General features: G+C 61.5%; 48 protein-coding genes and 1 pseudogene (1 of these 49 running past the window's edge). 28 read left to right on the top strand and 21 right to left on the bottom strand.

Features of this window, described 5'->3' with window-relative positions:
* Window positions 1–8,024, bottom strand: partial view of a non-ribosomal peptide synthetase gene (locus FIV38_RS23090; protein ID WP_092235315.1) — the 5' portion only. The gene continues 4,921 nt to the left of window position 1, outside the view; the window shows 8,024 of its 12,945 coding nt (coding positions 1–8,024); its start codon is at window positions 8,022–8,024; its stop codon lies beyond the left edge, outside the window.
* 70 nt (window positions 8,025–8,094) lie between these two features.
* Window positions 8,095–8,853 (bottom strand): thioesterase II family protein, encoded by a 759-nt coding sequence (locus FIV38_RS23085; protein ID WP_092235312.1) that lies wholly within the window; start codon window positions 8,851–8,853, stop codon window positions 8,095–8,097.
* A 311-nt stretch (window positions 8,854–9,164) separates the two neighbouring features.
* On the opposite strand from FIV38_RS23085, the gene FIV38_RS23080 reads away from it, so the two are divergent.
* The gene (locus tag FIV38_RS23080; protein WP_029298131.1) at window positions 9,165–9,716 is read left to right on the top strand and encodes an RNA polymerase factor sigma-70; all 552 of its coding nucleotides are present in this window, start codon (window positions 9,165–9,167) and stop codon (window positions 9,714–9,716) included.
* Window positions 9,717–10,069: 353 nt separating this feature from the next.
* On the opposite strand, the gene FIV38_RS23075 is transcribed toward FIV38_RS23080, so the two are convergent.
* From FIV38_RS23075 to FIV38_RS23065, 3 genes are all read right to left on the bottom strand, one after another.
* Complete coding sequence (locus FIV38_RS23075) at window positions 10,070–11,083, bottom strand: GNAT family N-acetyltransferase (RefSeq protein WP_092235309.1); 1,014 nt, start codon at window positions 11,081–11,083, stop codon at window positions 10,070–10,072.
* Window positions 11,084–11,164: 81 nt separating this feature from the next.
* On the bottom strand, window positions 11,165–11,962 hold the full coding sequence (locus FIV38_RS23070; protein ID WP_092235307.1) for a substrate-binding periplasmic protein: 798 nt from the start codon (window positions 11,960–11,962) through the stop codon (window positions 11,165–11,167).
* Between the two features lie 98 nt (window positions 11,963–12,060).
* Window positions 12,061–12,684 (bottom strand): TetR/AcrR family transcriptional regulator, encoded by a 624-nt coding sequence (locus tag FIV38_RS23065; RefSeq protein WP_070995948.1) that lies wholly within the window; start codon window positions 12,682–12,684, stop codon window positions 12,061–12,063.
* Between the two features lie 157 nt (window positions 12,685–12,841).
* Here FIV38_RS23065 and FIV38_RS23060 point away from each other — a divergent pair, with 157 nt between their 5' ends.
* From FIV38_RS23060 to ppnP, 8 genes are all read left to right on the top strand, one after another.
* Window positions 12,842–14,620, top strand: coding sequence for an acyclic terpene utilization AtuA family protein (locus tag FIV38_RS23060; RefSeq protein ID WP_092235303.1), 1,779 nt, complete (start codon window positions 12,842–12,844; stop codon window positions 14,618–14,620).
* 12 nt (window positions 14,621–14,632) lie between these two features.
* Window positions 14,633–15,520: an SDR family oxidoreductase gene (locus tag FIV38_RS23055; RefSeq protein WP_092235300.1), complete on the top strand. Its 888-nt coding sequence runs from the start codon at window positions 14,633–14,635 to the stop codon at window positions 15,518–15,520.
* 3 nt (window positions 15,521–15,523) lie between these two features.
* Window positions 15,524–17,140 carry a geranyl-CoA carboxylase subunit beta gene (gene atuC, locus FIV38_RS23050; RefSeq protein ID WP_092235297.1) on the top strand — a complete coding sequence of 539 codons (1,617 nt, stop codon included), beginning with the start codon at window positions 15,524–15,526 and terminating at the stop codon, window positions 17,138–17,140.
* 20 nt (window positions 17,141–17,160) lie between these two features.
* Complete coding sequence (gene atuD / locus FIV38_RS23045) at window positions 17,161–18,318, top strand: citronellyl-CoA dehydrogenase (RefSeq protein ID WP_029298116.1); 1,158 nt, start codon at window positions 17,161–17,163, stop codon at window positions 18,316–18,318.
* Window positions 18,315–19,097: an enoyl-CoA hydratase/isomerase family protein gene (locus FIV38_RS23040; RefSeq protein ID WP_092235294.1), complete on the top strand. Its 783-nt coding sequence runs from the start codon at window positions 18,315–18,317 to the stop codon at window positions 19,095–19,097. The genes atuD and FIV38_RS23040 overlap by 4 nt, the downstream gene beginning before the upstream one ends.
* 89 nt (window positions 19,098–19,186) lie before the next feature.
* Window positions 19,187–21,121, top strand: coding sequence for an acetyl/propionyl/methylcrotonyl-CoA carboxylase subunit alpha (locus FIV38_RS23035; protein ID WP_092235292.1), 1,935 nt, complete (start codon window positions 19,187–19,189; stop codon window positions 21,119–21,121).
* Between the two features lie 70 nt (window positions 21,122–21,191).
* Window positions 21,192–21,734, top strand: coding sequence for a 3'-5' exonuclease (locus FIV38_RS23030; RefSeq protein WP_029298111.1), 543 nt, complete (start codon window positions 21,192–21,194; stop codon window positions 21,732–21,734).
* A 48-nt stretch (window positions 21,735–21,782) separates the two neighbouring features.
* Window positions 21,783–22,067 (top strand): pyrimidine/purine nucleoside phosphorylase, encoded by a 285-nt coding sequence (gene ppnP / locus FIV38_RS23025; protein WP_029298108.1) that lies wholly within the window; start codon window positions 21,783–21,785, stop codon window positions 22,065–22,067.
* A gap of 63 nt (window positions 22,068–22,130) precedes the next feature.
* On the opposite strand, the gene FIV38_RS23020 is transcribed toward ppnP, so the two are convergent.
* Both FIV38_RS23020 and FIV38_RS23015 read right to left on the bottom strand, forming a co-directional pair.
* Complete coding sequence (locus FIV38_RS23020; protein WP_092235289.1) at window positions 22,131–22,937, bottom strand: MOSC domain-containing protein; 807 nt, start codon at window positions 22,935–22,937, stop codon at window positions 22,131–22,133.
* Window positions 22,938–23,048: 111 nt separating this feature from the next.
* On the bottom strand, window positions 23,049–23,984 hold the full coding sequence (locus FIV38_RS23015; RefSeq protein ID WP_029298105.1) for a chemotaxis protein CheV: 936 nt from the start codon (window positions 23,982–23,984) through the stop codon (window positions 23,049–23,051).
* 553 nt (window positions 23,985–24,537) lie between these two features.
* Here FIV38_RS23015 and FIV38_RS23010 point away from each other — a divergent pair.
* The 3 genes from FIV38_RS23010 (at window position 24,538) to FIV38_RS23000 (ending at window position 26,872) form a co-directional block, all read left to right on the top strand.
* Window positions 24,538–24,987, top strand: a complete 450-nt coding sequence (locus FIV38_RS23010; protein ID WP_092235286.1) for a hypothetical protein — start codon at window positions 24,538–24,540, stop codon at window positions 24,985–24,987.
* Between the two features lie 335 nt (window positions 24,988–25,322).
* The gene (locus tag FIV38_RS23005) at window positions 25,323–26,216 is read left to right on the top strand and encodes a sensor histidine kinase (protein ID WP_029298101.1); all 894 of its coding nucleotides are present in this window, start codon (window positions 25,323–25,325) and stop codon (window positions 26,214–26,216) included.
* Window positions 26,213–26,872 carry a response regulator transcription factor gene (locus tag FIV38_RS23000; protein WP_092237382.1) on the top strand — a complete coding sequence of 220 codons (660 nt, stop codon included), beginning with the start codon at window positions 26,213–26,215 and terminating at the stop codon, window positions 26,870–26,872. The genes FIV38_RS23005 and FIV38_RS23000 overlap by 4 nt, the downstream gene beginning before the upstream one ends.
* Here FIV38_RS23000 and yegS read toward each other — a convergent pair.
* The 3 genes and pseudogenes from yegS to moaB all read right to left on the bottom strand — a co-directional run.
* Window positions 26,834–27,758, bottom strand: a pseudogene (yegS, locus tag FIV38_RS22995) (lipid kinase YegS); the annotation flags it as partial. The gene FIV38_RS23000 and the pseudogene yegS overlap by 39 nt on opposite strands.
* An 87-nt stretch (window positions 27,759–27,845) precedes the next feature.
* Window positions 27,846–29,072: a molybdopterin molybdotransferase MoeA gene (locus FIV38_RS22990; protein WP_092235283.1), complete on the bottom strand. Its 1,227-nt coding sequence runs from the start codon at window positions 29,070–29,072 to the stop codon at window positions 27,846–27,848.
* Complete coding sequence (gene moaB, locus FIV38_RS22985; RefSeq protein WP_029298095.1) at window positions 29,056–29,595, bottom strand: molybdenum cofactor biosynthesis protein B; 540 nt, start codon at window positions 29,593–29,595, stop codon at window positions 29,056–29,058. Before moaB ends, FIV38_RS22990 begins: the two co-directional genes overlap by 17 nt.
* 76 nt (window positions 29,596–29,671) lie before the next feature.
* Here moaB and mobA point away from each other — a divergent pair, with 76 nt between their 5' ends.
* Both mobA and FIV38_RS22975 read left to right on the top strand, forming a co-directional pair.
* Window positions 29,672–30,274, top strand: a complete 603-nt coding sequence (gene mobA, locus FIV38_RS22980) for a molybdenum cofactor guanylyltransferase MobA (RefSeq protein ID WP_029298093.1) — start codon at window positions 29,672–29,674, stop codon at window positions 30,272–30,274.
* An 80-nt stretch (window positions 30,275–30,354) separates the two neighbouring features.
* Window positions 30,355–30,576 carry a YgdI/YgdR family lipoprotein gene (locus FIV38_RS22975; RefSeq protein WP_029298091.1) on the top strand — a complete coding sequence of 74 codons (222 nt, stop codon included), beginning with the start codon at window positions 30,355–30,357 and terminating at the stop codon, window positions 30,574–30,576.
* 68 nt (window positions 30,577–30,644) lie between these two features.
* Here the strand turns inward: FIV38_RS22975 and FIV38_RS22970 are convergent, their stop codons facing one another.
* From FIV38_RS22970 to FIV38_RS22960, 3 genes are all read right to left on the bottom strand, one after another.
* Complete coding sequence (locus FIV38_RS22970) at window positions 30,645–31,535, bottom strand: pseudouridine synthase (RefSeq protein WP_092235281.1); 891 nt, start codon at window positions 31,533–31,535, stop codon at window positions 30,645–30,647.
* Window positions 31,536–31,585: 50 nt separating this feature from the next.
* Window positions 31,586–31,921, bottom strand: a complete 336-nt coding sequence (locus FIV38_RS22965) for a hypothetical protein (RefSeq protein ID WP_029298086.1) — start codon at window positions 31,919–31,921, stop codon at window positions 31,586–31,588.
* Window positions 31,922–31,995: 74 nt separating this feature from the next.
* On the bottom strand, window positions 31,996–32,232 hold the full coding sequence (locus tag FIV38_RS22960; RefSeq protein WP_029298085.1) for a glutaredoxin family protein: 237 nt from the start codon (window positions 32,230–32,232) through the stop codon (window positions 31,996–31,998).
* Window positions 32,233–32,386: 154 nt separating this feature from the next.
* Between FIV38_RS22960 and FIV38_RS22955 the strand changes: the two genes are divergently transcribed.
* Complete coding sequence (locus tag FIV38_RS22955) at window positions 32,387–34,117, top strand: cation:proton antiporter (RefSeq protein ID WP_029298083.1); 1,731 nt, start codon at window positions 32,387–32,389, stop codon at window positions 34,115–34,117.
* On the opposite strand, the gene FIV38_RS22950 is transcribed toward FIV38_RS22955, so the two are convergent.
* Window positions 34,104–35,312: an ammonium transporter gene (locus tag FIV38_RS22950; RefSeq protein ID WP_092235278.1), complete on the bottom strand. Its 1,209-nt coding sequence runs from the start codon at window positions 35,310–35,312 to the stop codon at window positions 34,104–34,106. The genes FIV38_RS22955 and FIV38_RS22950 overlap by 14 nt on opposite strands.
* Before the next feature lie 354 nt (window positions 35,313–35,666).
* Between FIV38_RS22950 and FIV38_RS22945 the strand changes: the two genes are divergently transcribed.
* From FIV38_RS22945 to FIV38_RS22910, 8 genes are all read left to right on the top strand, one after another.
* Window positions 35,667–35,981 carry an ElaB/YgaM/YqjD family protein gene (locus FIV38_RS22945; RefSeq protein WP_092235275.1) on the top strand — a complete coding sequence of 105 codons (315 nt, stop codon included), beginning with the start codon at window positions 35,667–35,669 and terminating at the stop codon, window positions 35,979–35,981.
* A gap of 2 nt (window positions 35,982–35,983) precedes the next feature.
* Window positions 35,984–36,370: a phage holin family protein gene (locus FIV38_RS22940; protein ID WP_029298076.1), complete on the top strand. Its 387-nt coding sequence runs from the start codon at window positions 35,984–35,986 to the stop codon at window positions 36,368–36,370.
* Window positions 36,367–36,708, top strand: a complete 342-nt coding sequence (locus FIV38_RS22935) for a hypothetical protein (protein ID WP_029298074.1) — start codon at window positions 36,367–36,369, stop codon at window positions 36,706–36,708. The genes FIV38_RS22940 and FIV38_RS22935 overlap by 4 nt, the downstream gene beginning before the upstream one ends.
* A gap of 94 nt (window positions 36,709–36,802) precedes the next feature.
* Entirely contained in the window at window positions 36,803–37,966 is a 1,164-nt protein-coding gene (locus FIV38_RS22930; protein WP_029298071.1) for an EAL domain-containing protein, read from the top strand.
* A gap of 72 nt (window positions 37,967–38,038) precedes the next feature.
* Window positions 38,039–39,370, top strand: a complete 1,332-nt coding sequence (locus tag FIV38_RS22925; protein ID WP_070995463.1) for a deoxyguanosinetriphosphate triphosphohydrolase — start codon at window positions 38,039–38,041, stop codon at window positions 39,368–39,370.
* A gap of 245 nt (window positions 39,371–39,615) precedes the next feature.
* On the top strand, window positions 39,616–40,017 hold the full coding sequence (locus tag FIV38_RS22920) for a response regulator (protein WP_092235272.1): 402 nt from the start codon (window positions 39,616–39,618) through the stop codon (window positions 40,015–40,017).
* 353 nt (window positions 40,018–40,370) lie between these two features.
* Window positions 40,371–40,997 (top strand): response regulator transcription factor, encoded by a 627-nt coding sequence (locus FIV38_RS22915; RefSeq protein ID WP_092235269.1) that lies wholly within the window; start codon window positions 40,371–40,373, stop codon window positions 40,995–40,997.
* 8 nt (window positions 40,998–41,005) lie between these two features.
* Window positions 41,006–44,632: a transporter substrate-binding domain-containing protein gene (locus FIV38_RS22910; protein ID WP_092235268.1), complete on the top strand. Its 3,627-nt coding sequence runs from the start codon at window positions 41,006–41,008 to the stop codon at window positions 44,630–44,632.
* A 102-nt stretch (window positions 44,633–44,734) separates the two neighbouring features.
* On the opposite strand, the gene FIV38_RS22905 is transcribed toward FIV38_RS22910, so the two are convergent.
* Together FIV38_RS22905 and FIV38_RS22900 are read right to left on the bottom strand one after the other, a co-directional pair.
* Window positions 44,735–45,217, bottom strand: coding sequence for a GAF domain-containing protein (locus tag FIV38_RS22905; RefSeq protein ID WP_092235263.1), 483 nt, complete (start codon window positions 45,215–45,217; stop codon window positions 44,735–44,737).
* Window positions 45,214–46,104, bottom strand: a complete 891-nt coding sequence (locus FIV38_RS22900; protein WP_029298058.1) for an ATP-binding protein — start codon at window positions 46,102–46,104, stop codon at window positions 45,214–45,216. The genes FIV38_RS22905 and FIV38_RS22900 overlap by 4 nt, the downstream gene beginning before the upstream one ends.
* Before the next feature lie 165 nt (window positions 46,105–46,269).
* Here FIV38_RS22900 and FIV38_RS22895 point away from each other — a divergent pair, with 165 nt between their 5' ends.
* Entirely contained in the window at window positions 46,270–48,594 is a 2,325-nt protein-coding gene (locus FIV38_RS22895; RefSeq protein ID WP_092235260.1) for a hybrid sensor histidine kinase/response regulator, read from the top strand.
* On the opposite strand, the gene FIV38_RS22890 is transcribed toward FIV38_RS22895, so the two are convergent.
* The 3 genes from FIV38_RS22890 to msrB all read right to left on the bottom strand — a co-directional run bounded on the left by FIV38_RS22890 (window position 48,578) and on the right by msrB (window position 50,125).
* Window positions 48,578–49,039 carry a MarR family winged helix-turn-helix transcriptional regulator gene (locus tag FIV38_RS22890; protein ID WP_092235257.1) on the bottom strand — a complete coding sequence of 154 codons (462 nt, stop codon included), beginning with the start codon at window positions 49,037–49,039 and terminating at the stop codon, window positions 48,578–48,580. The two genes, FIV38_RS22895 and FIV38_RS22890, sit on opposite strands and share 17 nt — an antisense overlap.
* A complete protein-coding gene (locus FIV38_RS22885; RefSeq protein ID WP_092235253.1) occupies window positions 49,036–49,521 on the bottom strand; it encodes a glutathione peroxidase in 486 nt (161 codons plus the stop codon). The genes FIV38_RS22890 and FIV38_RS22885 overlap by 4 nt, the downstream gene beginning before the upstream one ends.
* A 211-nt stretch (window positions 49,522–49,732) precedes the next feature.
* Complete coding sequence (msrB, locus tag FIV38_RS22875) at window positions 49,733–50,125, bottom strand: peptide-methionine (R)-S-oxide reductase MsrB (protein ID WP_092235250.1); 393 nt, start codon at window positions 50,123–50,125, stop codon at window positions 49,733–49,735.
* Window positions 50,126–50,328: 203 nt separating this feature from the next.
* Between msrB and FIV38_RS22870 the strand changes: the two genes are divergently transcribed.
* Together FIV38_RS22870 and htpX are read left to right on the top strand one after the other, a co-directional pair.
* Window positions 50,329–51,540: a pyridoxal phosphate-dependent aminotransferase gene (locus tag FIV38_RS22870; RefSeq protein WP_029298044.1), complete on the top strand. Its 1,212-nt coding sequence runs from the start codon at window positions 50,329–50,331 to the stop codon at window positions 51,538–51,540.
* 313 nt (window positions 51,541–51,853) lie between these two features.
* Window positions 51,854–52,741: a protease HtpX gene (gene htpX, locus FIV38_RS22865; RefSeq protein ID WP_029298042.1), complete on the top strand. Its 888-nt coding sequence runs from the start codon at window positions 51,854–51,856 to the stop codon at window positions 52,739–52,741.
* 55 nt (window positions 52,742–52,796) lie between these two features.
* Here the strand turns inward: htpX and FIV38_RS22860 are convergent, their stop codons facing one another.
* Entirely contained in the window at window positions 52,797–53,453 is a 657-nt protein-coding gene (locus tag FIV38_RS22860) for a thiopurine S-methyltransferase (RefSeq protein ID WP_092235247.1), read from the bottom strand.
* Between the two features lie 103 nt (window positions 53,454–53,556).
* Here FIV38_RS22860 and FIV38_RS22855 point away from each other — a divergent pair, with 103 nt between their 5' ends.
* Window positions 53,557–54,324 (top strand): DODA-type extradiol aromatic ring-opening family dioxygenase, encoded by a 768-nt coding sequence (locus FIV38_RS22855; protein ID WP_092235243.1) that lies wholly within the window; start codon window positions 53,557–53,559, stop codon window positions 54,322–54,324.
* A 254-nt stretch (window positions 54,325–54,578) separates the two neighbouring features.
* Here the strand turns inward: FIV38_RS22855 and FIV38_RS22850 are convergent, their stop codons facing one another.
* Entirely contained in the window at window positions 54,579–56,252 is a 1,674-nt protein-coding gene (locus FIV38_RS22850; protein ID WP_017136163.1) for a DEAD/DEAH box helicase, read from the bottom strand.
* Between the two features lie 422 nt (window positions 56,253–56,674).
* Here FIV38_RS22850 and FIV38_RS22840 point away from each other — a divergent pair, with 422 nt between their 5' ends.
* Entirely contained in the window at window positions 56,675–57,466 is a 792-nt protein-coding gene (locus FIV38_RS22840) for a crotonase/enoyl-CoA hydratase family protein (RefSeq protein WP_029298036.1), read from the top strand.
* Window positions 57,467–57,671 lie beyond the last annotated feature (205 nt).

The raw sequence follows: 57,671 nt of genomic DNA, 5'->3' as shown, positions 1-57,671 counted from the left end.
TGCGGCAAGGCGCGGCGGTCGAGCTTGCCGTTGGCGGTCAGCGGCATGCTGTCCAGCACCATCAGGTGCGTGGGCACCATGTAGTCCGGCAGTTGCGCCTTGAGGTGCACTTTGAGCGCCTCGCGCAAGGCGGCGTGATCGCTGGCATCGCTGACCAGATACGCCGCCAGTTGCTTGCCACTCGGCGCGTCCAGGGCCAGGACCACCGCCTCACGCACCGCCTCATGCTCAAGCAGGCGGGTTTCGATCTCGCCCAGTTCGATGCGAAAACCACGGATTTTCACCTGATGGTCGATCCGTCCCAAGTACTCCACCAGGCCATCGGCGCGTTGGCGCACCAGATCGCCGGTGCGATAGAGCCGCCCGCCATCGGCATACGGGTCAGCCACAAAACGCTCGGCGGTCATGCCTGGACGCTGGTGATAACCCTGGGCCAGGCCGGCACCGCCGACGAATAGCTCGCCAGTGGCACCTTGGGGCACCAGTGCCAAGTCGGCGTCCAGGATATAGGCAACCCGCGCGCCGATGATGCTACCGATCGGCACGCTGCCAGCGCCCTCCTCCAGCACCTCGGGGGCCAGGCTGGCCAGGGGCATGACCACCGTTTCGGTCGGCCCGTAGGCATTGAAAAACAGCGCCGGCTGGAACGCCGCACGGATACGCGCCAAATGCTCGCCGGTCAGGGCTTCGCCGCCAGTGATGCACATGCGCACCGGCAAGGTTTGGTTTTGGGTAGCGAGCCATTGCGCCAACTGGCTGCCATAGCTTGGGGTAAAGCCGAGGATAGTGATGCGATGCTCACGGATCAGCCCGCAGATTTCTTCGGCATCCCATTGGCCCTGGGCGCGCAATACCACCTGCGCGCCGCGCAGCAGCGGCACCAGCAGGCGCTCGGTGGCGGCGTCGAAGTTGATCGAATAAAAATGCAGTTCGCAATCCTCTGCACGCATGCCAAAACGTTCGATCACCGCCTGGCAATGCATGGCGATTTCACCGTGGGACACCACCACACCCTTGGGCTTGCCGGTGGAACCGGAGGTGTAGATCAGGTAAGCCTGATGTTGCGCCAGGCTGATCGCCGGCAGGTCGCTGGCCGGATAATTGGCGAGCACCGGCAGGTCATCTTCCAGGCACCAGCAACTGACGCTGGCGGGCAACGTGCCCAGGGCATCGAACATCGCCGCATCGCTGAGCAACAGGCCGATGCCGCTGTCTTCGATCATGTAGTGCAGGCGGTCCAGCGGGTATTCCGGGTCCAGCGGCACATAGGCGCCGCCGGCCTTGAGGATCGCCAGCAGGCCGATGACCATTTCCAGGGAACGCGGCAGCGCCAGGCCGACCCGCACCTGCGGGCCAACCCCACGCTCGCGCAGCATCCAGGCCAGGCGATTGGCGCGGCTGTCCAGCTCGCGGTAGCTCAGGGTCTGGCCGGCAAAGGTCAGCGCCGGGGCCTCGCCACGGGCCTGGACCTGCTGGCTGAACAGATGATGGATGCACTGGTCGAGACGGTGCTCGCCGGCCTCGATCCCGAGGCTGTCTTGCAGGGCACGCTGCTCATCGATCTGCAGCAGCGCCAGCTCGCTCAAACGCTGCTGCGGATCGGCGATCAGCGCCTCCAGCAGGTTGCACCAATGGGCCGCCATGCGTGCAATGCGCAGCTCGTCGAACAGGTCGGTGCTGTAGGTCAGGCAGCAACCCAGGCGATGGTCGAGGTCGGTGACTTCCAGGTTGAGGTCAAACTTGGTGGCACGCGCGTCGTTGGCCAGGTATTCGACGGTCATTGCGGCCAGTTGCCGGCTTTGCTGGAATTCCCAGCGCTGCACATTGCACATCACCTGGAACAGCGGGTTATACGCGGCACTGCGCGGCGGTTGCAGGGCTTCCACCAGATGGTCGAATGGCAGGTCCTGATGGGACTGGCCCTCGATCACGGTGTGGCGCACGTGCTCAAACAGCTCGCCGACGCGCATCTGCCCGTCGAGCTGGCAGCGCACGACCTGGGTGTTGAGGAAGGCACCGATCAGCCCTTCGCTTTCCGGGCGGATCCGGTTGGCCACTGGCGCGCCGATGCGCAGGTCGGTCTGGCCGCTGTAGCGGTAGAGCAGCGTCGCCAGGGTTGCGGTCATGGTCATGAACAGCGTCAGGCCATGCTCGGCATTGAAGGCGCGAACCCTGGCGGCCAGGTCGGCGCTGAGGTCAAAACGGTACAACTCGCCCTGATGACTCTGCACCGCCGGGCGTGGCCGATCGCTGGGCAGTTCCAGCAAGGGATGTTCGTTGCCCAGTTGCGTGGTCCAGTAGTCGAGCTGGCGCTGACGCTCACCGGCCTCCAGCCATTGGCGCTGCCACACACTGTAGTCCAGGTACTGCACTGGCAGGGGTTCGAGCGGCGATTCGCGCTCATCGATAAAGGCTTCGTACAGCGCGCTGAGTTCACGGGCGAAGATGTCCATGGCCCAGCCTTCGGTGACGATATGGTGCAGGGTCAGCACCAGGTAGTGCTCCTGATCGCCAGCCTTGACCAGGCAGGCGCGCAGCAATGGCCCGGTCTCCAGGTTGAACGGGCTGTGGGCTTCCTGGTCGGCCAGTTGCTGCAAGCGCAGTTGGCGCTCGGCCTCGGTCAGGCCCGAGAAGTCCTGCCAGCTCATGCGCACGCTGCTTTGCGCGGCGACTTTCTGCCGGGCCACGCCATCGATGCTCGGGAAGGTGGTGCGCAGGGTTTCGTGGCGCATGATCAAGGCTTGCAACGCCGCCTCGAAACGCCCCACATCCAGCACCCCGCGCAAGCGCGCCATGCCGCCGACGTTATAGGCCGGGCTGTCCGGCTCCATTTGCCAGAGGAACCACATGCGCTGTTGGGAATAGGACAGCGGCACCGGCTGGCTGCGATCGACCTTGCCAATCGCGGTCTGTTGGTGGCGCTGGCCGCTGGCCTGGATCAAGCGGACCTGCTCGGCAAAATCCCCCAACTCGCTGGCTTCAAACAAGGTGCGCAGCGGTAGCTCCACATCACAGGCCTGGCGTGTACGGGAGATGATTTGCGTGGCCAGCAGCGAGTGGCCGCCAAGGGCGAAGAAATCGTCGCGCAGGCCGATACGCGGCAGGCCCAACACCGTGCGCCAGATCCCGGCGATTTGTTGTTCCAGCGCGGTTTGCGGCTCTACGTGCTCACGCACCTGCCACACCGGTTCCGGCAAGGCACGACGATCCACCTTGCCGCTGGGGCTCAGCGGCATGGCGTCGAGGCGTATCAGTTGCGCCGGCACCATGTACTCCGGCAACTCGGCGGCCAGGGCGGCTTTCACGTCCTGCTCAGCCAGCTCGCCGCTGGCGGTGTAGTAACCGATCAACTGCGCTCCGCCGGCGGTGTCGCGGATCAGCACCACCGCCTGGGCGATGCCGTCTTGGGCCAGCAGCCGCGCCTCGATTTCTTCCGGTTCGACGCGAAACCCGCGCAGCTTGACCTGCTGGTCCAGGCGCCCGAGGTACTCCAGCACACCATCGGCAGCCCAGCGCACGCGGTCGCCGGTGCGGTACAGGCGCGCGCCCGCCGCGCCCAGTGGGTCGGCCACAAAACGTTCAGCCGTCAGCCCCGCACGCCCCAGATAACCGCGGGCCAGGCCAATCCCGCCGATGCACAGCTCGCCCGGCACACCCGCAGGCAGCAGGTTGAATTGCGCGTCCAGTACCCGGCAAATCACATTGCCCAGTGGCCGGCCGATCGGCGAGCGTTCACCATCTGCACGCTGGCAATGCCAATGGGTGACGTTGATGGCGGTTTCGGTCGGCCCATAGCGGTTGTGCAACTGCACCGCTGGCCATTGCGCCAGGACCCGATTGCGCAATTCGGCGGGCAAGGCTTCACCACCGGAGAACACCCGGCGCAGGCTGGTGCACTTGGCCGCCAGGGGCTCATCGACAAACAGCTGCAACAGGGGCGGCACAAAATGCAGGGTGGTCACCCCGTGCTCCTGCACCAGCTGCGCAATGCGATGGGGGTCGCGATGCTCGCCGGGGCCGGCCAGTACCAGGCGGCAACCGGTGATCAGCGGCCAGAAGCATTCCCACACCGACACGTCGAAACTGATCGGTGCTTTTTGCATCAGTACATCGCTTTCATCCAACTGGTAGGTGGCCTGCATCCATTGCAAGCGCTCCGCCAGGGCGCCATGGGTATTGCCCACGCCCTTGGGCTGGCCGGTGGAACCGGAGGTGTAGATCACATAGGCGAGGTTGTCGGGATCAAGGTGCAGGCCCGGCGCCTGGGTCGGCCAGCTGTCGAGCTTGAGGCTGTCCATGACGATCACAGATACGCCTTCGGCCACCGGCAACTGTTGCAGCAGATGGGTCTGGGTCAGCAGCAATTGCACGCCGCTGTCGGCCAGCATGTAGGCCAGCCGGTCGCCCGGGTAGTCTGGGTCCAGCGGCACATAGGCGCCACCGGCCTTGAGGATCGCCAGCAAGCCGATCAGCAGTTGTGGCGAGCGCTCGGCGGCAATCGCCACGCACACGTCCGGGCCGACGCCTTTGTCACGCAGGTAATGGGCCAGGCGGTTGGCCTGGGTGTGCAGTTGGCCAAAGGTCAGGCTGGCGTCCTGCCAGACCAGGGCGGTGCGCTCGTCGCTATGTTGGTTGAGCTGCTCCGGCACCAGGTGCTGCGCCGGTGCGCAGGGTGCCTCGCTCCAGGTGCGTTGCTGGGCGTGTTCGTTGGCGTTCAGCAGCGGGATGTCGCCCAGCGCTTGTTGCGGTTGCGCGCATACAGCCTGCAACAGGCTGACCAAATGCGCGGCCAGACGCTGGATAGTGCTGGCGTCGAACAGTTCGTCGGCGTAGTCGAATGACAGGCTCAGGCGCCCACTGCGGTCTTCTTCGCTATGCAGTTGCAGGTCGAACTTGGCTTCGCGGCTATGCCATGGCAACTCTTGCGCGAGCAGGCCCGGCAGGCGGCGCAAGGCGCTGAGGTCGCGCTGCTGGTGGTTGAACATGACCTGGAACAGCCCCTGTTCCCGGGCCTGTGGGAAAGCTTCCAGCAGTTGTTCGAACGGCAAGTCCTGATGGGCCTGGGCCTCGGTGGCCGCCAGGCGTGTCGCCGCCAGCAGCTCGCTGAACGGCAGGCGCGCATCCACCTCGGCGCGCAGCACCAGGGTGTTGATGAAGAAGCCGATCAGGCCCTGGGTTTCGTGACGCCCGCGGTTGGCGTTGGGCACGCCGATGCGGATATCGCGCTGGCCGCTGTAGCGGTGCAGCAGGCTTTGGAATGCCGCCAGCAACAACACGAATGGCGTGGCCTGGTGGGCCTGGGCAGTCTGGCGGATGGCTGCGCCGAGGTCCGCATCCAGGCGCACGCTGTAGCGCGAAGCGCTGTGCCGTTGCTGGGCCGAGCGCGGGTGATCGGTGGCCAGGTTCAGGGTGGGATGTTCGTCACCCAGTTGCCGCTGCCAGTAGGCCAATTGGCGCTGGCCTTCGCCTTCGGCCAGCCATTGGCGCTGCCAACTGCCGTAGTCGGCGTACTGCACGGCCAGGGCTGGCAACGCGAGGGGCTGGCCTTGGGACGCGGCGGCGTAGAAGCGCGAGAACTCATCGATCAATACATTCAGCGACCAGCCGTCAGCAATGATGTGGTGCATCGTCACCAGCAACTGGTGATCCTCATCGTCCAGACGCACTAGCGTGACCCACAGCAGCGGGCCCTGCTCCAGGTCGAACTGGGTGCGCGCCTCGTCCTCGCGGATCTGTGCGGCGCGGGCTTCACGCTCGGCCACGGGCAAGTCGCGCAGGTCGATGACTTGCACGGCAAACTCGCGCTGGGCATCGACACGCTGGTAGCCCTGGCCATCGCGCTCATAAAAACGCGTGCGCAGCGCTTCGTGGCGCTGGATCAGTTGCGCGAAGCTTGCCTGCAGCGCGTCTTCATCCAGCTCGCCGCGCAGGCGCAAGGCGCCGGGGATGGTGTAGGCGCTGCTGTGAGGGTCCAGTTGCCAGGTGATCCACAGGCGGTTCTGCGCCAGGGATTGCGGCATATCCTGCTGGCGTGACAAGGCGTTGATTGCGCCCTGGGCCACGCCACCGTCCTGCTGCAGTTGCCCGACACTGGCGGCAAAATCAGCCAGCACCGGCGCTTCGAACAACAGGCGCAAGTTAAGCTCCAGGCCCAGGCTCTCGCGCAGGCGGGCGACCACCTGGGTGGCGCTGATGGAGTTGCCGCCGAGCAAGAAGAAGTGATCATCGGCAGCCACCTGTGGCACTTGCAACTGCTCACACCAGATCGCGGCGATCTGCTGTTGCAGCGCCGACGCCAAGGCGCCCTCACCGGCCTGCACGGCCTGATCGGGGAACTGCGCGTAGCTGTCGAGGCTGCCATCGGCCAGGCGAGTGCGGCAGGCCGAACGCTGGACCTTGCCACTGGAGGTTTTCGGCAGCTCGCCGGGATTGAGCAGCACCACCACGCACGGCGCCTCTTGATAGGCCTCGGCCACCGCCTGGCGGATGGCTTTGATCAGGGCTTCGGGCGGCAGGATCTTCTGCACGCTGCGGCTGATTTCTGCAGCAATGCCAATCCCTTCCAGGCCTTGGTCATTCACCGCAAACGCCGCGACACGGCCCTTGCGCACCACTTCCACTTCGCGCTCGACGGTTTGCTCGATGTCTTGCGGGTACAGGTTGTGGCCACGCACGATCAGCAGGTCTTTCAGGCGCCCGGTGATAAATACCTCGCCGTCACGCATAAAGCCCAGGTCTCCAGTGCGCAGCCATGTGCGACCGGCATGCTGCACGAAGGTCTTGGCGGTGGCTTCGGGGTTGCGCCAGTAGCCGTGGGCAATGCTCGGGCCGGTGGCCCAGATTTCGCCGACGCAGTTGTCGGCCAGTTCCGCCAGGGTATGGGGCTCGACGATCAGCACCCCATGCTCGGGCTGGCTGGTGCCGCAGCTCATGATCGCGCTGCCCTGCCCCGGCTCCGCGCGATTGGCGGCCAGCGCCTGTTCGTCCAGGCGCAAGGCCGGGATGCCCTGGCCACGGGTGCCGCCAGCGACAAACAAGGTCGCTTCGGCCAGGCCGTAGGAGGCAAAGAAGTTGTTCGGGGTGAAGCCGCAGCGGGCGAATTTCTCGGCGAAACGTTCCAGGGTGTCCAGGCGGATTGGCTCGGAGCCGGAATAAGCCACGCGCCAATGGCTCAGGTCGAGGCGCTCCAGGGCCGACTCGCTGACCCGCTCGCTGCACAGGCGGTAGGCGAAGTCGGGGCCGCCGCTGATGGTGCCGCGGTATTGGCTGATCGCTTCCAGCCAGCGCAAGGGCCGGCCGAGGAAGTACGCCGGCGACATCAACACGCACGGCACACCACTGAAGATCGGTTGCAACAGGCCGCCAATCAGGCCCATGTCGTGGTACAGCGGCAACCAGCTGACGATCACGTCATCGGGGTTGAGGTCGATGCCAAAGCCACGGCGGATCAGCAGTTCGTTGGCCACCAGGTTGCCGTGGGTGACTTGCACACCCTTGGGCAAGGCCGTGGAGCCGGAGGTGTATTGCAGGAAGGCAATGTCGTCGTCCTGCAGGTCTGGTGCGACCCAGCCGGCAGCGCTTTCGCTGTGCAACTCATCCACGCAGAGCAAGGGCGGCGCTTCCTGGATTTGCCCCAGGGAGTCGCGCAAACCACTGCTGGTCAGCAACAGCCTTGGCTCGGCATCGGCGATGATCGACAGCAACCGCTCCTGATGATGGCGACGGGTCGACTCTGGCGGATACGCCGGCACCGCAATGACCCCGGCATACAGGCAGCCAAAAAACGCCGCGACGTAATCCGGGCCGCTGGGGAACAGCAGCACCGCACGTTCGCCCAGCCCGGCCGAGGCCTGCAAGGCGGCGGCAATGGTGCGGGCGCGCAGGTCCAGGTCACGGTAGCTGAGCACCACGGTGTCGTCGGCGGACTCGGCCAGGAAGCGCAGGGCCACCTGGTCCGGGGTCTGCGTGGCACGGCGTTGGAGGGACTGGACCAGGGTGCGGGGAAGTTCGAAGGCGTCCATCATGGGGGGTTCCTGCCTGAAATCGGCTTACGGGGAAATCGGGGATAGAGGGCGTGGGCGCGCGGCGGCGGGTTCAGCCGGTCGCCAAGGCCGCCCGCCGGGCAGCGCCATAGCGCCAGCGGGTCAAATGTTCGTCGGCATAGCGCCGCACGCAGCGCAACAGCGAGCTTTGCTGCTGCACCAGGTAGAAGTGATGCCCCTCGAACATGTCCAGGGAGAAACCGCTGGCGGTGTCTTCCTGCCAGTCGAGCAACTCGTCGGCGCGCACGTCGTCCTGCTTGCCGCCGAACACATGGATCGGCATCGACAGCGGCTCGCGCTCGCCGTAGTGGAAGCTGCCGCACAAGAGGAAGTCGGCGCGCAGGATCGGCAGCGCCAACTGCATCAATTCACGGTTGGCCAGAGCGTCTTCGGGAGTGCCCTTGAGCGTGCGCAGGCGGTCGATCAACTGGGTGTCGTCTTTTTCCACGGCGTACTCGCTGACGTCGCGGCGCGCCGGGCCGGCGGTGGCCGAGGCAAACAGCGCCAGGGGCGCAGGCAGCCCGCGCTCACGCAGGGCATGGGCCAGCTCGAACGCCAGCAAGCCACCGAGGCTGTGGCCAAACAAGGCGTAGGGGCCGTCGAGTTCGGCACTGATCTCGCCAGCCAATTGCGCGGCGAGCGCCTTGATATCGCGCTGCAAGGGTTCGTCCATGCGCATGCCACGCCCCGGTAGCTCCAGTGGGCGCACCTGCAACCACTCGGGTAACGCCCGGCGCCAGCGGCTGTAGAACATGGCGCTGGCGCCCGAATAGGGCAGGCAAAACAGGCGCAAGCGGGTCGACGTGCTCATCTCAGACCACCCCTGCCTGGAACGCTGGGTTCTCGCGATACAAACGCATGTCGTCCTCCTCCGGGTGCAAATCCATGGCCGGCGTGTTGGCTGGCCTGTCACCAATGAGAACGGATGGCACGGCAAAATAATTAGTCGCCAGGCCAGGGCCCGCGCACAAAGAGATGCACCTCACAGTTTGCATTTCGGTATAAGATTAGTTCCACTTCTCATTTGACAATCATTATCATTAAGAATAATTTGTTGCCCGATGTGTAGGAGGCCTCAGCAGGGATGCCCTCCACTAACCTTATTGCAGCAAGGTGATTTCCATGACGGAACAAGTATCCACAAGCAGGTGCGATTCACCGTTACTCCAGGCGTTTGTCGATAATCGACTGATCCTGGTCAAGATCGCGGCGCGCATTACCGGCTGCCGTTCCCGCGCCGAAGACGTGGTGCAGGACGCCTACTTCAGACTGCAATCGGCACCGCAGATCACCTCATCGTTCAAGGCGCAACTGAGCTACCTGTTCCAGATCGTGCGCAACCTGGCTATCGACCACTACCGTAAACAGGCCCTGGAACTGAAGTACTCCGGGACGGAAGAGGAAGGCTTGAATGTGGTTATTCATGGCGCTTCACCGGAAACCTCGCACATCAATTTTTCCACCCTGGAAAACATCGCCGACGCCCTGACCGAACTGCCCCAGCGCACGCGCTACGCCTTCGAGATGTACCGCCTGCATGGCGTGCCGCAGAAGGACATTGCCAAGGAACTGGGCGTGTCGCCGACCCTGGTCAACTTTATGATCCGCGACGCGCTGGTGCACTGCCGCAAGGTTTCGGGAACCCACAGCGATACCTTTGCCCGGCGTGTCTGAGCAGTACTGTGCCACAGAGGCGGCCTGATCCTTGTAGGAGCCGGCTTGCCGGCGATGACCATAGGTATCTACACAACTTTGCCGCAACGCCTAAATCCAGGCAGATAGCGCAGTTGTGGCGAGCGGGCTTGCCCCGCGCTGGGCTGCGAAGCAGCCCTAAAACCGACCATCGCGGTTTATCTGAAGAAACGAGGCGGGCTTTTTGGGGCTGCTTCGCAGCCCAGCGCGGGCGATACGGCGCTCCGACAAGCCCGCTCGCCACAACAGCCCTATCTGCTCGGGTTTAATTTGTGTAGATACCTATGGTCATCGCTGGCAAGCCAGCTCCATTGATCTTCAGTGGGCTGTAGCCCTCAGACCAACCCACACCGCTCAAAAAACCGCTCCCGCCCCAGGATCATCAGCGCCGCACGCTTGTGGGGGAAATCGAATTCCTTCTCGCAGTGGAAACACTGGTTGTGCATATGGCCGATCATCCTCGCGTTGTCAGCCCGCGGCTCCGCCACCACCCGCTGGGTGCGCGGGTCGTCGAGGAACAAGTAGTGCACCAACGCCGACAGCCAACTGGCGACCTTGTGCGGCCCACGGTGATGCTCCTCCCCCACCAGCATATGGATACCGCGATCGTAGTCGTCCACCTCATAGAACGGCGCGATGCGATCCTCCTTGGCCCAATACGCCTCGAAATAGGCAAAGGGCTCATCGTCGATACAGCCGATCAACGTCAAGGTATGCGGGTCGGCTGCAAGCTTGTGCAGATAGTCACGATGCTGCTCCAGGCTGCCGCTTTCCTGCCAGAAGTTGGCGACTCGCGCGCTGTTCTGCCAGCGATTGAAGCGCGCCAGGTCCACATCGATCTCCAGCGTGCGCAGTGAGATCCAGGCGCCCAGGCGCGCATCGAAACGTCGATAGACTTCGCCGCACGGCTTGGGCGCACGCAGGGGATGGCGCTTGCCCGTGCTGATGACCATCTGCTGCGGGTAAACACCGCTCGACGCCTGGCCCAGCCACGGCTGCGGCAATTGCCAGAACAGGGTGCGTTCGCAACGAAATTGCCCCGCCACCTCCGTGGCCAGCAGCAGACCGCTGCGCAGGGCCTCGTCCGGGGCGTGTTCAAGGTGCCAGGCCAGGTGCTGGCGTTCGGGCTCGCGGGCAAACAGCCAGTAACCTGCAGCCCACAACGCCTGCACTGACGGCACCTCACCGGGGCTTTGCAAGTGCAGATGCAATGTTTCGCCACGCTCCAGGCGCAGGCGCACCAGGGGTTGGCCGGCGACGGTCAGGGTCAGGCGGCCATCGCTTTCGTCTGCGTTAAGGGCTGGCCCTGCCGGGAGTGGCAGGACTGACAAGTCTTGGGGATTGGGCATAGAGGGCGCTCACGATAATCGTCGACAGTTAGTCGAAGTGACGTGAACCAGCCACAAAAATTTAAGCCGGCAGTTCCCGGATCACCGCGCGTCGGGCACCGCCAGCACCTCAATGCGGTACGGCTCGAAGATCTTCAACAGCTCGCCGCTGTCGCGCAGGCCCTTGAGCAATGCGGCAAACGCCGGGCCACTGATCGCAGCCTTGGGCCGCAGCAACGCGTAGTGGTGGTAGACCTGATCAATGCGCTCCGACACCAGGAACTGCCCGGCCGTGTCCGCATTGCGCACCATGAAGTCACTGAGGTAGGAGCGCGTCACCAGGGCGATATCGGCCCGGCCACGCGTCACCATCAGCAAGTTACTGTCATGGGAATAGGTCAACGTGGCGTTGAACTGCGCAGCCATGTACTTGGGGTCGGGGTTGAAGTTGGCAAAGGCGTAGTGATAACCGCTGAACACCGCCAGGCGCTTGCCCTTGAGGTCGGCGAAATATGCCTGGTCGCGACCGGGCTGGCGCTGGGCGACGAAAATCTCGGCGTCCTCCAGGCCCATGTCGACGCTGGTATGGGGAATATCCTGCCAGCCCCATTGCGGGTTCTCGAAAATGGCCATGTCGATCCGGCCCTGCTCGAAATCGCGAAAACGTCGGGGGATGGAGGTTGGTACCAGCACGAACTGGTACTCGGTCTGCGTACGGTTCAGCGCCTCCAGCAGTTGCGGTAGCAAACCGGTGTCGGCGCCCTGCTCCGGGCGCACGGTGTACGGTGGAAAATGCGCGGCACCGATCCGGACCAATTGGGCCGCCGAAACCTGCGCCTGCCACAAGGTGCCCATTGCCAATACTGTAAGTCCTGCAGCCAGCTGCAATGGCGAAAACATCAGGCGTGCACCGTTCAAAATCTGGATCTCGCTAAGCTAGGCGTTTTTGTCTGGGGAGACAACTTTCTACCCGACAATAAATGGCCTGTGCGCCACGCCTAATCGGCCTTGAGTACCAGCAGCAACGCTTCATCGGCCAATTGCTCGAGGGTCATGCTGCCCTGGGCGCGGAACCACGTCGTGGTCCAGGACAACGCCCCGGTCAGGAAACGCCGGGTGATAAACACATCGCCCTTGATATAACCGGCCTGCTTGGCCTCGCCCAGCACCTGCAGCCAGATCTCCTCATACACATCCCGCAGCGCCAGCACCTGGGCCTGGCCTTCTGCCGACAGCGAGCGCCATTCATACACCAGCACCGCCATGGCTTCGCCGCTGCCGCCCATGATCGACTGCAACTCGCAGCGAATCAGGGCCAACACCCGCTCGCGCACGTTGCTCGCCTCGGCCAGGGAGGCACGCATCATCGCGGTGTTGTAGTGGATGGTTTCTTCCATCACCGCCCGCAGGATTTCGTCCTTGCTCTTGAAGTGGTGAAAGATGCTGCCGGACTGAATCCCCACGGCACTGGCCAGGTCACGCACGGTGGTGCGTTCAAAGCCCTTGTTGCGAAACAAGTGAGCCGCGGTCTGCAGCAGCTTGCCCCGGGCGCTGTCGGGGTCGGTCAGTTGCCCGCCGTCCACCATGGTGCGCATCACCTCCAGGGCTTTTTGCTCATCCATGCTGCTCTCCTCAACTACTTTGATTGCGTCATGGCCGGCAATTTAGGCCGTGACAGCCACCCAAGCAAGCGCTTGGGCAAAAGTTATGACCAGAGTTTACAAACCAAGCGCTTGCTTGGTAGTCTCGACCCAGCGATTTTCCAGAGAAGGACTTCCCATGGACAAGACCGTTCGTATCGGCTGCGCCAGTGCATTCTGGGGCGACACCTGCACCGCCGCCGCGCAGTTGGTGCACGGCGGCGCGCTGGATTACCTGGTGTTCGACTACCTGGCGGAAGTCACCATGTCGATTCTGGCCGGCGCGCGAATGAAAGATCCCCAGGCCGGCTACGCCATTGATTTCGTCGAAGTGCTGGCGCCCTTGCTCGGCGATATCCAGCGCCAGGGCATCCGCGTGATCAGCAACGCCGGCGGCATCCACCCCCAGGCCTGCGCCGCGGCATTGCAGGCTGCCTGCGACCAGGCCCGGGTGCCATTGAAAATCGCCGTGGTGCTGGGCGATGACCTGCAACCACAGTTCAAGCAACTGCAGGGCGTCAGCGACATGTTCAGCGGCGCGCCTTTACCGGCGATGTGCGTGTCCACCAATGCCTACCTCGGCGCACCGGGCATCGTCCAGGCCCTGCAACTGGGCGCCGATATCGTCATCACCGGGCGCGTGGTGGACAGCGCAGTGGTCAGCGCGGCCCTGGTGCATGAGTTCAACTGGTCGTGGCAGGACTACGACCGCCTGGCCCAGGCCGCACTGGCCGGGCATATCATCGAATGTGGCGCGCAGTGCACCGGCGGCAATTTCACCGATTGGCGCGAGGTACCGGACTACGAGCACATCGGCTTCCCGATTGTCGAAGTCAGCGCCGACGGCCAATTCACCGTGAGCAAAGCACCGGGCACAGGCGGCCTGATCAGCGAACTGAGCGTCGCCGAACAACTGCTGTACGAAATCGGCGACCCACGGGCCTATCTGCTGCCGGATGTGATTTGCGACTTCAGCCAGGTCACGCTGCAGCAGCAAGGCGAAAACCGCGTGCGCCTGCACGGCGCCAAAGGGCAGGCACCGACCGACCAGTACAAAGTCAGTGCCACCTACCCCGACGGTTTTCGCTGCACCGCCAGTTGCCTGCTGGCCGGCATCGATGCACGGGCCAAGGCCGAACGGGTCAGCCAGGCGATCATCAACAAGACTGCCGAACTGTTCAGCCAGCGCGGCTGGGCGCCCTACACCGAGGTCAATATTGAACTGCTCGGCAGCGAAGCCACCTACGGCGCCCACGCCCGGCGCCAGGACTGCCGCGAAGTGGTGCTCAAACTGGCGGTGCGTCACCCGAGCAAACAGGCACTGGTGCTGTTCGCCCGGGAAATCGCCCAGGCCGCCACCGGTATGGCGCCGGGGCTGACTGGCATTGTCGGCGGCCGGCCCACCGTGTATCCGCTGATCCGCCTGTTTTCATTCCTGATTGATAAGCGCGCCTGCAGCCTGAGCGTCGACTTCCAAGGGCAGTCCTACCCCTGCGAACTGCCGGCCACGGCCGCCTTAGGCACACCCCACGCCCCCCTCGACCCACCCCGGCCCGAAGGCCGCGCCGATGCCAGCGTGCCGCTGGTCAAACTGGCCGTGGCGCGCTCCGGTGACAAGGGCAATCACAGCAATATCGGCGTGATCGCGCGCCGGCCCGACTACTTGCCGTGGATCGCCGAAGCATTGACGCCCGAGGTGATCGTCGACTGGATGAGCCACGTCCTCGACCCACTGCACGGGCGCGTAGAGCGCTGGTATCTGCCCGGCAGCCACAGCCTTAACTTCCTCCTGGAGAATGCCCTGGGCGGCGGCGGTATCGCCAGCCTGCGCATCGACCCCCAGGGCAAGGCCTTCGCCCAGCAGCTGCTGGAAATACCGATTGCCGTGCCCCGCCACCTCGCTGATCAACTCAACTAAGGGACTCTCGCCGTGGCCTTCGACTCGATCTTCAAAGCCGACCTGTTCCAGGGGCAGACCATAATCGTCACCGGCGGCGGCAGTGGCATCGGCCGCTGCACCGCCCATGAACTGGCAGCCCTCGGCGCCCATGTGGTGCTGGTGGGGCGCAAGCCGGAAAAACTGCAAGGTGTCGCCCAGGAAATCAGCGATGACGGCGGCCGCGCCAGCTGGCAGGCCTGTGATATTCGCGATGAAGAAGCGGTCAAGGCGCTGGTCAGCCAGATTATCGAGGCGCACGGCCCGATCCACGGTCTGGTGAACAATGCTGGCGGCCAATACCCGTCACCCCTGGCGTCGATCAATCAAAAAGGTTTTGAAACCGTACTGCGCACCAACCTGGTGGGCGGTTTCCTGGTGGCGCGTGAGGTGTTCAACCAATCCATGAGCAAACCTTCTTTGGGAACAAAAGGCGGCGCCATCGTCAACATGCTGGCCGATATGTGGGGCGGCATGCCCGGCATGGGTCACTCCGGCGCGGCGCGCTCGGGGATGGACAACTTCACCAAGACCGCCGCGTTCGAGTGGGGCTACGCCGGGGTGCGGGTCAATGCTGTGGCGCCAGGCTGGATCGCCTCCAGTGGCATGGACACCTACGAAGGTGCGTTCAAGGCGGTGATCCCGACCCTGCGCGAGCATGTGCCGCTCAAGCGCATCGGCACGGAATCGGAAGTCAGCGCGGCGATTGTGTTCCTGCTCAGCCCCGCCGCCGCGTTCGTCAGCGGCAGCACCCTGCGCATCGACGGCGCCGCCAGCCTGGGCAGCCGCGCCTGGCCGCTGCACAAGGCGCAGGCGCCGAGCCCGTCCTTCAATGGTTTTCACCGCGCCTACCTGCCGGATGTACTCAAGGAGGGCCAATAAACCATGCCGGTCATCGACTCCCAACTCGACGCCCACAGCCCGCAGTTCGCGCAAAACCGCGAGGCCATGCTCACGGCCATCAACCACCTGCGCCAACTGGAACAGAACCTGTTGGACAAGGCCGCCGAGGCCAAGGGCAAGTTCGACAAGCGCGGCCAACTGCTGCCCCGCGAACGCCTGAACCTGTTGCTTGACCCCGGCGCGCCCTTCCTCGAACTGGCAAGCCTGGCCGGCTACAAATTGCACGATGACAAGGACGGCAGCGCGGCCGGTGGCGGCTTGATTGCCGGTATCGGTTACGTCAGCGGCGTGCGCATGCTGGTGGTGGCCAATAACAGTGCGATCAAGGGCGGGACGATCTCGCCGTCCGGCCTGAAAAAATCCCTGCGCCTGCAACAGATCGCCATGGAGAACAAACTGCCGGTGGTGACCCTGGCCGAAAGCGGCGGCGCCAACCTGAATTACGCAGCAGAGATTTTCGTCGAAGGCGCACGCAGCTTTGCCAACCAGGCGCGGATGTCGGCCATGGGCCTGCCACAGATCACCGTAGTCCACGGCTCGGCCACCGCTGGCGGTGCCTATCAACCGGGACTTTCGGATTACGTGGTGGTGGTGCGCGGCAAGGCCAAGCTGTTTCTGGCCGGCCCACCGCTGCTCAAGGCCGCCACCGGCGAAGTGGCGACAGATGAAGAACTGGGCGGCGCCCAGATGCATGCGCAAACTGCCGGCACCGCCGAATACCTTGCCGAAAATGACGCCGATGGCGTGCGCATCGTGCGCGAGATTGTCAGCCTATTGCCGTGGGACGACCGGTTGCCGCCTGCACCGGCGCGGGCCTACGCCGAGCCGCTGTACCCGATTGACGAGCTGCTGGGGCTGATCCCCGACGACCCGAAAAAACCCTACGACGCACGGGAAATCATCGCGCGCATCGCCGACGGCTCCAACTTCCTCGAATTCAAGGGCGAGTACGATCCCCACACCGTCTGCGGCCACTTGCAGATCCAGGGCCGCGCCTGCGGGTTTATCGGCAACAACGGCCCGATCACCCCCAAGGGCGCGAGCAAGGCCGCGCAATTTATCCAGTTGTGCGACCAGAGCCAGACGCCGCTGCTGTTCTTTCACAACACCACCGGTTTTATGGTCGGTACCGAATCCGAACAACAAGGGGTGATCAAGCACGGCGCGAAGATGATCCAGGCGGTGGCCAATGCCCGCGTGCCCAAGCTGACTGTGGTGGTCGGCGGTTCCTATGGCGCCGGCAACTATGCGATGTGCGGCCGGGGCCTGGACCCGCGCTTTATCTTCGCCTGGCCCAACAGCCGCACCGCCGTGATGGGCGGCGCCCAGGCCGGCAAAGTGCTGCGCATTGTCACCGAGGCCAAGCAATTGAAAGACGGCCTGGTGCCCGACCCCAAGGTGCTCGACATGCTCGAACAGGTCACCGCACAGAAACTCGATAGCCAGTCCACGGCCCTGTATGGCAGCGCCAACCTGTGGGATGACGGGCTGATTGACCCACGGCACACCCGCACTTTGCTGGGTTACCTGCTGGATATCTGCCAAGAAGCTCAGGTGCGCCAATTGCAACCCAACAGCTTCGGCGCCGCGCGCTTTTAACGATCAGGAGAACAATAAAAATGATCTTCACCCAGGAACACGAAGAGCTGCGTCGTACCGTACGGGCTTTTGTCGACCGCGAGATCAATCCCCATGTCGACGCATGGGAAAAAGCCGGGCGCTTCCCCATCCACGAAATTTTCCGCAAAGCCGGCGACCTGGGCTTGCTGGGCATTTCCAAGCCGGAGAAGTTCGGCGGCATGGGCCTGGACTACAGCTACTCGATAGTCGCCGCCGAAGAGTTCGGCACCATCCGCTGCGGCGGCATCCCGATGTCCATCGGCGTGCAGACCGATATGTGCACCCCGGCCCTGGCGCGTTTTGGCTCCGATGAGCTGCGCGAGGAGTTCCTGCGGCCGGCTATCAGCGGCGAACAAGTGGGTTGCATTGGCGTCTCGGAAACCGGCGCCGGCTCCGACGTGGCCGGCTTGAAAACCCACGCACGCAAGGATGGCGACGACTACGTGATCAACGGCAGCAAAATGTGGATCACCAACTCCCCCAGTGCCGACTTTATCTGCCTGCTGGCCAACACCTCGGACGGCAAGCCCCATATCAACAAGTCACTGATCATGGTGCCGATGAACACCCCCGGCATCAGCGTCAGCCCGCCCCTGGAAAAACTCGGCATGCATAGCTCGGAAACCGCCCAGGTGTTTTTCGATGATGTGCGCGTGCCCCAGCGCAACCGCATCGGCCATGAAGGCGCGGGGTTCATGATGCAGATGCTGCAATTCCAGGAAGAACGGCTGTTTGGCGCAGCCAATATGATCAAGGGCCTGGAATCGTGCATCGACAGCACCATCGCCTACTGCAAGGAGCGCCAGACCTTCGGCAAGGCCTTGATCGACAACCAGGTGATCCACTTCCGCCTGGCCGAACTGTCCACTGAAATCGAATGCCTGCGCGCGCTGGTCTACCAGGCCACCGAGCAATACATCAAGGGCCAGGACGTGACACGACTGGCCTCCATGGCCAAGCTCAAGGCCGGGCGCCTGGGCCGCGAAGTCAGCGACAGTTGCCTGCAATACTGGGGTGGCATGGGCTTTATGTGGGACAACCCGGTGGCCCGCGCCTATCGCGATGTGCGCCTGGTGTCGATTGGCGGCGGCGCCGACGAGATCATGCTGGGGATCATCTGCAAATTGATGGGCACGCTGCCGGGGAAAAAGTCGTGAACGCCTGCGAAACCCTGCTGCTGGAACCGCACAACGGCGTGCTGCACATCACCCTCAATCGCCCACAGAACCGCAATGCCATGAGCTTGCAGATGGTCAGCGAACTGCGCACGGTGCTGGCAGATGTGGCGCGTGACGAGCACGTGCGGGCATTGGTGATCAGCGGCGCTGGCGGGCACTTCTGTGCGGGCGGCGATGTGAAGGACATGAGCCGCGCGGGCAGCCGCGAGGGCTTGCGTGATTTGAACCGGGTGTTTGGCGCGCTGCTGCAGGAAGTCGAAGCGCTGCCGCAGGTGGTGATCGTGGTGCTGCAAGGCGCGGTGTTGGGCGGTGGGTTTGGCCTGGCGTGTGTCAGCGACATCGCGATTGCCGATCACCAGGCACAGTTCGGCTTGCCGGAAACCAGCCTGGGTGTGCTGCCGGCGCAGATCGCGCCGTTTGTAGTGCGGCGTATCGGCCTGACCCAAGCCCGGCGCCTGGCGTTGACCGCGGCGCGGTTTGACGGGATCAAGGCGCAGCGCCTGGGGGTGGTGCATTTTGTCGAGCATGATCCCCAGGGATTGGCGCAGCGCCTGGATGAGGTGTTGGGCCAGGTGTTGCGCTGTGCCCCGCGCGCCAATGCCCGGACCAAGGCGTTGTTGCTCCAGAGCCTGGATCAGCCATTGGAACTGCTGCTGGATCAGGCTGCCGATTGGTTTGCCGAAGCAGTGACCGGGGAAGAAGGGATTGAAGGAACGCGAGCGTTTGTCGAGAAGCGCAAGGCCAGGTGGGTAATTTGATCTTGAAAACGCCCCACTCCCTGTAGGAGCTGGCTTGCCTGCTCCCACACAAGCCCACACCTGCGCAACCAATCAGACAGGGACCCACAATGCCCAGCTTCAATAAAATACTGATCGCCAACCGTGGCGAAATCGCCTGCCGTATCCAGCGCACCGCCCAAGCCCTGGGCTACCGCACCGTGGCCGTCTATAGCGAAGCCGACGCCAACGCCTTGCACGTGCAAATGGCCGACGAAGCGGTGAACATCGGCCCTGCCCCGGTGCAGCAGTCGTACCTGAACATCCCGGCCATCCTCGACGCCGCGCGCCTCACCGGTGCCGATGCGGTCCACCCCGGCTACGGCTTTCTCTCGGAAAACCCCGCGTTCGCCAAGGCCTGCATCGCCGCCGGCCTGGTGTTTATCGGCCCCAGCGCCGACGCCATCGAATTGATGGGCAGCAAGCGCCTGTCGAAAATCGCCATGCTCGCCGCCGGTGTGCCATGCATTGCCGGCTACCAGGGCAGCGCACAAGACGACGCGACCCTGCAACGCGAAGCCGAGCGCATCGGTTACCCGCTGATGATCAAGGCCAGTGCCGGCGGTGGCGGACGCGGCATGCGCCTGGTGCACGCGGCCGGGCAACTGCTCGAGCAATTGCATACCGCACGCTCCGAGGCGCTGAACGCCTTTGGCAGTGACGAACTGATCCTGGAGCAGGCACTTATCGCGCCGCGCCATGTGGAGATCCAACTGTTCGGCGATGCCCACGGCAACCTGATCTACCTGGGCGAACGTGATTGCTCGGTGCAGCGCCGCCATCAGAAGGTCATCGAAGAAGCGCCCTGCCCGGTCATGACCGCCGAGTTGCGCCAGGCCATGGGCGACGCGGCGCTCAAGGCCGGGCGCGCGGTGGCGTATGTCGGCGCCGGCACCGTGGAGTTCCTGCTGGACCAGAGCGGGCGTTTCTACTTCCTGGAAATGAACACCCGCCTGCAGGTGGAACACCCGGTCACCGAACTGATCACCGGCCTGGACCTGGTGGATTGGCAACTGCAAGTCGCCGCCGGCCAGCCCCTGCCGTTGCGCCAGGAGCAAGTGACACTGACCGGGCATGCCATGGAGGTGCGCCTGTACGCCGAAGACCCGGCCCAGGGCTTCTTGCCCCAGACCGGCGAGGTGCTGCGCTGGGAACCGGCCGCCGGGGTGCGGGTCGACCATGGCTTGCAGGCCCCGCAGCGGATCAGCCCGTTCTACGACCCAATGCTGGGCAAAATCATCGCCCATGGCGCTACCCGCGAAGAGGCGCGGCGCAAGCTCCTGCGCGCGGTGCAGGACTGTGTGCTGCTGGGAGTTCCCAGTAACCAGCGGTTATTGGTGGACTTGCTCGGGCACCCGCAGTTTGTCGCGGCGGATTTCAGTACCGGGTTTATCGACGAACACTTCAGTGATATTGCCCGCCCTCCCATCAGCAATGAACAACTGGCAGTGGCCGCCGCCCTGTTCTATCGACACAGCGCGGCACTGCATCGCCCTGCTCTGGCGAGCTGGCGCAACAATGCCAGCGTGCCCTGGACCTATCGCCTGAGCGTTGGGGAGCAGTGTCATGAGGTCAGCGCGCGGGTGGTGGCGGACGATCACCTGCAAATCGGCGACATCGCGATACACCTGCAAGGCAGTGACGGGCGCTGGGCCAGCCTGGTCATCAACGGTGTTCGGCGCCGGCTTGCCTATCACCTGCAAGGCACCCAGCTCTGGCTGTTAGACGCCGGTAGCAGCCTGTGCGTGAACAACCAGACGCAAACCGTGGCCAGTCGTGAGGCGCCGGCCAGCAGTGGCACGGTCAAGGCGCCAATGGACGGCGCGATTACCCTGGTGCAGGTGAGCGAAGGCGATGAGGTGCGCAAGGGCCAACTGCTGCTGGTGCTCGAAGCGATGAAAATGGAGCACCCGCTCAAGGCGGGTATCGACGGGGTGGTCAAGGCCATTCAAGTCAGCGCAGGCGATCAAGTACGCAATCGCCAGGTATTGCTGCAGATCGAATAGCCCTGGGCGGAACTACCAGGCTTGGCTACGCTCTATCCCCATCAGAAAGGGATGAGTACGGGAACCTGCGATGCCTCATTGGCTGATTATTGATCTTGAAGCCACAACGGATGAGGGCGGCTGGCCCGTGTCGGAGATGGAAATCATCGAAATCGGCGTGACCCTGGTCAACCGCCAGGGCCGCGAACTGGACCACTTCCAGCGCTTTGTGCGGCCTTTGCGCCGGCCGTTGCTGACGCCGTTCTGCCGCCAGTTGACGCACATCAGCCAGGCCAGTATCGACAGCGCGGCGCCTTTGACCGAGGTCTGGCCGCTGTTCGAACGCTGGCTGGGCCAGCACCATCCGCGCCTGGAAGGCTGGGCCAGTTGGGGCGACTACGACCGCCAGCAACTGGAACTGGAGTGGCAGCGCCATGGCTTGGCCAGCGTGCTGGGCCAGACGCCCCACGTGAACCTCAAGCAGCGCTTCGCCAAGGCCCGGCGCCTGGACAAGCCCCTGGGGCTCAATGGCGCGTTGCAACTGGCGGGTATGCAGTTCAACGGCCAGCAACATCGGGCCCTGGAGGATGCGCGTAATACGGCGCGTTTGCTGCCGTTGATTTTGCCCGTGTAGAAGGCATACTGGCCGACCTTTCCTAGCCCTTTTTCCGAGGAATCACCCATGTTCAAAGTCAATGAGTACTTCGACGGCACCGTCAAGTCGATCGCCTTCGGTACCACTGAAGGTCCAGCGACCATCGGCGTCATGGCCCCGGGTGAATACGAGTTCGGCACGGCCCAGCGTGAAATCATGCACGTGGTCTCGGGCGCACTGACCGTCAAGCTGCCAGGCAGCGACAGCTGGGAAACCTTCGCTGCGGGCAGCCAGTTCCATGTGCCTGCCGACAGCAAGTTCCAACTCAAGGTGGCCGTGGACACTGCCTACCTGTGCGAATACCGCGGCTAAGCCTTTACCCCGCGCAAAAAAATGCCCGTCTCTGTGAGACGGGCATTTTTTGTGGCGCCTGGTTTACTCCAGGATTGTCACTGGCATGCCGATTTCCAGGCGCCCAACCCCGTCATTGACCAGGTTCTGGCCGAACATTACGCCATCGGGTTCTTTACGGTAGGTTTCCAAGGTCGCCAGCGGCTGGCGGTCGGCGCTGCGCTCACCGGTCGCCGGGTCGATGGTGGTGAGGATGCAGCGGGAGCAGGACTTGACCACCCGAAACTCCACATCACCAATGCGCAGGCGCTTCCAGCCATCCTCGGCAAACGCCTCGCTGCCTTCAATCACCAAATTGGGGCGAAAGCGCAGCATTTCCATGGGCCGGCCGATGCGCTGCGACAGGTCGTCGAGGGACGCCTGGCCGATCAGCAACAAAGGGAAACCGTCAGCGAACGCAACCTGATCATCATCCTTGCCATAGCCGGCCGCCGTGGTACGCGCACGCTCCAGGGGCACTTGCACCAGCCGGGTCGGCTTGCCGATAAAGTCGCTGACCCAGCGCGCAGCTTCATCGCCGGCATCGGGAACCCGCAAGGTGTCGCGCCAAATGGTGACACCGCGCAACTCAGCGTCAGCGCCGGGCAACGCCACGTCCAGGGTGGGTCGGCCGGCACCGCTCAAGGTCAGGCCACCGGTGGCATTCCAGAGTGCCGACAGCTGACTCATCTGCGCCACCGCCCGCTGGGTCAGGAAACGCCCGCTGGCTTCATCCACCAACATCCAGCGTCGATCCCCGTCCAGCCCGAGTTTGTCCAGGCCGATATGGGTCAAGGTCTCTGCCTTGCCCGACTTCAAGGGGTACCGATACAACGCGCTGAGACGAAGCATGAGCCTGGGTTCCTGTGAACAAAAACGTCACCCTATACGAGCGCGCGGCCAGAATCAAAATATCCCTATGCATTGTAGGAGCCAGCTTGCCGGCTCCTACGGGGCTGGGGATCAGGCCGGGACTTCGTCCAGCATCAGGCGCTGGCGCACCACGTCCACCAATTTGTCGGGCTGGAATTTGGAAAGGAAGTTGTCGCAACCGACCTTTTTCACCATCGAATCGTTGAAGCTGCCGGACAACGAAGTGTGCAGCACCACATAGAGGTCACGCAGGCGTGGGTCGTTGCGGATCTCGGTGGTCAGGCGGTAGCCGTCCATCTCGGGCATTTCGGCATCGGTGAAGATCATCAACAGCTTGTCGGTCATCACCACGCCGGTGTCCGCCCAGGCCTTGAGCATGTTCAAGGCCTTGAGGCCGTCACTGGCGATATGCATCTTCACCCCCAGTTGCCCCAGGGTGTCGCGCAATTGCGACAAGGCTACATTGGAGTCATCTACCAGCAACACTTCGCGGCCACGGGCACGCTCGAGGACCGGGTCCTCGAGTTTTTCCCGGGAGACCTTGGCGTTGTAGGGCACGATCTCGGCGAGGACTTTTTCCACGTCGATGATTTCGACCAACTGCTCATCCACCTTGCTGATGGCCGTGAGGTAGTGCTGGCGGCCGGCGCTGGCCGGCGGCGGCAGGATCGACTCCCAGGTCATGTTGACGATGCGGTCGACACCCCCCACGAGGAAGGCCTGTACCGAACGGTTGTACTCGGTAACGATAATGGTGCTGTTGGGCCCCGGTACCAGCGGACGCATGCCGATGGCCTGGGACAGGTCGATCACCGGCAGGGTCTGGCCACGCAGGTTGACCACGCCACACACAAACGGGTGGCGCTGGGGCATCAGGGTCAGCTTGGGCAACTGCAGGACTTCTTGCACCTTGAACACGTTGATCGCGAACAACTGGCGCCCGGCCAGGCGAAACATGAGGATCTCCAGGCGATTCTCACCCACCAATTGCGTGCGTTGATCTACCGTGTCGAGAATGCCAGCCATTGAAGACTCCTGGGTGTGCTGAAAAGAATCGCTGCTTACTGGAGAAGGTTATCGGCAGCTCGCGCCAGACCTTGACCCTCGCTAAAATGCCACGCAAATGCATTGATGTCACACTGACATCATGCTTTACTGGTTTCACCTTACTGTCCGGTGGTCTGGCAACGCGCCGGGACCCTCAAACGGTCACAAGGTTCAGCCATGTAAGGGATTCCCCTAGTCGCAATCAGGTCCAACCTGATATTCGCGATATCCAATAGCCATTAATGTGACGCCATTCTCATTGCATGAATGGAGTCAGGCTTTTGTTTGCTATCGCAAGCCCACGGCCCAAGGGCCTTCCAGGCATTAACACCTGGGCAATCGAAGTAATGCGAACGCCTCTGGTTGTTTCCACTGCAAGCAGCACCAGCAGTCGCGACGCTGATCATTCAAATAAAAGTACTACTCAAAATTCAGAAACGAACTACAGACTTCGGTCATATTTCGGCGCTAGTTTGAAGCCGTTGCCCCGGTGGGGCGTCTCATTATCTGACCGTATGTTGTGGAGACTTTCATGATGAACGACGGTAAAGAGTGGCAAGACGCACTTCCCGAGTTCCTCCTGGAGGCAGAAATGCTGCTGGCCAAGTCGGAGGAATGCCTGACTCACCTGCATTTGATCCGCAACGATAACGATGCCATCGACTGCATGAAAAACAGCCTGGTCAAACTGGCCGAAAAGGCCGACGCCATGGCACTGCCCGCCATTGGCAACTTTTCCCGGCATATCCAGGACCTGATCTGCAACGCCCAAAGCCCGATGCAACTCCACGATGTGGCACTCGCCGCCCTGCACGACTGCCTGACGCTGCTGGCCTGGCAACTGGAACTGATCGATATCAAGACCGGCAAACTCAGCCTGGATGACGCTGAGCAAACCACGTTGATTGAAACCGTTGCCCAGCAGATCCCACAGAAGGATGCTGGCGCTCATTATCGCCACTCCATGCCCCACGCCTCCTGAACCTGGCGCTCGGTTAATCCAAGCCACGGACGCGCGCCCAACTAATACCCCGGCAGGTATTTAGCCAGCCAACTATCAATAAGCCAGTATTGGTAATAACGATGCAAAACTTGATTAACAGTACAACTAGACCCGCTGAACTAAGCACTGCACCAGGCGACCAACGGTAATTGTTGGTGGTACCATTAGCACGTTCGAAGTGGCTGACCGTGATGATGTAATAACACCCGAGAAGCACCTCGAACCAACACCAAACCCAATCGTTTTCCAAACAGAGCCCGGTCGGCGGTCATGACCGGTCTACCCGCAGCGAACCTCCATCGGCTCCATCTGCTATGTACGCCAGCCCCAAGTCACTTATCACCAGGTTCGTCTCCCCGGGCAATACCCGTTGGGTCACGCTTGGCCTGTGCCTGTGCGCGACGCTGGTCAGCCTTTGGGTGTATGCCCACGAAGCGCCGCTGCCGATCTTTTTGCTCGTGCTCAACCTCGCCGCCCTCGCCGCTGCGGGCCTGCAGCGTTGGCGCTCGCGCAAGTCCATCAAGTTCCAACCCCAGGAATTGGCCGACCGCCTGCTGCAGGTCCAGGAAAACGAGCGTCATCGCCTCAGCCGCGAACTGCACGACGATATCGGCCAATTGCTGACCGCCGCCAAACTGCAAAGCGACTGGCTGCAGCGCCGCCTGCCGGCCGACTTGCAGGAGCAATGCAACGTACTGTGCAACACCCTCAACGAAACCCTGGCCAAGGTGCGCGACGTATCGGCCATTCTCAACCCCCGGCAACTGACCAGCCTGGGCCTGGAAGCGAGCCTGCGTGCGCACCTGCTCAAGACCCTGGAAAACACCCCGGTGCACTGGAGCCTGGAATGCCAGCAACGCCTGACCGGGATTCCGGAAGAGATGGCGGTCGCGGCCTTTCGTATCACCCAGGAGGCCGTGACCAACATGTTGCGTCATGCCCAGGCGCGCAACCTGCTGGTACGCCTGCAACGCTTGCCTCAGGGGCTATCCCTGTATATCAGCGATGACGGCCAGGGATTCCTGCCCGCCACCGACCCGGGCCTGGAAGGCCAACGGGGCATGGCTGGTATGTCCGAACGCATTGATCAATTGGGCGGTAGGTTGTCCGTCAGGAGCCAACCGGGCCTCGGCACGCGGATCGAAGCGCTGTTCCCCTGGGCGCCCCGCACCCTCGAACGGGCCAGTCCCCCTAAGGTTCTAGAGTGACCTGCAATTTACTCCTGGTAGATGACCACGCATTGATCCGCGCCGGCGTACGCGCACTGATCCTGGATATCCCCGGCTATGCCGTGATTGGGGAAGCCACCGATGGCGCGCAAGTGCTGACACAATTTACCGCCCTGCAGCCCGACATCGTCCTGCTGGACCTGTCGATGAAGCACACCAGCGGCCTGGATGCATTGCAACAGCTCAAGCACGCCTACCCCAAGAGCAAAGTGCTGATCCTGTCGATGCACACCGATCCGCAATTGATCATGCGTGCCCTGGAGGCAGGTGCCCACGGCTACCTGCTCAAGGACACCACCGCCAATGAGCTGGAACATGCGTTGCTGGCGCTGCGCAACAACGAACGCTACCTGAGCCCGGCCATCGCCCACACGGTGATCAACCAGGCCCTGATCCACAGCCAGTCCCACCCGGCCCCGCCGGCGCAACGCCACAACCTGACGGCACGCCAACTGGAAATCCTGCGCCTGATCGTGCGCGGCAAATCGACCCGGGAGATCGCCCATGGCCTGGGCCTGAGCATCAAGACCGTGGAAGCTCACCGCTCGCAAATCATGAAGCGCCTGCAGATTTTCGATGTCGCCGGCCTGGTGCTGTTTGCGGTGCGCGAGCAGATCATCAGCCTGGACGATTAGCCAGTAACGGCGAATCCACCGGCAAGTGCACCTGCAAAGCCTTGGGCAACGCGCAAAAACGCAAGTCATCGCCCTTGAGCGGCTCGCCATCGAGGTTGATCGCCAGCCCTTCGGCCACCTTGATCTCCACCCACGGCAGGCGCGCCCGCACAAACATGTTGTCCAGGCCCCAGCCGTCGGTCATCAGGCTACGCAGGGTACCGACCACTTCCTGGGGCGCGGGCAAGATGCTGATATCCAGCAGGCCATCATCGGCCAGGGCGCCCGGACACAGCTCATGCCCGCCCCCAGCCTGGCGACCGTTGCCAATGCCCAAGGCCAGCAACTCGCCACGCCAGTGAAAGTCCGGGCCCACCAGCTCCCCATAGGCCGCCCGCAGTTCGCTGAACCGCGACAGGCCGGTGAACAGATAGGCAGCGCCGCCCAACACCTTTTTCAGGTCTTCGGAAGTATTGGCCGTGACCTGGCTGCCAAAACCACCAGTGGCCATATTGAGGAAAACCTGCCCGCCAACCTCCCCCAGATCGATGGCCCGCGGCGCAGTATCCAACAGCTCCAGGGCCAGACGCGGCTCCAGCGGTACACCGGCTGCACGGGCGAAGTCATTGGCGGTACCCAGGGGCATCAGCACCAGGCTGGCATCGGTGTTCGACCGGGCCATGGCCTCTGCCACGTCGCGCAAGGTACCATCGCCGCCGCCCGCAATCAGGCGTGTGTAGCCGGCCTCCAGGGCCTCACCCACCAGGCGCTGGGCATCGCCGCCCTCCCAGGTGACGCGCACCGCCAACTCCCACCCCTGCTCGCGCTTGCCTTGCACTGCTGCCCGCACGTCTTCGTTGAGGGCTTGCTTGCCGTGCAGAATCAGCAGTGCCTTGGGTTTGCTCATGGAGTGAAGCTCCTATCGTTGGAGGGTACCTGAGGGATGTTGACCTTCGGCAGTCAGAAAAAAGCCATTGGGCTGTAAATTAATTCTTCAGCCCAACAGTTCACTCAACGCAATGAAGTTCACCCGGTCGCCGATCGCCAGGGTGGTGCCCTCCAGGACTTCCACCAAGCCCTCGGCCCAGGCGGCACTGCGCAATACGCCGGAGCTTTGATTCTGGTAAATCACCGCCCGCCCGTGCTCCAGGCGCCCGCGCAGGTATTCGCGGCGGTTGCCAGGCTTGGCCCAGACGAACCCCACCGGGACCTCGAAACGCAGGGGCTGCACCGCTTCGACACCTTGGCGGCGCAGCAGGTAGGGCCGTGCCAGCAGGGCGAACGTGACCAGGGTGGACGCCGGATTCCCCGGTAGGCCGATCACCGGCACCCCACGGAAGTGGCCGAATGTCAGGGGTTTGCCAGGCTTGATCGCCAGCTTCCACAAGGCCAGCTCGCCCTCCTCACGTAGTGCGATCCCGAGGAAGTCGGCTTCCCCCACCGAAACACCACCGGTGGACAGGATCAGGTCCACCGAACCCAGTGCCCCCAGGCGGCTACGGGTCAATTCCAGGTCATCGGGCAAGATACCGGCGTCGATTACCTCGCAGCCCAGGCGTTGCAACCAACTGCACAACACCCGCCGGTTGCTGTTGTAGATTTGCCCCGGCCCCAGGGGCAGGCCCGGTTCGATCAACTCGTCGCCGGTGGACAGCACTGCCACACGCACGCGCCGCACCACCTCCAGGCGATCGCGCCCCAGCGAGGCCGCCAGGCCCAGCTCAATCGGGCCGAGCCGCGTACCGGCTGCCAGGACTTCTTCGCCGACCGTGGTTTCCTGACCCTTGGGCCGAATGTTTTGCCCTACGTGCAGCGCCTGGGTAAAGCTCACGCGCTGATCGGATTGCACCTCGGCATTTTCCTGCATTTCGACGCAGTCGGCGCCTTCAGGTACCGGGGCACCGGTGAAGATCCGCGCACAGGTTCCCGCCGTCAAAGGCTCGGGGGCCTGGCCGGCGAAAATGCGCTGGCTCACCACCAGCGGCTCACCCGTCCAGTCGGCCGTACGCAAGGCGTAGCCATCCATGGCACTGTTGGGCCAGGGCGGCAGGTCGAGGGTGGACACCAGCGCCTCGGCCAACACGCGGCCGTCGCACTCGGCCAATGGCAGGTGTTCCTGCTCACGGATTGGTGCGGCCTCAGCCATGCTCAACAGGCGCTCGAGTGCTTCTTCTACCGGCATCAACGCACCGGTTTTACCCGGCTTACCCACGGGATTCACACGGTTCGGCCAGCTTGAGGTGCGGCACGAAATTGCACGGGCGGTGACGGGCATCCAATTGCTCAGCAAGGATCCCATCCCAACCGGTACGCACTGCATTGGTGGAACCCGGCAGGCAACACACCAGGGTGCCATTGGCCAGGCCGGCCAAGGCGCGGGACTGCACAGTGGAAGTGCCGATATCGGCGACCGAAATCTGCCGGAACAGCTCGCCAAACCCGTCCACTTGCTTGTCCAGCAGGCAACTGACAGCTTCCGGGGTGCTGTCGCGGCCAGTGAAGCCGGTCCCACCGGTAATCAGCACCACTTGCACCACGTCCTCGGCGATCCAGTGCGCCACTTGCGCACGGATTTTGTAGAGGTCATCTTTGAGCAGTACCCGTTCGGCCAGGCGATGGCCGGCCGCAAGCAGGCGGTCAACGAATACCTGCCCGGAGGTGTCGGTCTCCAGGGTACGGGTGTCGCTGACGGTCAGTACAGCGATGTTAAGAGGTACGAAAGGCGCATCAGCCTTGGCTTTCATGGCTCGGTCCGGTTGTCGAAGGAACAGCCCGATGTTATATCACAGCCCCCTATTTCACTGCCGCTGCGGAGCCGTCATGCCACTCAATTCTTCGCCCCTGCCCTGCTCCATCCTATTGCTGGCCGGCGGTCGCGGCCAGCGCATGGGCGGGCTGGACAAGGGCCTGCTCGACTGGCACGGACAACCGCTGATTGCCCACCTGCATCAGCGGGTGCGAGCGTTGACCGACGACCTGATCATCTCCTGCAACCGCAACCAGGCGCAGTACGCCACCTATGGCGACCAGTTGGTTAGCGACGACAGTCCGGACTTCCCGGGCCCCTTGGCCGGCATCCGTGCCGGGCTGGCCGCCGCGCGCCATGAACACCTATTGGTATTGCCCTGTGATGTGCCGCACATCGACGGGCAGTTGCTGGCAGACCTACTCGAAACCGCCCGCCAACACCCACAGGTGCCGGTGATGATCCGTCATGGCGCATTCTGGGAACCTCTGCTCTGCGTCATACCGACGCGCCTGCGCGACGCAGTGGAAGATGCCTGGCGGGCTGCAGAGCGCAGCCCGCGCCAGATCCTCCTGAAATTGGGGGCCCAGGCGCTCGACTGCGCAGAAAATGACCCGCGCCTGGCCAACCTCAATACACCAGAGTTGTTGCACCCACGCCCCGGCGTGTCAGAATGAGCGCTATACAAGGAACTTTGCCGACGTTGCATACGTCACAAGGTCAGAACTCAACACAGCATTACTCTCGGAGAAGACTCATGACCCAACGGACCATCGCCGCTCTCATGCTTGCACTGGGCCTTGCTACCCTCGCCGGTTGCGCCTCGCCAACAGTGATCACCCTGAATGACGGTCGCGAAATCCAGGCTGTCGACACCCCTAAATTCGATCAGGATTCGGGCTTCTACGAATTCGAACAACTGGATGGCAAGCGTACCCGCATCAACAAGGATCAGGTTCGCACCGTTAAAGACCTGTAAGTCTTAACGCCAGATACGACGAAGCCCGCTTTTGAGCGGGCTTTGTTGTATCTGGGGTGTGGGAAACATCACCACTCAAGCACGATCCTACTGCTGAAACTGCGCTCCTCGCCCGTCACCGGGTCGATAAACCGTACGCCCTGGGCCAGCAACTTGAGCGGGTTGGCATAATCATCCACGGCATCCTTGATGACCTCGGGGTAAAACGGGTCATTACAGATGCTCGCGCCCAACGCCGTCATATGCACGCGCAGTTGATGCTTCTTGCCCGTCACCGGAAACAGGCCATAACGCCACAGGTCGCCGTTTTTTTCGCGAACCTGCACTGCGGTTTCCGTGTTGCTCACACCAGGTCCTTCCTGCATGCGAAAGAACGGTTCGCCCTCCACCAGGCGGCTCTTGTGCACCAGCGGAAATGTCAGTGCAGGCAAGGCCGGCGCAATGGCTTCGTAGAATTTATCGATCCGGCGGGTGGGGAACAGTTGTTGATACGCCGAGCGGCTTTGCGGGTTGGCAGAGAACAGCACCAGCCCAGCGGTGTGGCGATCAATACGATGCAGCGGCACCAGGGACGGGTTGTCCAGGCGGCGGATCAGGCGGCGCAGCAATGTCTGCTCGACATACTCGCCGGCAGGGGTCACTGGCAGGAAGTGCGGCTTGTCGGCCACCACCAGATGCTCATCGGCGTACAGGATGGTCTCATGCACCGGAATCGGTTTTTCATCCGGCACTTCGCGAAAGTAGTGGATGCGCAAACCTTCCTTGTAGGCCAGGTCCACGCCGATGGGCTGGCCATTGCCATCCAGCACCCGGCCACGGGCGATACGGTCCAGCCACTGCTCGCGGCCAATGGCGCGAAAGTGCTCGCACAGGCAATCGAGCACCGTCGCCCAGGTGCCAGGCGGCAGGTACAGCGTACTGGCTTGGTTCTGGGCAGCGGAAAAACCGGTATCGGACATGCGTACGCTCAAGGCCTGGAAAGACTAAGGGGGCATTATCCCCCAGAAGCTCAAGCCCTGACCAATTCGGCCCGCAGCACCGGCGAGGCACTGGCAGCCTCGGTGAACTCCTTGAGCCAGCGCAGTACGTCCACCGCCTCCCAGCGGCCAGGGTCGTACAACGCATACAACAGGCCCTGGTATCCCACCACGTCCAACTGCTTGTGATAACCGGCGCGCTGGAACAACGCTTCGATTTCGGCAAAGCAGGTATTGAAATGCACTTTGTTGAACGGCGTCTTGCCTTCCGTGACCAGGCCATCGAGCCGCAGCTCATTCACAGCATCACGCACGATATCGACGGACATGCGGTTGACGCTGCTTTTCAATTGTTCAACATTCACCACGGGTGTTCCCTCTCACTCAATCGCTGTACAAACATACAGTAACCGAATAATCAGCAACCTGCCATGGGTTGGCGCTAGATTAGAAAGGCAACCACCTGTTCAGTGTCGAACGGCCAGCCCAGTTCCGCGCCGGTATCAACCCGGCGCAGCACCGGAATGCTTAGGCCATAGGCTTCGAACAGCGCTTGCGAATCAGCGATATCCACCAACTCGACCAACAGCCCGTGTTCGACCAACGGCATGATTTCAGCTTCGGCAAGCTCACACAGATGGCAGCCCAGGGTGCCGAACAACTGGCATTCAGGAGGCATGACTTACAGACCCGATAAGAAACAGGTACTCATTCTAGGCCCCACGAAAAACCTCGTCGAGTCATGACAAAGACCTGATCCAGATCACCATGGCCTATAACTGATTCAGCGATTCTCGCGGCTTTTTTCCTGCAACACCCCGACGGAGATGTCTGTGTTTGCCAACCTGCTGATCATTCTTGCCTCATCCCTGGTCGTCATTGCACTGTTCCGCCGCCTGCAACTGCCGCCGGTGCTCGGCTACCTGTGCGTGGGCCTGGCCGTGGGGCCAACGGCCCTGGATTGGGTCAATGACAGCGAAGACCTGCCCGACCTCGCCGAACTGGGAGTGGTGTTCCTGCTGTTTTCCCTGGGCCTGGAGTTTTCCCTGTCCAAGATGCTCACCCTGCGTCGGGTGGTGTTTGGTCTTGGCAGTCTGCAAGTGTTGTGCTGCGGCGTATTGCTGGGGGCCTTGCTGCTACTGATGGGCATGTCGCCAGTCGCCGCGTTGCTGCTGGGGGCCGGGCTGGCACTGTCATCCACCGCCATTGTGAGTAAGGAGTTGACCAGCCTGGGGGAGATTTTCAGCAGCCATGGGCAGAACGCGATTGGCGTGCTGTTGTTCCAGGATGTGGTCGCGGTGCTGCTGCTGACCCTGGTCCCGGTATTTGCCGGCAGCAGCGAGCAGGCCTGGTACTGGGCCCTGCCCCTGACCCTGGGCAAGACCGTGGTGTTGTTCCTCGGCCTGCTGCTCGCCAGCCGCTGGCTGCTGCCGCGCCTGTTCCACGAAGTGGCCGCCTCCCATTCGGCGGAACTGTTCGTGCTCCTGGCCCTGGTGATCGTCTTGCTCACCGCCTGGCTCACGCACTTGCTGGGCCTGTCGCCGGCCCTCGGCGCGTTCCTGGCGGGGATGCTGCTAGGTGAAAGCCACTACCGGCACCAGATCGAAGCCGATATCCGACCATTTCGCGACATCCTGCTGGGGCTGTTTTTTGTCAGTATCGGCATGCTGATCGACCTGCAGTTGTTCGTCAGTCACAGCTTGCAGATCCTCGGGCTGACCCTGGCGCTGATGTTGATCAAGGGCTGCGTCGTAGCCGCCCTGGTCAAGCTACGCGGCAGCGATAGCGAAACCGCCTGGCGCAGCGGCCTGGCCCTGGCCCAGGGCGGCGAGTTCTGCTTTGCACTGATGGCACAGATGCAACTGAGCAATATGCTGCCAGGCGAAATCAGCAGCCTGCTGCTGGCAGCCACTTTCTGCTCCATGCTGCTCACGCCCCTGCTATTGCGGGCTGCACCCGCTATCGCGCTGCGCCTGCATCGCAAACCCAACCAGCAAGTGCAACTGGAAGCTATCACCGCGCTTAACGCAGAGTTACGCGGGCATGTAGTGATCTGCGGCTATGGCCGGGTCGGTCAATCCATCGGGCGCTTCCTGCGCCGTGAACAACAGGCGTTCATTGCCTTGGACGATAACCCCGAGCGCGTGCAGGAAGCCGCTACCGAGGACAGCAGCGTGCATTATGGTGATTGCCGGCGCGGCGCCCTGCTCAGCGCCGTTGGCCTGGAACGCGCGCGCCTGGTGGTGATTGCCGTGGACAACAGCGACGTGGCCCTGACAGTGCTCAAGGAGGCACGGCGAATCAACCATAAAGTGCCGATCCTGGTGCGCACCCGCGACGACAGCCAGTTGACTGAACTGAAAGCCGCCGGCGCCAGTGAAGTGGTGCCGGAGCTGCTGGAGTCGAGCCTGATGCTCGCGTCGCACGCAATGATCATGCTCGGCCTGCCAGACCAGCAGGTACGCGACCGGGTCGACGAGGTGCGGCGCAATCGCTACCGCTTGCTCCACGGTTTCTACCCGCACACGGACGACACCCGTGAAGCCCCGATCAATCCTGACTGACTGCGCCGATCTTATGGATCGACAAGTCCGCACCGTAGTACTCCTCTTCCTGGCTCAAGCGCAGGCCGAAAAGGCGCTTGAGCACCCCGTACACCAACAACCCGCCAGCCAGGGCCACCACCACCCCCAGGGCGGTACCGATCAACTGGCTGATCAGGCTCACACCGCCCAGCCCACCCAAGGCACTCTGGCCGAAGATCCCGCAGGCAATCCCGCCCCACACACCGCACAGGCCATGCAGCGGCCACACACCCAGCACATCATCGATCTTCCAACGAGCCTGGGCGGCGATAAAGCACCAGACGAACAAGCCACCGGCCACCACACCGGTAACCAATGCGCCGACCGGGTGCATCAGGTCGGAACCCGCGCAAATCGCCACCAGCCCTGCCAGCGGACCATTGTGCAAGAAGCCCGGGTCGTTACGCCCAATCACCAGCGCCGCCACCGTACCGCCGACCATGGCCATCAGCGAGTTGACCGCCACCAGGCCGCTCACCCCGGACAGGGTCTGCGCGCTCATCACGTTGAAGCCGAACCAGCCGACGATCAATATCCACGAGCCCAGCGCCAGGAACGGAATGCTCGAAGGCGCGAACGCCACCAGGCGCCCATCGCGATAACGGCCCTGGCGCGGGCCCAGCAGCAACACCGCCGCCAGCGCCAGCCAGCCGCCCATGGCATGGACCACCACGGAGCCGGCAAAGTCATGGAATGCTGCGCCAAAAGTCACCAGCAACCAGGCTTGCAGACCGAAGTTGCCATTCCACACCATGCCCTCGAAAAACGGGTAGATAAACGCCACGATCAACGCCGTGGCGCACAACTGAGGAACAAAACGTGCACGCTCGGCAATGCCGCCGGAGATGATCGCCGGGATGGCGGCGGCGAAGGTCAGCAGGAAAAAGAACTTCACCAGCCCATAACCGTGGTCGGCACTGAGCACCGCGGCCGGCTGCATAAAGCTGACCCCATAGGAGATCCAATAGCCTATAAAGAAATAGGCCAGGGTCGACACTGCAAAATCACTGAGGATTTTCGACAATGCGTTGACTTGGTTCTTCTGCCGCACCGTCCCGACTTCCAGGAACGCGAAGCCGGCATGCATCGCCAGGACCATCACTGCGCCGATCAGAATAAACAGCGTATTGGAGCTGTGGACCAGGGTGTCCACCGCGCTTTGCACATTTTCCATGGGGATTGGCAGGCCTGCAGTTCAGGAAAAAGCACCAAAGCAGGTCATTGCCCGATGATCGCGCACTAAATTGGCACCGGGTGCTCTACCCTTCTCAGAGGGTATGAGCCGCTTTGGCGCAATGACGATTGAATAAGGCAGTGACTTGCGGGTTTTTCCACGGGTTTTAGTGATTTAGGGTAAGGTTTTTCAAGGCTTTGGCCGAAACCGCCCACATTGCGCGCAAGCCTTGCGGCTGGCGCACCAAGGCAAAGCAAAAGCTGTACCAGACAATTGCAGTGAACCTTCACCGATGCCGGCGACTCTCAACCAAAACCTTGCAAAAGCATCAGACAGCCACTCACGGAGATAACCATGGCCAGAAAAACGGCAAAGACTGCTCAAGAGATACTGATGGAAGATTTCCAGACCTTGGTCAACGACACTGAAAAGCTGCTGGACGACACCGCGATTCTCGCCGGGGACCAGGCTGATGAGCTGCGTTCAAAGATCCACGACAGCCTGCTACAGGCTCGTGAAACCTTGAAGTTGACCGAAGATTCCCTGCGCGAACGCGGCAAGGCGGCAGTCACCGCCACCGAAGACTACGTCCAGGCCAACCCGTGGCAATCCGTTGGCATCGCTGCCGGCGTGGGCTTTCTGATCGGCCTGCTGGCCACAAGGCGCTAATCATGTCTATCGGCGAAACCGGCTCGTCCTCGGGCCCAAGCTCCACATCGCGGCGCCTTGGCGCTGCAGTCCTGGGCTTGCTGCACAGCCATGTCGAGCTGTTCGGCATCGAGTTACAGGAACAGAAGGCACGCACCGTCAGCCTGCTGCTGTTTGCCGGCCTGGCGCTGGTATTTGCCCTGTTGCTGCTGGTGGGGTTATCGGCGCTGGTCATGATCCTCGTCTGGGACACCTACCGCCTGACCGGGATCATCAGCCTTTGCGTGTTCTACGTACTGGCCGCAGCGTTCTGCGGGCTGCGGTTGAAGGCGGCGGTGTTTGATGAATCCACGCCTTTCCATGCCACCCTCGAAGAGCTGGCCAACGACCGGGAGCGCCTGCTGCCATGAGCCTGACTGAACTGCCGCAAACCAACTCCCGGCGGGAGATGCGTAAGGCCTTGATCCGCCTGCGCATGGAAATGCACCGCCAGGAAATTCGCCACGAGTCACAGCAATTGCTGCTGCCCCTGCAAAAGGTGCGCAACATGGGCCAGAGCTGGCAAGACGGGTTTGGCATCAAGCATGCGCCGCTGTGGGGCGTCGCGGCGGTGACCCTCCTGGGATTCTTCACCGGCAAAGGCGCCAAAGGTGGCAGTATCGGCACCATGACCCGCCTGGTACGGCTCGGCGCAGGCCTGATCCCCTTGATCAAGCTGGCCATGCAGGGTGCCTCCCGCAAGCCCTGAGGTAACTGGCTGCATTCTTGCAAACGGATCAGGCCCGGTTCCCTCCCTGTAGGGGCCGGGCCTTTTTCATGCCCAAGCATTTTAAGGAGGCTCTGTGATTGACGGGCAACCGCTCGCCTGTTTCCAACCCTTTATCGACACCGCTACCGGCCGCATCGCCGGGGTGGAAGCATTGGGCCGCCTGCTGCAGGCAGATGGCCAACTGCAGTCGGTCGGCCCGTTGTTCGCCGACGCTCGCACGCCCACCTCGGCGTTGCGGCGCCTGGACCGCAAGATCCGCGACAACGCCCTGAGCCGCCTGCACGAAGCGCCTGAAGACTGGTTCCTGAGCCTTAACATCTCGCCGCGCTGGATCTCCCTGCTGCGACCGGGCCAAGCTCTGCCCAGCCTGAAGCAGTTGCAAGCCCATGACGTCGATCCAAGGCGCATCGTGTTTGAGATTACCGAACTGGGAGGTGATAGCCGGCGCCTGGCAGAAGTCGTATCCCGCTACCGTGAGGCCGGCGCACGAATTGCCATTGATGATTTTGGTGCCGGGTATTCACAACTGGATCGGGTCCTGGCCTTGCGCCCGGACATCCTCAAGCTGGATATGCGCCTGTTCCAGGCCGCCGCGTTGGGCGGCCCGAGCGGTGAGGTGGTGCGCGCCCTGGCGCAAATGGCGGAAAAAACCGGCTGCTGGATCATTGCCGAAGGCGTAGAAACCGAGGCGCAACTCAGTTTTGCCCTTGAATGCGGGGCACGTTATGTCCAGGGCTACCTGTTTGCCCAGGCGCAACTGGACTGGTTCGCTGCCGATGCATTCGTCCCGCGTTTCGCCGTACTACGCCAGGCTTACGTGCAGCAGAAACTGGCCGAGCGCGGGCGCATCATGCTGCTGCGCCAGCAACTGATTGAACTGATGCAGATCCTGCAAGGCTGGGCCCTGGCCCAGGCGCCACTCAGCCGGCTGCCATGGCTGCCGGGTTTTCCCAGGTTATTGCGGTTTTATCAGTGCGATCGCCACGGCACCCAACTGACGCCAAACTTCGAATGGCGCCAGGATGCCTGGCAAGCCGACAGCCGCTACCTGGGCCACAACTGGTCATGGCGGCCTTATTTCTATCATCTGCTGGCCGAGGGCTGGGAGGAACGCCGCTTGATTCTGTCCAGCACTTACCGCGATGCCACGACCAATCAATACTGCCTGACAGCAGGACAATTCTTCGATAACGGTCAGCGCTTGCTGTTAATCGATATTGACGCTGCCGGCCTGTAGTTTTTCGCTTGCTCCGGGCACGCCGAACCGGGAAGCTGGAGCTCGACATTCATCCCACGGAGAGCCCCCGCCTTGGATTGGCCTACCCTGCTTACCCGCGAACGCCTCGGAAAATCCCTGCACAGCCCGGAAGAGTTGGGCCGCAGCCCGTTTCACAAAGACCATGACCGGATCATCTTCTCCGGGGCCTTTCGCCGCTTGGGCCGCAAGACCCAGGTTCATCCGGTGACGAGCAACGATCATATCCACACGCGGCTCACCCACTCGCTGGAAGTCAGCTGCGTGGGGCGCTCCCTGGGTATGCGCGTCGGCGAAACCATTCGCAGCGCCCTGCCCGACTGGTGCGACCCCAGTGACCTGGGGATGGTGGTGCAATCGGCCTGCCTGGCCCATGACATCGGCAACCCGCCGTTCGGCCATTCTGGCGAAGATGCGATTCGCCACTGGTTCCAGCAGGCGGCAGGCCGTGGCTGGTTGGATGACATGAGCGGCGCCGAGCGCAACGACTTCCTCAACTTCGAAGGCAATGCGCAAGGGTTCCGCGTGCTGACGCAATTGGAGTACCACCAGTTCGACGGCGGCACACGCCTGACCTATGCAACCCTGGGCACTTACCTCAAGTACCCGTGGACCGCCCGTCACGCCGACTCCCTGGGCTACAAGAAACACAAGTTCGGCTGCTACCAGAGCGAGCTGCCGATCCTTGAACAGATCGCCCAGAAACTCGGCTTGCCTCAACTGGAGGAACAACGCTGGGCGCGCCACCCACTGGTCTACCTGATGGAGGCGGCCGACGACATCTGCTACGCCTTGATCGATCTGGAAGACGGCCTGGAAATGGACTTGCTGGAGTATGCCGAGGTCGAATCACTGCTGTTGAACCTGGTGGGCGATGACTTGCCGCAAACCTACCGGCAACTGGGGCCCCAGGACTCCCGGCGCCGCAAACTCGCGATTCTGCGTGGCAAGGCGATCGAGCACCTGACCAACGCCGCCGCACGGGCGTTCGTCGAACAACAGTCGGCGCTGCTGGCCGGGACCCTGCAAGGCGACCTGGTGGAGCATATGCATGGCCCGGCCAAACGTTGTGTACTGAATGCCAAGGACATGGCACGCAAGAAAATCTTCCAGGACAAGCGCAAGACGCTGCATGAGATCGGCGCCTACACCACCCTGGAGATCCTCCTGAACACCTTTTGTGGTGCAGCCCTGGAACAACATGGCGGCCGTACCCCGTCTTTCAAGAATCGACGCGTCCTCGATTTACTGGGTAATAGCGCACCCCATCCTGATTGGTCGCTGCACCGTTCATTCCTGCGCATGATCGACTTCATCGCCGGCATGACCGACAGCTACGCCAGCGAAATGGCCCGCGAGATGACTGGGCGTTCGCACCCTCAATGAACCGTGGCCCGGGCAGGCTTCCTGCCTGGGCACTTACCTCGAAGAATCGACCTACGCTGGCACCAGAGCGGCCTGATCGAATTCGCCCCAACACCCGATGAATAATCACCCCTCTCTGATCCAACCCAGCGATCAGCTCCTACATTCACGCCAACCCACGATCGCCCAGCGCCTGGTTCATTGGGCAATTCAACACAGGCAATGGCTTGCACTTTGCGCCTGCAGCTACTTCCACGGAACTTCCTATGCCAGAACGACAATTGCGCATCCTGTTGGTGGAAGATCACCCGTTCCAACTCCTGGCCATCCAATGCCTGCTCAAGAGTTTCGGTTTCAGCCAACTGACCCCCGCTGAAAATGCCGAACAGGCGATCAAGTTGATGAGAACGACCGAGGCCCCCTTCGATGTCATGTTATGTGATCAATGCCTGCCCGACCTCACCGGCTTGGAGCTGGTGGAGATCGCCAGCCATGCAGGTTTTGTCAAAAGTGCGGTATTGCTAAGTAGCCTACCGACCGTTGAACTGGAATATCTGAAAACCCTCGCCATACAACGCGACTTGCGTCTGCTTGGGTATTTGCCCAAGCCCTTGAACAAAGAAGCCTGGATCGAGTTGATCAGCCAATCAGGACTCGGCCAGGACTAAAGAGTGTGGCCCTGGACTTGAGCTAAAACCGTGGATCAAACCTGAAGCACGCTGCCGCACCCGCACTCTGTTATTCCTAAGGTAACTTTTCAAATTTCTACGTAGGACATTAAACACTTCTGCAAATGAAATATCGCCCTTCTCCAACCTATCAATAACACCGCACAACTTTAAAGCGTTCCACCTAAGAAACTCTTACAATACGACCAAGAAAGCCTTAGCGCATCGTAGTCCAATACCTTTTTATACGTAGGATTTTTCCTGTTTTATACCTACTCAGCCTTCCCTTCATGCTCCTGACCTACCTTCTGAGCTAATGTGCGCGCTAATTTGCACTAGTATGGAATTGCCTCATGAATACAGTTTTTATTATTGACGACCATCCGGTTATTCGACTTGCAATCCGAATGTTGCTGGAACATGAAGGTTACAAAATAGTCGGTGAAACAGATAACGGTTGCGACGCGATACAAATGGTCCGCGAATGCCTTCCAGACCTCATCATACTTGATATCAGTATTCCCAAGCTCGACGGTCTGGAGGTCCTTTGCAGGTTCAACGCCATGAGCACGCCAATGAAAACCCTGATTCTAACGGCCCAATCCCCGACACTTTTTGCTACACGCTGCATGCGCTCAGGTGCCGACGGTTATGTCTGCAAAAAAGGTGACCTAAGCGAACTGCTAAGTGCAATCAGGGCTGTACTTTCAGGTTACAACTATTTCCCAAGCCAGGCCTTGAATACCACGGACTCCGAACTGGGAGAAAACGAAGAATTGATACTTTTCAAATCAGTCAATGACCGAGAACTTATGGTCTTACAACTTTTTGCGCAAGGTCGCACAAACAAGGAAATTGCCAAAGGCATGTTCCTCAGCAATAAAACTGTCAGCACTTATAAAAAACGTTTAATGCAAAAACTCAAAGCCAAGTCTTTGGTAGAACTTATCGAGATGGCAAAACGCAACGCGTTAGTGTGAGAAACAGGATGCCAAGGCGTTTAAAGGACTATCTAATCATTTTGAGTATCGGGCTGTGCTTGAGTACAGCCGTGCCAGCCACTCAAACCGCTCCAGAACGCTACTCTCTGCTCAGTCGTGCCGGTATCGCTCAGTTGGACGTTCAACTGGACCCTACCCAGCGCCAATGGCTACAAAACAAGCGCGAACTGGTGCTAGGCACCTCGATACCCGATTACCCGCCTTTCGACATCACCGCCAGCGGGCATGACTACGAAGGTATTACTGCCGATTACGCAGGCATCCTCGCCAAAGCCCTGGCAGTGCCCGTCAGCGTGATGCGCTACCCGTCACGGGAAGCGGCAATGCAGGCGCTGGAAGACGGGAAAATCGATTTGCTGGGTAGCGCCAACGGCTTTGAAGCGAACAACGCCGACATTGTCCTATCAACACCCTACGCGGTCGACCAGCCAGTGCTGGTCACCCGTGACGCAGAGACCCGCCCGCTCGACGAGGGGCTGGCGGGCATGCGCCTGAGCCTCGTCTACCACTACCTGCCGCTCAAGGAAGTCGAAGCGCTGTACCCCAACGCGATCATCCAGGTCTATCCGTCTTACTTGAATGCGCTGAACGCCGTGGCGTTCGACCAGGCCGATGTATTTCTCGGCGATACCATTTCCACCCACTACATGATCAACAAGGGCTACCTGAAGAACATCCGCATGGCCAATTTCGGCAAGCACGAAGCCTACGGCTTCAGTTTTGCCGTACATCGCGGTCAGCAAACCCTGCTGGGCATCGTCGATGCGGTCCTCGCCAGCGTCGAATCCCACGAGCGCGAAAGCATCGCCAAACGCTGGAGCGCAGGCAGCGATATCCTGCTGAGCGACCACAAGCTGCAGTTGAGCCGGCGTGAAGAACGCTGGCTCAAGGACCATCCGGTGGTGAAAGTGGTCATCAACGAAACCTTCGCGCCACTGACGTTCGTCGATTCAGACGGCCAATTGCGGGGCATGACCGCCGACCTGCTGGAACTGATCCGCCTGCGCACGGGCTTGCGCCTGGAGTTCCAGCACACCCGCAACGTCAACCAAATGATCGAGCAGGTCGAGAACGGCAGCGCCGACATCATTGCCGCCATCAGCCCAACCCGCGAACGTGAAGCCAGGCTCAATTTCAGCCGTCCCTACCTGCAGAACTCCTACGTCCTGCTCACACGCAAGGAGCCCGGCGCCCCTTCCAGCCTTGAGCAACTGGCAGGAAAAAAACTGGCTATCACCCAAGGCAACCCCCTGGTGGATTATCTGCATCGGGAATTTGCACAGATCACCCTGGTACAGGCCGACGATACGTTCAAGGCCTCGGAAATGCTCGCACAGGGGCAAGTGGATGGGGCCGTCAATTCTTTGGTGGTCGCCAACTACTTCCTTTCGTCCCAGTTCTTTCAGGACCGATTGCAGATCAGTTCAAGTATCGGTACGCAACTGGCCTCTTTTTCCCTGGCAACATCACGCAGCGCCACCGAACTGGCCTCCATTCTGGACAAGGCCCTGCTCAGCATCGCGCCAGATGAACTGGGGGTTATCAACAACCGCTGGCGTGGTTACACGGCGGCATCCGACAGCTATTGGCGCAACTACCACCGCCTGATTATCCAGATCATCAGCGCTGCCGGGCTGCTGCTGCTCACCTCGCTGGCCTGGAACGGCTACATGCGCAGGCAGATCAAGCACCGACAGATGGCAGAGCGGGCCTTGAGCGACCAATACGAATTCATGCGTGCCCTGGTCAATGAAACTCCTCACCCCATCTACGTGCGCGACCGTAATGGTTTACTGCAGACGTGCAATGACAGTTACCTGCAGGTCTTCGGCGTCAGGCGTGAAGAGGTCATTGGCAAGAGTGTCATGCAAATCAGCCTGGCGGATGCGGCCCAGGCCAACCAGTACCATGCCGACTATCTGCGAGTGGTGGCCGAAGGCACGCCACTGATCCTTGACCGCTCCCTGGACATTGGCGGGCAGCACCTGACGATCTATCACTGGATCCTGCCTTACCGGGATTCGGTCGGTAAGGTGCAGGGCATCATCGGCGGCTGGATCGATATCAGCGAACGTCGCCAATTATTCGATGACCTGCGCGCCGCCAAGGACCGCGCAGATGAAGCCAATCGCGCAAAAAGCACGTTCCTGGCCACCATGAGCCATGAGATCCGCACGCCCATGAACGCGGTGATCGGCATGCTGGAATTGACCCTGAAACGGGCCGACCAGGGGCACCTGGACCGTCCGGCGATCGAGGTGGCCTACAACTCGGCCAAGGACTTGCTGGAGTTGATTGGCGATATCCTCGACATCGCGCGCATTGAGTCGGGCCGCCTGAGCCTGGCGCCGGAGCGCGTCGACCTGCGGGAGCTGATCGAGTCCGTCGTGCGGGTGTTCGATGGCCTGGCACGCCAGAAAAACCTCAACCTGCTGCTGGAGTTCAATCCCGGCGTCGAAGAACGTGACGTGCAGATCGATCCCCTGCGCTTCAAACAGATCCTGTCGAACCTGGTGAGCAACGCCATCAAGTTCACCGAGCAGGGAGACGTGAAGATCAAGGTGGATATCCAGGCCACCGGACAGCCACAACAGATCCAGATGAAACTGGTGGTCGAGGACACCGGTATCGGTATCAGCCGGGATGACCAGCAACGCCTGTTCGAACCTTTTTCCCAAGCCGACAATTCCGGGCACCTGGCCAGGAGCGGCGCCGGTCTTGGCCTGGTGATCTGTCGCAGCCTGTGCGAGATGATGGGCGGAGAGCTGGCCCTGAGCAGCGTCCCCAGCGTGGGCACCCAGGTGTTTGTCTCGCTGCAACTGACCAGCCTGCCTCCTGCCTACCCGCTGATCGAACTCAAGCCCGCGGCTCAGAATGCCGCAGCCGTGCTGAATGTACTGGTGGTGGACGACCATCCGGCCAACCGCCTGCTCATGTGCCAGCAACTGGGCTTCCTCGGGCATCGCTTCACCGCAGTCCACAATGGTGCGGCGGGCTTCCAGGCCTGGCGCCAGGAACACTTCGACCTGATCATTGCCGACTGCAATATGCCGGTAATGAACGGTTATGAACTGACCCGTTCAATCCGTGAGCATGAGCGACGGGAGAGCATCACGCCCTGTGTCATTCTGGGCTTCACCGCCAATGCCCAACCGGAGGAAAAACAGCGCTGCCGGGACGCGGGCATGAATGACTGCCTGTTCAAGCCCATCAGCCTCACGGCACTGGAGCGCCAACTGGCCGAAATCACCCCATACGCGCCATCGCGGATCTTTGACCTCGACGGCCTGAACGCCCTTACCGGCGGTGATCCACTGCTGAGCCAGCGTCTGCTGGAAGAACTGTTGAGCAGCAGCCGGTGCGATCGCGAGGAACTCATGGCATTGCTCCTGCAAGGTGCCCGCCAGGGCCTGATCGACCAGGCCCACAAGATCAAGGGCGCCGCCAGGATCGCCCAGGCCGGCGTATTGGCCGAACAATGTGAGCTGCTGGAACAGGCTGGCGAAGATGCCGACCTGGCGCAATTCGAGACCTGGGTCAAGGCCATCGAAAAAGCCATGCTCGACCTCGAGCACGTACTGCAGGAGCAGTTGGACACCCTCGCTCCACTGTAGGAGCCGGCTTGCCGGCGATGGTCGCTAACGAAGACGTGGGGTTCCTGACACCCCCATGTACTCTTACGGGCACCATCGCAGGCAAGCCAGCTCCCAGCTTACTCAGCAGGCAGTCAACCGCAGGAAGATCGCTGCCAGCCGCTCAATCCCCACCTGATCCTCAGCACTGAAACGCGCCAGTTTCGGACTATCCAGATCCAGCACCCCAATCAACGTCCCATCCTTGATCAACGGCACCACCAGTTCACTGTTGGAGGCACTGTCGCAGGCAATGTGCCCGGCAAACGCATGCACATCTTCCACCCGCTGGGTTTGTCGCGAAGCCGCCGCGGCACCACACACGCCCCGGCCGAACGGAATCCGCACGCAGGCGATCTGCCCCTGGAAAGGCCCGAGCACCAGTTCTTCATCACGGTTGAGATAAAAGCCAGCCCAGTTCAAGTCATCGAGCTGGTTGTACAGGAACGCGGAAAACTGCGCCGCGTTGGCGATAAAGTCCCGCTCATCGGCCAGCAGCGATTCCAGCTGTGCACAAAGCATGGCGTATCCATCAAGGCCGCTGCCGGCCTCTTGCAAGTCGATCATGGCTGGCGCTCCAGCAGTTTAAGGCCAACCCAGTAGCGGGCAAATTGGTAGGCACAGCGGCCGTTGCGATTGCCACGGCCCGTCGCCCAGCGCACCGCAAGGATGTCGAGTGCTTCATCACGCTGCCACTGCAAACCGGCCTTGTTCGCCAACTCACCAATCCAGTGCTCCACCACGTCCAGGAAATGCTCCTGGGTGAACGGGTAGAACGACAACCACAAGCCAAAACGGTCGGACAAGGCAATCTTGTCTTCCACGGCCTCACTGGGATGCAGCTCACCGTCCACGCGCTTCCAGTTGTCGTTGTCGCTCTGGTTTTCCGGCACCAAGTGACGACGGTTCGAGGTAGCGTACAGCAACACGTTTTCCGGGGCCTGCTCCAGCGAGCCGTCGAGCACGCTCTTGAGCACACGATAATCGCCTTCGCCAGCCTCAAACGACAGGTCGTCGCAGAACAGGATAAAACGCTGTGGCAGCTTGAGTAGTTGTTCGACCACACGCGGCAGGTCAGCCAGGTGATCACGCTCGATTTCGATCAAGCGCAAGCCGGCCTTGGCATGCTGGGCCAGCAACGCGCGGACCATGGACGATTTGCCAGTACCACGCGAGCCCCAGAGCAACGCATGGTTGGCAGGCAGGCCGTCGAGAAACTGTTGGGTATTGCGCGCCAATTGCTCGCGCTGCTTGTCGACGCCGATCAGGTCGGACAGGCGCATATCCAGGCTGACTTCCAGTGGCAACAGAAAGCCGCTGCGGCCCTCGCGCTGCCAGCGGGCTGCCAGGCAGTGATTCCAGTCAATCACCGCACGAGGGGCTGGCAACAGGGGTTCCAGACGAGCAAGCACCGCATCGGCCCGCTCAAGAAAGGCATTCAATCGAGAATCCATGACTATTCCTGTGGCAAGTTTTTGTAAAAGATGGCGTATTGGCAACCCTGACGCAGCTGCCAGACGGTTGCACCTGAAAAACGATTCATACCGGGCAAGGCTGGCGTTGAGGATGTTCAGCTATGCTTGCCGGGCGAAGGGAAACGTAAAGTGGCTCAGCACCCAATGGATATCAAGTTCGCCCACCGCTTGTCTTATAAACAAGCCAGACTGACTGTGCTGGTCGGTTTCGTATTGGGAACCTTGCTCAGCCTGATCCAAATCGGCATTGATTATGCCAGCGAAGATGCTTCCATCAACCGTGAAATACATGCGTTGCTGGAGATCAGTCACAACCCGGCCTCACGCATCGCCTACAACATCGACGCCGAACTGGCCCAGGAACTGACCCTGGGCCTGCTGCACTCCCCCGCCATTACCCGGGCGCAACTGGTCGATAACAATGGCCTGGTGCTGGCTGATGTTGATCGGCCGCGCAAGGAGAGCCGCTACCGCCCCATCAGCGACTTCCTGTTCGGCGCCAACCGCCAGTTCGAAGACCGCCTGTACCTTACCCATATGCCCGGCGAATCTCTAGGTGTGCTGCGTCTTAACGTCGATACCTATGCATTTGGCAGCCATTTCCTACGCCGCGCCGAGATCACCCTGCTCAATGGCTTTGCCCGCAGCCTGATCCTGACCGGCATCCTCCTGGGCCTGTTCTACGTGATGCTGACCCAGCCATTGGTGCGCATCATCCACGAACTGAGTACACGCAGCCCCGGCACTGCACCCCAGGCCCGCCTGGATTGCCCGCCCGGGCACGAACACGATGAGATCGGTGTGCTGGTCAACGTCGCCAACCAACAGTTCGAGAATATGGAGACCGAAATCCAGCAACGACGCCACGCCGAAGACCGCCTGACCGAGTACCTTGGCCAGTTGGAAGACATTGTTTCGGCGCGTACCACCGAGCTCAAGGCGATCAACCAGCGGCTAAGCCAATCCAACGAAGAACTGGAGGCCTCGAAAATGACCGCCCTGGGCATGGCCCAGGCACGGGCGGCCTTCCTCGCCAACATGAGCCATGAGATCCGCACCCCGCTCAATGGCTTGCTGGGCATGATCGCGCTATCCCTGGACAGCGCGCTGAATGCCGAGCAACGCCAACAACTGTCGATTGCCCATGACTCCGGCAAAGTCCTGGTAGAGCTGCTCAACGATATTCTCGACCTGTCCAAGTTCGATGCCGGGCAACTGGAACTGGAGAGCATCCCCTTCGACCTCGGGTCCCTGGTGGAAGACACCGCCAACCTGCTGTCACAAAACGCCGCGCCCAGCGTGGAATTGACCTGCCTGATCGACCCACAGTTTCCCGCCCAAGTCGTGGGTGATCCGACCCGGGTCCGGCAGATTGTCAGTAACCTGCTGTCCAATGCCTTGAAGTTCACCCGCTTTGGCCGCGTCGATGTACGACTCAATGCGCAGCCCGATGGCGTGCGCATAGAAGTGTGCGACACCGGTATCGGCATTGCCCAGGAGGCCCAGGCGCGGATCTTCAAGCCCTTCACCCAGGCGGGTGCTGGTATTACCCGACAGTTCGGCGGGACTGGCCTGGGCCTGGCCCTGACCCATAATCTTTGCGAGGCCATGCAAGGCCGGCTGACCATCAGTTCAGAAACCGGCTTCGGCAGCCAGTTCTGTGCCGAACTGCCACTCCCCGCCCACACACCGGCCGTGCGGTTCGGGCCGTTGAGCGGCGAAGTTGCAGTCATTACCGGGGCCAGCAGCGGCTTGGCGGAACTGCTGCAGACCCTGCTGCCGCACTGGGGACTGACGCCGCACAGCTATACGATCGACGATGACTTGAGCGGCCTGGCACCGGACATCCTCATCACCGACTGCCCCGAGTGCCTGTTCCGCCTGCGCCCGAGCATCCGCGCACCGATCCTGCTGGTCACCGCCTACGGCAGCTTCATGCCCAGCGAGGAAGTGGCCGCGCTGGCGCCCCTGCAACAGCAGGCACGCCCACTGAGCCGCGCCGCGTTGTATCAGGTTTTGCACCGCAACCTGCGCGCCGACAGTGAAATCGTCCTCGACCTGGCCCAATTGGAAACCAGCCCGGTCGCCCACCGGGCGCGCATCCTGTTGGTGGAAGACAACCCGGTCAATCAACTGGTGGCTAAAGGCATGCTCAGCAAGCTTGGCTGCGAGGTAGTGGTCGCCGCCCACGGCGGCGAGGCGTTGAAACAGTTGGAGGAACAACGTTTCGATATGGTGCTGATGGACTGCAACATGCCGGTCATGGATGGCTACGAGGCAAGCCGGCAGATTCGCCGCAGCGGGCGCTGGCCAGAGCTGCCGATTGTCGCACTGACCGCCAATGCCCTGGCCGAGGAGCGCGAACGGTGCAGGGCCGCCGGGATGAACGACTACCTGGCCAAGCCCTTTCGCCGCGAAGAACTCAACGCCCTGCTCGACCTCTGGGTGCCGACTACAACAACGCTCTGATTTGCCGCAACAGCTGGTCCAGCCCCTGGCGCAGGGCGTCGGCGTGGCTCAGGTCCACGCCGCTGTCACACAACAGGCGGGCCTTCAGCGGCTGGACGCGATCACGCAGCGCCTGGCCTGCTTCGCTAAGACTGAGGTGCACTTCACGCTCATCGGCCGCGCTACGGCGACGTTTGATCAGCGCCAGCTGTTCCAGACGCTTGAGCAGCGGCGTCAAAGTGCCAGAGTCGAGCAACAAGCGCTCCCCCAGCGCCTTGACCGTCGGCAGGTGCGGCGCGCAGGCGTGCCATTCCCACAGCACTAACATGACCAGGTATTGCGGATACGTCAGGCCCAACTGGTCAAGCATCGGCTTATAAGCCCGTGTCACCGCCCGGGAGGCGGCGTACAGCTTGAAGCACAACTGGTCATCCAAGGCCAGGGATACGCTAGGCAAATCTGTCATTTAAGCAACGCTTCGATCTCTTGGGTCAGTTCCTGGGGCTTGGTGGTCGGGGCAAAACGCTTGACCACCTGGCCATCGCGGCCGATCAGGAACTTGGTGAAGTTCCACTTGATGCCCTTGGAACCCAGCAGGCCTGGCGCACGCTGCTTCAACTGCACAAACAGCGGATGGGCCTCACCCCCATTGACATCAACCTTCTTGAACAGCGGGAAGCTGACACCGAAGTTCAGCTCACAGAACTCAGAAATCGCCCCCTCGTTGCCCGGCTCCTGCTTGCCGAACTGGTTGCACGGAAACCCCAACACCACCAACCCCTGGTCCTTGTACTGCTGCCAGAGCTGCTCAAGGCCTTTGTACTGGGGGGTAAACCCGCACTTGCTGGCGGTGTTGACCACGAGGATCGCCTTACCGGCGAAGTCCGCCAGGGTCTTTTGCTCGCCCTTGATGGTGGTGCAGGGAATGGTCAGCAGTTTGTCGCTCATGACAAGGCCTCAAGAAGTAAAGAAGACAAGATAAACATAGCGAGCAATTCAATTGCACACAATATGATTAACCAAACCGATATCCCGACATTCTCCCCTTGTAGGAGCGGGCTTGCCCGCGAAAGACGCCCAGACTCCGCGTTCACCCAGGCAGCCCGCGTCACCGTTAACGATCTTCGCGGGCAAGCCCGCTCCTACACAACGCAGGGTTTCAACGGGGAACCAGGTCCAGGCACACCGAGTTGATGCAGTAACGCAAGTCAGTAGGCGGCGGTCCATCAGGGAACACGTGCCCCAAATGCGCATCGCACTTGGCACAGGTCACTTCGGTGCGGATCATCCCGTGGCTGACATCGCGAATCTCGATCATCGCGCTGTCGGCAATCGGCTCATAAAAACTGGGCCAGCCACAACCGGCATCGAACTTGGTCTTGGAATCGAACAGCGGCTCATTGCAGCAAATACAGTGATACACACCATCGGTGGTGGTGGCGTTGTACTTACCGGAAAACGGCCGTTCGGTGCCCTTGAGACGGCACACCTGGTACTGCGCCGGATCGAGCATTTCCCGCCATTCATCCAGGGTCTTATCCAACTTTTCCATCAATACACCTCGACAACTGAAAAAGCCTGATCTGTGTCTTTTCCATGGATCAGGCGGCACGTATGATTGCGCCTCTTCAAAACACCAGTCTGGCACCCGCGTTATCGGCATTCAAACGTATTTATGGGTCAGGCCACACGCAGGATTCCCAGCACGGTAGTCTTCACATCGTCTGGATCGTTCATTTTCGGGATCACATCGCCATGCAGGTCAGCAAATCGAACAAGCTCGCCAACGTCTGCTACGACATTCGCGGCCCAGTGCTCAAGCACGCCAAACGCCTGGAAGAGGAAGGCCATCGCATCCTCAAGCTGAACATTGGCAACCCGGCGCCCTTTGGTTTCGAAGCGCCGGATGAAATTCTCCAGGATGTGATCCGCAACCTGCCCACCGCCCAAGGCTACAGCGACTCCAAAGGTCTGTTCAGCGCGCGCAAGGCGGTGATGCAGTACTACCAGCAAAAGCAGGTGGAAGGGGTGGGTATCGAAGATATCTACCTGGGCAATGGCGTCTCCGAGCTGATCGTGATGGCCATGCAAGCCTTGCTCAACAATGGCGACGAAGTGCTGGTGCCGGCGCCGGATTACCCGCTGTGGACGGCCGCCGTGACCCTGGCCGGTGGCCATCCGGTGCATTACCTGTGCGACGAGCAAGCCAACTGGTGGCCGGACCTGGCCGACATCAAGGCCAAGATCACGCCCAACACCAAGGCACTGGTCATCATCAACCCCAACAACCCTACCGGCGCGGTGTATTCCAAGGAAGTCCTGCTGGGCATGCTGGAACTGGCGCGTCAGCACAACCTGGTGGTGTTCTCCGACGAGATCTACGACAAGATCCTCTATGACGACGCGGTGCACATCTGCACGGCCTCGCTCGCCCCGGACCTGTTGTGCCTGACCTTCAACGGCCTGTCCAAGTCCTACCGGGTAGCGGGCTTCCGCTCCGGTTGGGTCGCCATCTCCGGGCCCAAGCACAATGCCCAGAGCTATATCGAAGGCATCGATATGCTGGCCAATATGCGCCTGTGCGCCAACGTGCCGAGCCAACACGCGATCCAGACGGCACTGGGGGGTTACCAGAGCATCAACGACCTGGTGCTGCCCGCTGGCCGTCTGCTGGAGCAGCGCAACCGTACCTGGGAGCTGCTCAACGACATTCCCGGCGTCAGTTGCGTCAAACCCATGGGCGCCCTGTATGCTTTCCCACGGATCGACCCGAAAGTGTGCCCGATCCACAACGACGAGAAGTTCGTCCTCGACCTGCTGCTGTCGGAAAAGCTGCTGGTGGTCCAGGGCACGGCGTTCAACTGGCCGTGGCCTGATCACTTCCGCGTAGTGACCCTGCCGCGCGTGGATGACCTGGACATGGCCATCGGGCGCATCGGCAACTTCCTGAAGTCCTATCGCCAGTAACTGTGCTTTCGCTGTACGACCCGCTACAGGTCGTACAGCGAGTATCTGGCAACACATCTGTGCCCGCCTCGCGTAGAAACACCTTCTGCCCTGCCCCGCTTCCCCTCTACTCTGTACGTCCCAACAATCACGGGGCCCAAAGGCTGCCGAACGGGAATTTCCAGCTGCATCCATAGTCAGAAATTCCCTTCAAGGCTCTACATTCACGCTGTAGGACACAGTTTGAAATAGTCGCCCGGTTGAATAGCCCAGTGCCGCACCTTATATACCCCGCAGTAAGCGACATATTAAGCATGAGGAGAATTCTACAACCATGATGCGCATCCTGCTGTTCTTGGCCACTAACCTGGCGGTCGTGCTGATTGCCAGCATCACCCTGAGCCTTTTCGGCTTCAACGGGTTCATGGCGGCCAACGGGGTTGATCTGAACCTCAATCAGCTGCTGGTTTTCTGTGCCGTCTTTGGTTTTGCCGGCTCGATCTTCTCGCTGTTCATCTCCAAGTGGATGGCGAAGATGAGCACCAGCACCCAGATCATCACCCAGCCGCGCACCCGGCATGAGCAATGGCTGCTGCAGACCGTCGAGCAACTGTCCCGCGAAGCCGGGATCAAGATGCCGGAAGTCGGGATCTTCCCGGCCTACGAGGCCAACGCCTTCGCCACCGGCTGGAACAAGAACGATGCTCTTGTTGCCGTCAGCCAGGGTTTGCTGGAGCGTTTCTCGCCCGACGAAGTGAAGGCCGTGCTGGCCCACGAGATCGGCCACGTCGCCAACGGCGACATGGTGACCCTGGCACTGGTCCAGGGCGTGGTGAACACCTTTGTGATGTTCTTCGCGCGGATCATCGGCAACTTTGTCGACAAGGTGATTTTCAAGAACGAAGGCGGCCAGGGTATCGCCTACTACGTGGCGACCATCTTTGCCGAACTGGTACTGGGCTTCCTCGCCAGCTCCATCGTGATGTGGTTCTCGCGCAAACGCGAATTCCGCGCCGACGAAGCCGGTGCCCAACTGGCCGGTACTGCCGCCATGATCGGCGCCCTGCAACGCCTGCGCTCCGAACAGGGCCTGCCGGTGCATATGCCTGACACCCTGAATGCCTTCGGCATCAACGGCGGCGTCAAGCAAGGCCTGGCACGGATGTTCATGAGCCACCCGCCGCTGGAAGAGCGGATCGACGCACTGCGTCGTCGCGGCTGACAGCCAGCAAGTAAAAAAGGGGCGATTCAATCGCCCCTTTTTTGTGGGCGCAGGTTTAACACCCCGCCAGTTGGTAAACCCGCTCCTCCAGCCGCGTGACGCCAGCCTGGGCGAACTTCGGACTCTCGGCCAGGATATCCCGCTGCTCCAGGGTGCTCAGCCGCCAGTGCGCTCCCAGCAGCCTATGGACCTCATCGTCGCTGACCGCAAATGGCGGGCCTGCTTTCTGGGCCTGCTGATAGTCCAGGCTGATCAGCAGGCCACTACCCACCTGCGGCGTAATCACCTGCAAATGCGCGGCATAACGCTCGCGCATCAACGGCGGCAAGGCAATCAGCGCCGCCCGGTCATAGAGGGCCGTGCAGCTCGCTGCATCCTCGCGACTCAACTCAAAAAAATCGCCGCACCACAACTCGATAGCGCCCGCCTGATAAACCTTGAAGCTTCCCCGCTGGCTGACTTGCGCAACCAGGCAATGCTCCTGGAAGAACTCTTGGACGGCCTTTTCCGAGAGCTCCACACCCAGCACCCCATACCCCTGCTGCACCAGCCACATCAGGTCCAGGCTTTTGCCACATAGCGGCACCAGTACCCGTGCCTGATTGGCCAACCCGAGGCCCGGCCAGTGCCGCAGCAGGTAGGGGTTGACCTCGGGCAGGTGAAAGCCGATCTGATTGCTTGCCCAGCGGTCATGCCAAAAGGTGGAGTCCATGAGTAGTCCTGAAAATTCGATCAAATAGCGCTAAAACTTATATTAGATTTAGATCAATGATCTGATTGAAGATGGTCCCATCTTAACCTTGAGGACCCCGCCCATGCTCCCCAGCCTGTTTATTTCCCACGGCTCGCCCATGCTGGCCCTGCAACCCGGCGCCAGCGGGCCGGCCCTTGAGCGACTGGCTGGCGCCCTGCCCCGGCCCAAGGCAATCGTGGTGATGTCCGCGCACTGGGAAAGCCATGAGTTACTGGTCAGTGGCAGTCCCGCCCCAGAAACCTGGCACGACTTCGGCGGCTTCCCCCGCGAACTGTTCGCCGTGCAGTATCCAGCGCCCGGCAACCCGGCACTCGCGCGGCAGATCATCGAGTTGCTCGCCGCCGATGGCCTAGAGCCCCGACTCGATAACCAGCGCCCATTTGACCATGGCACTTGGGTGCCGCTGTCGTTGATGTATCCGGCGGCCGATATCCCCGTGGTGCAGGTGTCCTTGCCCAGCCATATGGGGCCCGCGCTGCAAACCCGGATCGGGCAGGCTCTCGGGAGCTTACGCACAGAAGGCGTTCTACTGATCGGTTCCGGCAGCATTACCCATAACCTCGGTGAGCTGGACTGGCGCGCCGGCCCGGAAAGCATTGAGCCCTGGGCGCGGGAATTTCGCGACTGGGTGGTCGACAAACTGTCCACACAGGATGAGGCCGCGTTGCACGACTACCGCCAGCAAGCGCCTTATGCGGTACGCAGCCATCCCAGCGATGAGCACTTGCTGCCGTTGTACTTCGCACGCGGCGCGGGTGGGCAGTTCAGTGTGGCGCATCAGGGGTTCACCCTGGGCGCCTTGGGGATGGATATCTATCGATTTGACTGACAGCGCAGGCTTGTCCCCCTTCCCCATCATAGGTATCTACACAACTTTGCCGCAACGCCTAGATCCAGGCAGATAGCGCAGTTGTGGCGAGCGGGCTCGCCCCGCTCGCCACAGGGGGGTTTGTCAGTTTCTGAAAGTTGTGTAGATACTTGTGCCTTCCCCATAGCCGCCACGGCCAGGTGAAATCCCAGGCAAAAAAAATCCCCGAACCAGTCGGGGATTTTTTATGTTCGATCAATCAGCCTGCAGGCCGATCAATCTTCGCGATAGCGACGCAGCTTGAGCTGCTTGCCGGCAACGCGAGTGTCCTTCAGCTTGGCCAGCAACTTCTCCAGGCCATCTTCCGGCAGCTCCACCAGGGAGAAGCTGTCACGCACCTGGATGCGACCGATCGCTTCACGTGCCAGGCCACCCTCGTTGAGGATAGCGCCCAGCAGGTTCTTGGCGGCGATACCATCACGCGCGCCCAGCGCGGTACGGCAGCGGGCACGGCCTTCAGCCAATGGAACCGGAGCGCGACGCTCGCGATCACCACGGTCCGGACGGTCACCCGTACGTTCTGGACGATCACCGCGCGGAGCGTTGTTCGGCACCAGTGGACGTTCTTTCTCGATCGCCGCCAGGGTCAGGGCCTGACCGTTGGTAGCCTTGCGCAGCAGGGCTGCAGCCAGGGCACGCGGGGTGCAACCGATATCGGCAGTCAGGCGGTCCAGCAGGTCACCGTGGGTCGATTCAGCGTCAGCCACCAGCGGCGACAGGCTGTTGGTCAGTTTCTTGATGCGGGCATCGAGAACGGCCTGGGCATCCGGCAGGCGGACTTCGGCAACTTTCTGACCGGTTACACGCTCGATCACTTGCAGCATGCGGCGCTCACGCGGAGTCACCAGCAGCAGTGCACGACCTTCGCGACCAGCACGGCCAGTACGGCCGATACGGTGAACGTAGGACTCTGGATCGTAAGGCATGTCAACGTTGAACACGTGGGTGATACGTGGAACGTCGAGACCACGAGCAGCTACGTCGGTCGCTACAACGATGTCCAGACGGCCATCCTTGAGGGAGTCGATCACGCGCTCACGTTGGTTCTGGGCAATGTCACCGTTCAGCGCAGCGGCTTTGTAGCCTTTGGCTTCCAGGGCACTGGCCAGGTCCAGGGTCGCTTGCTTGGTGCGCACGAACATGATCAGGGCGTCGAAGTCTTCGACTTCCAGCAGGCTCAATACAGCCGAGGTCTTCTGGTCAGCGTGAACCAACAGGTGAGCCTGTTCGATCGCGGTAACGGTCTGAGTCTTGGTCTGGATCTTCACGTGTTGCGGATCGCGCAGGTGGCGTTCGGCAATGGCACGGATCGACTGTGGCAGGGTGGCCGAGAACAGTACGGTCTGACGGGTCGGTGGCAGCGCCTTGAAGATGACTTCCAGGTCATCCATGAAGCCCAGCTTCAACATTTCGTCAGCTTCGTCGAGAACCAGGTGGTTCACGGTCGACAGCACTTTTTCGTCGCGACGCAGGTGGTCGCACAGACGGCCCGGGGTGGCGACAACGATCTGTGCGCCATTACGGATTGCTTTGAGTTGTGGGCCCATAGGCGCGCCGCCGTAAACGGCCACAACGGTAACGCCCGGCATTTGCTTGGCGTAGGTTTCGAAAGCGGTTGCTACTTGCAGCGCCAACTCACGGGTTGGCGCCAGGATCAGGGCTTGCGGCTCGCGCTTGGCAGGATCGATGCAATGCAGGATAGGCAGAGCGAACGCGGCGGTTTTACCAGTACCGGTTTGCGCCTGGCCAATCATGTCTTGGCCGGCCATGATGATCGGGATCGATTGCTGCTGAATAGCCGAAGGTTCTTCGTAGCCGGTCGCGATGACGGCAGCAAGAATGTTCGGGTTAAGATTAAAAGCGGCGAAGCCGCCGGTTTCCTGGGTCATGGGTCTGCCTCTAAGTGCATCCGCAAAGACCCATGCTCCAAAGCTGCGCATGCCGTGTTGAGACTCAAGAGTCGCCCTGGCTGCTTTGTCGGCGGGGATTTGCGAAAACGAATGAATGAAAAAGATTCGTCAAGGGAGAGTCCGCTGTGCGGACGTGCAGCCGAAGCTGACTTCGGGGAATTGCGCTACCTAAACGCGGCCCGGTTAAAGGCCGGCGCGCACTATACCGGAAATCCCTGAAAAAGGGAGCTTTTTTTATCGGAAAAGCCCATTCAAGTGCTCTGTGTCACAGGCTTTGCGCATCCTTGCAGGAGCGTCTATTTTTCAAAGGCCCGGCCCTGTTGGTCATTGCGCTTAAACGCTTCACCTTTTGCAGTGGGCCCTTCGGTCCGAAACTGCCTTTCGCGCCCGAGGATCTCCCCATGAATCAAGCCAGCAGCAGCCGCGTCAGCCGTGAACTACAAGGGCATGTCCTGCTGCTGGGGCTCGATCGGGTCGCCAAGCGCAACGCCTTTGACCTCGACCTGCTCAACGAACTGAGCCTGGCCTACGGCGAATTCGATCGCAATGAAGAAGCCCGCGTAGCCGTGGTGTTCGGCCATGGCGACCACTTCACCGCCGGGCTGGACCTGATCAACGTCGCCCACACCATGGCCCAGGGCTGGCAACCGCCGCTGGGAGGCTGCGATCCGTGGGGTGTATTTGCCGGGCCGCGGGTCAGCAAGCCGGTGATTGTTGCCGCCCAGGGCTATTGCCTGACCATCGGTATCGAGCTGATGCTCGCAGCGGACATCAACCTGTGCGCCAGCAATACGCGCTTTGCGCAGATGGAAGTCCAGCGTGGGATCTTCCCTTTTGGTGGCGCCACCTTGCGCCTGCACCAGATCGCCGGCTGGGGCAATGCCATGCGCTGGCTACTGACTGGCGATGAGTTCGATGCCCATGAGGCCCTGCGCCTGGGGCTGGTGCAGGAGGTCATGGCCAGCGAAGACCTGCTGCCGCGGGCGCTGGCCCTGGCCAACCGGATCGCCAGCCAGGCGCCGCTGGGCGTGCAGGCGACTTTGACATCGGCACGCCAGGCGCGGGATGAAGGCGAGACTGCGGCGGCGGCCGGGTTGCCGGTGCTGGTCGAAAAACTGCTTAACAGCGAGGATGCCAAGGAAGGAGTGCGAGCGATGCTGGAGAAGCGGCCGGGGGTGTTCAAAGGTTTGTAAGCAGTCAGTGATGGCCTCATCGCGGCATGGGTATCTACACAATTTTGCCGCAACGCCTAGATCCAGGCAGATAGCGCAGTTGTGGCGAGCGGGCTTGTCGGAACGCCGCATCGCCCGCGCTGGGCTGCGAAGCAGCCCCAATAAGCCGAATGCGTTGTACCAGATACGCCGCAGCGGCTGGTTTTGGGGCTGCTTCGCAGCCCAG

The organism is Pseudomonas proteolytica, assembly GCF_007858275.1.
GTDB lineage: Bacteria > Pseudomonadota > Gammaproteobacteria > Pseudomonadales > Pseudomonadaceae > Aquipseudomonas > Aquipseudomonas proteolytica.
This window is presented reverse-complemented; position numbering and strand designations above follow the sequence as displayed.

What these genes read in the sequence shown, in the direction of transcription:
- ppnP (WP_029298108.1), top strand. Translation starts at nt 21,783, where the DNA reads ATGTTCAAAGTCAATGAGTACTTCGACGGCACCGTCAAGTCGATCGCC.
- FIV38_RS22840 (WP_029298036.1), top strand. Translation starts at nt 56,675, where the DNA reads ATGAATCAAGCCAGCAGCAGCCGCGTCAGCCGTGAACTACAAGGGCAT.
- FIV38_RS22900 (WP_029298058.1), bottom strand. Translation starts at nt 46,104, where the DNA reads ATGGATTCTCGATTGAATGCCTTTCTTGAGCGGGCCGATGCGGTGCTT.
- FIV38_RS22860 (WP_092235247.1), bottom strand. Translation starts at nt 53,453, where the DNA reads ATGGACTCCACCTTTTGGCATGACCGCTGGGCAAGCAATCAGATCGGC.
- atuD (WP_029298116.1), top strand. Translation starts at nt 17,161, where the DNA reads ATGATCTTCACCCAGGAACACGAAGAGCTGCGTCGTACCGTACGGGCT.
- FIV38_RS23005 (WP_029298101.1), top strand. Translation starts at nt 25,323, where the DNA reads ATGTACGCCAGCCCCAAGTCACTTATCACCAGGTTCGTCTCCCCGGGC.
- FIV38_RS23085 (WP_092235312.1), bottom strand. Translation starts at nt 8,853, where the DNA reads ATGAGCACGTCGACCCGCTTGCGCCTGTTTTGCCTGCCCTATTCGGGC.
- FIV38_RS22850 (WP_017136163.1), bottom strand. Translation starts at nt 56,252, where the DNA reads ATGACCCAGGAAACCGGCGGCTTCGCCGCTTTTAATCTTAACCCGAAC.
- msrB (WP_092235250.1), bottom strand. Translation starts at nt 50,125, where the DNA reads ATGGAAAAGTTGGATAAGACCCTGGATGAATGGCGGGAAATGCTCGAT.
- FIV38_RS22870 (WP_029298044.1), top strand. Translation starts at nt 50,329, where the DNA reads ATGCAGGTCAGCAAATCGAACAAGCTCGCCAACGTCTGCTACGACATT.
- FIV38_RS22940 (WP_029298076.1), top strand. Translation starts at nt 35,984, where the DNA reads ATGTCTATCGGCGAAACCGGCTCGTCCTCGGGCCCAAGCTCCACATCG.
- FIV38_RS22915 (WP_092235269.1), top strand. Translation starts at nt 40,371, where the DNA reads ATGAATACAGTTTTTATTATTGACGACCATCCGGTTATTCGACTTGCA.
- FIV38_RS23020 (WP_092235289.1), bottom strand. Translation starts at nt 22,937, where the DNA reads ATGCTTCGTCTCAGCGCGTTGTATCGGTACCCCTTGAAGTCGGGCAAG.
- FIV38_RS23035 (WP_092235292.1), top strand. Translation starts at nt 19,187, where the DNA reads ATGCCCAGCTTCAATAAAATACTGATCGCCAACCGTGGCGAAATCGCC.
- FIV38_RS22975 (WP_029298091.1), top strand. Translation starts at nt 30,355, where the DNA reads ATGACCCAACGGACCATCGCCGCTCTCATGCTTGCACTGGGCCTTGCT.
- FIV38_RS22920 (WP_092235272.1), top strand. Translation starts at nt 39,616, where the DNA reads ATGCCAGAACGACAATTGCGCATCCTGTTGGTGGAAGATCACCCGTTC.
- FIV38_RS22945 (WP_092235275.1), top strand. Translation starts at nt 35,667, where the DNA reads ATGGCCAGAAAAACGGCAAAGACTGCTCAAGAGATACTGATGGAAGAT.
- FIV38_RS23080 (WP_029298131.1), top strand. Translation starts at nt 9,165, where the DNA reads ATGACGGAACAAGTATCCACAAGCAGGTGCGATTCACCGTTACTCCAG.
- FIV38_RS22855 (WP_092235243.1), top strand. Translation starts at nt 53,557, where the DNA reads ATGCTCCCCAGCCTGTTTATTTCCCACGGCTCGCCCATGCTGGCCCTG.
- FIV38_RS22885 (WP_092235253.1), bottom strand. Translation starts at nt 49,521, where the DNA reads ATGAGCGACAAACTGCTGACCATTCCCTGCACCACCATCAAGGGCGAG.
- FIV38_RS22910 (WP_092235268.1), top strand. Translation starts at nt 41,006, where the DNA reads ATGCCAAGGCGTTTAAAGGACTATCTAATCATTTTGAGTATCGGGCTG.
- FIV38_RS22890 (WP_092235257.1), bottom strand. Translation starts at nt 49,039, where the DNA reads ATGACAGATTTGCCTAGCGTATCCCTGGCCTTGGATGACCAGTTGTGC.
- FIV38_RS23030 (WP_029298111.1), top strand. Translation starts at nt 21,192, where the DNA reads ATGCCTCATTGGCTGATTATTGATCTTGAAGCCACAACGGATGAGGGC.
- FIV38_RS23065 (WP_070995948.1), bottom strand. Translation starts at nt 12,684, where the DNA reads ATGGATGAGCAAAAAGCCCTGGAGGTGATGCGCACCATGGTGGACGGC.
- FIV38_RS22905 (WP_092235263.1), bottom strand. Translation starts at nt 45,217, where the DNA reads ATGATCGACTTGCAAGAGGCCGGCAGCGGCCTTGATGGATACGCCATG.
- FIV38_RS23070 (WP_092235307.1), bottom strand. Translation starts at nt 11,962, where the DNA reads ATGTTTTCGCCATTGCAGCTGGCTGCAGGACTTACAGTATTGGCAATG.
- FIV38_RS23010 (WP_092235286.1), top strand. Translation starts at nt 24,538, where the DNA reads ATGATGAACGACGGTAAAGAGTGGCAAGACGCACTTCCCGAGTTCCTC.
- FIV38_RS23060 (WP_092235303.1), top strand. Translation starts at nt 12,842, where the DNA reads ATGGACAAGACCGTTCGTATCGGCTGCGCCAGTGCATTCTGGGGCGAC.
- moaB (WP_029298095.1), bottom strand. Translation starts at nt 29,595, where the DNA reads ATGAAAGCCAAGGCTGATGCGCCTTTCGTACCTCTTAACATCGCTGTA.
- FIV38_RS22950 (WP_092235278.1), bottom strand. Translation starts at nt 35,312, where the DNA reads ATGGAAAATGTGCAAAGCGCGGTGGACACCCTGGTCCACAGCTCCAAT.
- FIV38_RS23075 (WP_092235309.1), bottom strand. Translation starts at nt 11,083, where the DNA reads ATGCCCAATCCCCAAGACTTGTCAGTCCTGCCACTCCCGGCAGGGCCA.
- FIV38_RS22970 (WP_092235281.1), bottom strand. Translation starts at nt 31,535, where the DNA reads ATGTCCGATACCGGTTTTTCCGCTGCCCAGAACCAAGCCAGTACGCTG.
- htpX (WP_029298042.1), top strand. Translation starts at nt 51,854, where the DNA reads ATGATGCGCATCCTGCTGTTCTTGGCCACTAACCTGGCGGTCGTGCTG.
- atuC (WP_092235297.1), top strand. Translation starts at nt 15,524, where the DNA reads ATGCCGGTCATCGACTCCCAACTCGACGCCCACAGCCCGCAGTTCGCG.
- FIV38_RS22895 (WP_092235260.1), top strand. Translation starts at nt 46,270, where the DNA reads ATGGATATCAAGTTCGCCCACCGCTTGTCTTATAAACAAGCCAGACTG.
- FIV38_RS22935 (WP_029298074.1), top strand. Translation starts at nt 36,367, where the DNA reads ATGAGCCTGACTGAACTGCCGCAAACCAACTCCCGGCGGGAGATGCGT.
- FIV38_RS22960 (WP_029298085.1), bottom strand. Translation starts at nt 32,232, where the DNA reads ATGCCTCCTGAATGCCAGTTGTTCGGCACCCTGGGCTGCCATCTGTGT.
- mobA (WP_029298093.1), top strand. Translation starts at nt 29,672, where the DNA reads ATGCCACTCAATTCTTCGCCCCTGCCCTGCTCCATCCTATTGCTGGCC.
- FIV38_RS23015 (WP_029298105.1), bottom strand. Translation starts at nt 23,984, where the DNA reads ATGGCTGGCATTCTCGACACGGTAGATCAACGCACGCAATTGGTGGGT.